Genomic DNA, 54818 nt, shown 5'->3' on the forward strand with positions numbered 1-54818 from the left:
CTGACCGTGCTCGGCCTGGCGCTGGTGGGGCTCGGCCTGGCCGGGCGCCGGGACGGCTCGGTGGGCGGGGCCGCCTTCCTGGTGCTGGTGATCGTGGCCACCGTGCTGCTGGTGCCGAGCTGGCGCACCGCCCAGGCCGCCGGCGACGTCACCTGGCGGCCTGTGAGCCAGACCGCGGCCGAGCGCGGCGGGGCGCTCGGCGTGGGTGAGGCCGTGCTCGACCTGACCCGGCTCGCGGACCTGCCCGAGGGCGCCGCCGTGCAGGTGCCCGTGCGCGTGGGGGTGGGCTCCCTGCAGGTGCGCGTCCCGGAGGACCTCGACGTCGTGGTCGAGGCCGCGACCGCGGTCCGGACCGCCCGGATGAGGCCGGACGACAGCACCGCCACCGGCGGCCGCGACGGCCTGCTGACGGCGTGGACCCTGGACGACCAGCCGGACCCGCAGGTCGTCGTCGACGCCCGCGTCCTGGTCGGCGACGTCGAGGTCGTCACGGTGGCCCGGCCGTGAGCGCCGCCGACGAGCCCGCGGCCTCCTCCGGCGCGGCGTCCCCGACCCGCCCGTCAGACCCCACCGCCAGCAGCACGCACCCACCTCTGGAGGACCCCGTGAGCTCAGACCCCACGTCCCCGACGTCCTCGACGTCCCCGACGTCCCCGACGTCCCCGACGTCCCCCGCGACGGGCGACCCGGCCCGTCCTCTCGAGCCGGTCGGCCCCGCCGTCGGCACCCTCGCCTGGGGCCTGGTCGTGCTGGCCGTCGCCGGCCTGCTGCTGGTCCGCGAGGTGACCGAGCTGACCGTGGACCTGTCGTACGGCCTGCCCGTCGGGATGGTCGCCCTGGGCCTCCTGCTGGTCCTCGGCGCGGTCCTCACGGGGTTGCGTCGACGCTGAGGAGCCAGGCCCGCCCGCCTGCCGGACGCGACTCTCTCCGGACCCGAGCCCCCACGGCCCTGCGGCGGTCGCACCGGGCTCGGGGGTCTCGCTCGCCACCCCGGTGCGACCAGAGGGGGGCCAGCGTCTCCGTACGGCGTCCGAGGTGGGTAGGCGGTGCGCCCCGGGCGCACTAGCGTTCGACGGGTGGGGGAACTCTCAGGTCTCGTGCTCCTCGTCGTGCTTCTGGCCGTCTTCTTCTACGTCCTGCACTTCGTCGTCAGGTCAGCAGTTCGGCAAGGCGTGACGCAGGCGCTTCGCGCTGACCGGCTGCGAGAGTCCCGGTCACAGAGGCCTACCGACGTCTAGACGAAGGTGGGCCCGGGAAGTCACGACACGGTTGACCCAAGGGCACCACGTGCTCGCCGGAGCTGCTCATCCCGGCAGGTTCTTGCCTGCTGACGACACGAAGTGCTCCACCCGGGGCTCGGCGGCCAGCAGGGCACCGAAGGCGTCGAGCATGGAGCGGACGTGGGGTGCCGCCTCGTGGTCCGCGAACGCCCCGGCATCGGCGTACAGCTCGTAGAAGACCCGCGCCAGGGGCTCGGACCCGACGCGGTGGACGGCGTACTGCAACGTGCCCGGCTCCCGCTCCTGGATCAGCGGGAGCGTCCGTGCGACCAGCGAGTCGAACTCCTCGGCCGCCCCTTCGTCTCGGAGGTCGAACCTGACGACGAGTCCCTGCACGTGCTCCTCCTCGGTTGCGGCGTCTGCCGCGACGGTGTCGGGCTTCCCGGTGCGGGTCGGCAGCTCCAGGGCGGCCCGGACGAGCTGCGGCAGCCGCGGGTCGGCCAGGCGGAGCCCGGCCATCTCCCGCGCATCCAGCCAGGCCAGCGCGTCGTGCTCGAGCGGGTCCTGATTGGTCGGCTCCCCGCTCCAGCGGTCCAGCGGTCCAGCGGTCCAGCACCCAGACGTCCATCCGGAAGTCGTCGCCCCGCACGTGGGCGAACCGCTCACCGGCCACGGTCGCCCGGATGCCGAGCTCCTCGGCCAGCTCGCGCTCCAGCGCACGCTCCGGGGCCTCACCGGGCTCGACGTGACCGCCGGGCAGGTCCCAGGCATCGGGGTACCAGCGCCGCGACGGCGAGCGGTGCACCAGCAGCGCGCGGCCGTCGCGACGCAGCAGACCGGTGACCACGACGTGCTCGGCGCTGCCTGGCTGGGACACGTACCCACCCTGCCAGGCCACGGGGCGCGTGCCGGTCCAGCGGAGACGCTGGCATGCTGGGCGGGGCGGGACACGGGACCGGACGGGACGGGGTGGGCGGCGTGGCCGAGGTCGACGGGACGACGGTGAGGGACGCGACCGGAGCGGACGTCGACGACGTCCTCCGGTTCGGCGAGCGGGTGGTGCAGCCCCACTACGTGCCCCTGATCGGGGCGGCGGCCGCCGCGTCGCAGCACGACACCTGGTGGAGCGCCGAGCACATCGGCTCGGCCGTCGACGACGGGACCCTCGTCGTGGCGGAGGCGGACCGGACGGTCGTCGGGGTGGCGCAACGCGGCCGGTACGAGGGCGAGCACGTCATCTACAAGCTCTACGTCGACCCGGCCCTACGAGGGCGCGGTCTGGGCCCACGCCTGGTCGACGCCCTGGAGCAGCAGCTGCCCGCGGGGGTCGAGCGGGTCTGGATCGAGCACTTCGCCGCCAACGAGCGGGCGGCCGCCTTCTACGACCGCGAGGGCTTCCTCGTGCAGCGGGTGGACGCGGGCCCCACCGGTGACCCGGCGCTGGCCGTCGTCTGGCGGGCCCGCGACCGCCGCCGGGAGGAGACGGCATGAGGGTCGGGCTCGTCGGGACGGGTCACTGGGCGGCCGAGGTGCACGCCGCCGCCGTGGTCGACACGGCGGAGGTCGAGCTGGTGGGCGTCTGGGGCCGCGACCCGGCCCGGACCAGCACGCTGGCGCAGCGGTACGGGCTGAGGGCCCACGCGGACCCGGCGTCGCTGTTCGCCGACGTCGACGCCGTCATGTTCGCCGTCCCGCCGTCGGTCCAGGCCCCGCTCGCGGTGCAGGCCGCCCGGGCCGGCTGCCACCTGCTGCTGGAGAAGCCGACCGCACTGACCGTCGAGCAGGCCGACGCGGTCACCGCGGCCGCGGCCGACGCCGGCGTCGCGACCACTGTCTTCGTCACCATGCGGCACAAGGCCCCGGTCGTGGCCTGGCTGGACGACGTGGTGGCGCAGGGCGGCTGGAGCGGGGCGGCGACCCACTTCGTCGGCCACCTGGCCGGCAGCCCGTTCGGTGACTCGCCCTGGCGCCAGGAGCACGGCGCGCTGTGGGACGTCGGCCCGCACGCGCTGTCCCTGCTGCTGCCCGTGCTGGGTCCGGTCACCGCGGTGACGGCCGCCCGCGGTCCGGCGGACACCGTGCACCTGTCGCTGCGGCACGGGGAGGACGCCTCGAGCGTGGCCACCCTGAGCCACACCGTCCCCGAGGCCGCGGCCACGCTGCGCTTCGACGTGTACGGCGAGAACGGCTGGGCCGCGGTGCCGGCCGAGCACGACCAGGTCGGACCGGTCGCCGCGCTGTCGTCGGCGCTGCGGTCGCTCGTCACGGCTGCGGGCGGCGGTCCGGCGCACCCCTGCGACGCCCGCTTCGGGGCCGAGGTGGTGCGGGTGCTGGCCGCGGCGCAGGAGCAGCTGGACGGCTGAGGCTTCGGCCGACGGAGCCGACTCAGCCGTAGGACGCGACGGCCGCCACCAGCAGGTCGAAGAACCCGTCCCGGTCCAGCCCGAGCGCGACGTCGGCGTTGGCCGCCCGCCCGGAGTAGCCGTGCAGGTCGGCCACGGTGGCCCCGGACGTCCACCGGCCCTCGGTCTCCACGACCAGGTGGGTCCGCACGACCCGGACCAGGGCCGGGTCGAGGACGCGCGCGACGGCGACCGGGTCGTGCAGCGGCGGGTCGGGCATGCCGAACTGCTCGTCGTAGGTGCCGGCGAAGAACGTCAGCCAGCCGACGCAGGTCCGCGCCAGCGGGGTGCCGAGCGCGCGCAGCCGGCCCAGCACGTCGGCGGTCACCAGGGCCTGGTGGGTGACGTCGAGACCGACCATGGTGAACGGCACGCCGGAGTCCAGGACGTGCTGCGCCGCCTCCGGGTCGTTGGCCGCGTTCGCCTCCGCGAACGGGGTGATGTTGCCCCGCCCGGTCGACCCGCCCATCCACACCACCCCGCGCACCGACCGCACCACCTCGGGGTGGGCACGCAGCAGCATCGCCACGTTGGTCAGCGCCCCGGTGGCGACCACGGTGACCGGCTGCTCCGCCGCGGTGAGCACGTCGTGCAGCAGGGTGACCGCGTCGCGGGGGTCGGCGACCACGGTCGGCACGGGCAGGTCGGGGCCGTCCAGCCCGGACTCGCCGTGGATGTCCGGCGCGACCCGCAGCGGTCGGACCAGCGGGCGGTCCGCCCCGCGCGCCACGGGCACGTCGGTGATGCCGGCCAACGTGCACACGGCGAGCGCGTTGCGCAGGCACTTGTCGACGGTCTGGTTGCCGTGCACCACCGTCACCGCGCGCAGGTCGACGCGGGGGTCGGCGTGGGCCAGCAGCAGGGCGAGCGCGTCGTCGTGGCCGGGGTCGCAGTCCAGCACCACGGGCACCGGGGCGGGTGGCGGGGGGTCGGTCTGGTGGTCGTCCGGATCGGGCATGCGTCGATGATCGGGGACGGGTCCAGGTGTCGGCCCCAGGGGGCACCATGACCGGATGCCCCGGGCCCCCGCCTCGACCACCACCACCGCCACCGCGAACCCGGCCGTGACCGCGCGCGAGGTCGGCCTGTTGCGCCTGGTCGCGCAGGGCCTGGTCGGGGTGCCGGCGGGGACGGGCCCGCTGGACGTCGTCCGGAACCTGACGGCGCTGCAGGCGCAGGACCTGCCCGGCGCGCTGACCTCGGTGGCGCTGCGGACGTCGTCCCGGTCCCTCGACGAGGTGGTCGCCGCGCTCGACGCCGGCACCGTGGTCCGGACCTGGCCGATGCGGGGCACGCTGCACCTGGTCGCGGCGGACGACGTCCGCTGGCTGCTGCGGACCACTGCGGCGCGGATGGTGGCGCGGTTCGCCACCCGGCAGCGTGAGCTCGCCATCGACGGCGCCACCCTGGATCGGGCCGTCCGGGTGGCCGACGAGGCGCTCGCGGCCGTGGCCGGTCGCCCCGACGCGCCCGGCCTGCGGCGGGCCGAGCTGATGACGGTCTGGGAGGACGCGGGCATCACCACCACCGGGCAGCGGGGCTATCACCTCCTCGTGCACCTGGCCCAGACCGGGCTGCTGTGCCTGGGCCCGATGGCGGGCACGGAGCAGCTGTTCGTGCGGGTGGTCGACCGGGTCGGGCCCGGTCTGCCGGTCGAGGGCGACGACGCGCTGGCCGAGCTGGCCGGGCGCTTCTTCCGCTCGCACGGACCGGCCACGGTGGCCGACCTGGTCCGCTGGGCCGCGGTGACGGTCCGCCAGGCGCGCACGGGGCTCGCCCTGGCCCGCGACGGGCTGACCGCGGTGGACCTGGACGGCGTCGAGCACTGGCTCGACCCCGCCGTGCCCGACCGGCTGGCGCAGCACCGCGACGAGGCGGAGCAGGTGCTGCTGCTGCCCGGGTTCGACGAGTACGTCCTGGGCTACGCCGACCGCAGCCTCGTGGTGCCCGCGCCGCACACCGCCCGGGTCGTGCCCGGCGGCAACGGGGTGTTCCGCGCCACCGTCGTCGACGCCGGCCAGGCGGTCGGCACCTGGCGCCACGTCCCCGCCCGCGCCGGGGCGGCCCGACAGGTGACGCTGGAGCCGTTCGACGGGCTGAGCCCGGCCGTGGAGGCCGCGGCCCGGCGGGCGCACGCACGGCTGCCCTGACCGGGGGACGAGCCGGGACGTAGGGTCGTCGGCAACCGACCGTCCGGGTCGCCGGGCGACGACGGGGTGGACGAACGACGGGTCGACGACGGGGACAAGGGGTCGCATGGCGCGGGGCGAGGGGTCGGCGGGGGGTCGCGGTCGGGCGACCGCGGTCGTGCTCGGTCTGGCCGCCGCGGTCGTGGTCGGCCTCACCCTGGCCTCCGGGGCGGGGTCGGTCTCCCCGCTCGACGCCGCTCCGTCCGCCGGGCCGAGCGACGGCGGGTCGGCGGCCCCGACCGGCGACGGGTCGGCCGACCCGGCCGGCGCGGTGGCCGCGGCGCCGCGGCTCGGGCCCGAGGGTCTCGCCGGGCTGGTGCTGGGTGAGCCGGTCGACCCCGCCGTCTGGCGGACGGACCTGGAGACGGGCTGCGTGCGGAGCCTGACCGGGCTCACCGAGGAGCTGGTGACCCTGGGGATCGGCACCCGCGTCCGGGTCGAGACCGACGGCGACGACGTCGTCGGCGTCACGCTGTTCGAGCTGTCGGGCCGCGTCGACGCGCCCGGCACCCTGCCCGACGTGTGGCTCGGACCGACGCTCGGGGACCCGGTCGCCGACGCCGTCGCGCTGCCCGGTGCCCGGGTGGTCACCGAGGACCCGCTGGGCGACGACGGCCCCGGCGTCACCAGCGTCGTCGTCGACACCGACGCCGGCGAGGTCGTCTTCGCCGACCCGCCGTACGACCCGGGCACGCCGTCGGGCGGCCGCATCAGCCAGATCTCGGTGCGTCTGGGCGACCGGCCCGTGTGCCGGCTGTTCGACCCCGCCCAGCAGCTGCAGCCGGGGCAGGTCGCGGACCCCGACGCGCCGGTCGTCGCGTTCGAGGTCGACGGTCTGCCCCGGCTGCGCCTGGGCCAGGTGGTCGAGCCGGACGAGCGGGCCGACCTGCTCGAGCCGCAGCCGGACGCCTTCGCGTTCGGTCCGCTGCGGGACCAGGTCCGCGGCTGCGATGCCTGGGCGACGACCGACGGGACGGGGGCCTCGGTGGCCACCGACGGCGACGGCGCCGTGGTGGCCGTGGGCTCGGGGCTGGGCGCGGCGTTCACGACGACGTTCGGCGTCGAGCCCGGGCAGCCGGCCGACGTCGCCGCCCGGCTGCTCGGCGCCGAGCCGCCCGCGCCCGGGGCCGGCCGTCAGCCGAGCGCCGACGGGGTCGCCGTGGACGGCCGGCTGCGCGCCGGCACCCGGGCCGTCGTGGTCACGTTCCCCGAGGTACTGACCCTGCGGACGGTCGACGCGCAGCTGGTCGGGCCGCTGCAGGTCGCGGGGCTGACGCTCTACCGGGGCGAGGCCGGCGACTCACCGCTCTGCTGACGCTCAGTCCGAGGCGCCGGCGGGGCGACCCACCCCGGCGAGGCCGGGGCCCGGCGCACCGCGACGACGGTGAGCAGGACCAGCAGCAGGGCAAGCCCCAGGCTGCCCAGGGACAGGGCCCGGGTCCGGTCGACCAGGGCCTGCGCGGCGGCCCGCGACGCCTGGGGGTCCGGCTCGATCCCCTCGTCCACCGTCGCGCCGGTCAGCATCGGGTCGTCGGCCCGGAGCACCCAGCTCGGGTCGGAGCGCTCGTGCACGACCTCGATGGTGTCGCCCACCTGCGGCCGGGCCGCGTCGGCCTCCTGCTCACCCAGGTCGACGGTGGCGACCTCACGCCCGCCGTCCTCGGTCTCGAACGCGACGTCCACCGACAGCCAGCCGTCCGCGGGGACGCCGTCGACGTCCAGCACCTCCGCCCGGACCGTCACGGGGTCGGGGAACAGGTCCGTGCCGGGGTCCTCGAACCCCGTCGAGGCGGTGTCGTCACGCAGCTGCGCGGAGCCGACCAGGGCGACCAGCCCGGACACGGCGGCGACGAGCACCAGGACGAGCACGGCCACCGCTCCCACGGCGGCGCGGCTGGATCGGGTCACGTCGCCCTCCGTCCCGCAGCCCGGCGGCAGGCACCGCACGGGACGAGTCGAGCCTAGGCCTCACCTACGCTCCGCGGGTGAGAGTCGGCGTCGTCATCCTCCCGCAGCAACCCTGGGCCGAGCAGGTGCACCGGTGGCGCCGCCTGGAGGAGTGGGGCTTCGACCACGCCTGGACCTACGACCACCTGTCCTGGCGGACGCTGCGCGACGAGCCGTGGTTCGCGACCGTGCCCACCCTGGTCGCCGCGGCCACCGCCACGTCGCGGATCCGGCTCGGGACCTGGGTGGCCAGCCCCAACTTCCGCCACCCGGTGCCGTTCGCCAAGGAGCTGATGACCCTGGACGACATCAGCGGCGGCCGGTTCGTGCTCGGGGTGGGCTCCGGCGGCTCGGGGGCGGACGCGACCGTGCTGGGCTCGCCGCCGCTGCCGCTGCCCGAGCGGACGGCCCGGTTCGCCGAGTTCGTCGAGCTGCTCGACCGGCTGCTGCGCGAGACGTCCACGACCTGGCGCGGCGAGCACTACGCGGCCGAGGACGCCCGGATGCTGCCGGGCGGGCCGAGCGAGCCCCGGCTGCCGTTCGTCGTGGCCGCCAACGGACCCCGCGGGATGGCCCTGGCGGCCCGGTTCGGCCAGGGCTGGGCCACCACCGGACCGGCCACCGGCACCCCGGTGGAGCGGTGGTGGGACGGCGTCGCCGAGGCCTCGGTCCGCTTCGGCGAGACCCTGGAGGCCGCGGGCCGGGCGCCCGGCAGCGTCGACCGCTACCTGAGCGTCGACGCCGGCGCCTACGCCCTGGCCTCGGTCGACGAGTTCCTGCGCACCGTGGACCGGGCGGCCGGGCTGGGGTTCACCGACGTCGTCACCCACTGGCCGCGGGCCCGCGGCGTCTACGCGGGCGAGGAGTCGGTCCTCGAGGCCGTCGCCGCCCGGCTGCCCTCGCTGCGGGACCCGGCGGCGTCGTAGGTTCACCGCATGCCCGCCGCCCCCGCCGTGGTCAACGGCCGCCCCGTCGGCGTCCTGCCGGAGGTCCTCGACGAGGTCCGACGCGGCACCCCGATGCGCGTCACCGAGGTCGGCGAGGCGATCCTGGCCCGGCCCTGCCGAGCGGTGGGCCGCCCGGACCGTGCGCGCTGGGCTCCCGTGGTGGACGACATGTTCGCCACGATGTGGGTGGCCGAGGGCGTCGGGCTGGCCGCCAACCAGGTCGACCTCGACGTCCAGCTGTTCGTCTACGACCTCCTCGGGGCCGACGGCACCCGCCACGTCGGCCACGTCTTCGACCCCGTGGTGGAGGTGATGGGCGCGTTCGGCGGCCTCGACGAGGACCTCGAGGGCTGCCTGTCCGTGCCCGGCCCCCATGTGCCGCTGGCCCGGCCCGCCTGGGTGCGGTTGCGCGGGCTGGACCTGGACGCGCGGCCGGTGGCCGTGGAGGCCCGCGACTACCTGGCCCGCTGCCTGCAGCACGAGGTGCAGCACCTGCAGGGGACGCTGTACGTCGACCTGCTCGACCCGGCCACCCGGCACCGGACGATCGAACGCTCCCGCCGGCAGCGCGAGTCGGTGCTGGCCGCCCGCGAGGCCCGCGCGGCCCGGCGGCCCCGACCGGCCGGCTGAGGCCGGACCTGCGCCAGGCCCCGAGCTGTCAGTCGAACGCGGTGAGGACCCGGGGGCCGTCCTCGGTGACCGCGATGGTGTGCTCCGAGTGCGCCCCGGGCGAGCCGTCGGCCAGCCGCAGGGTCCAGCCGTCCGGGTCGACCACGAGCTCGTCGCAGGTCGCGGACCACCACGGCTCGATCGCCAGGGTCAGGCCCGGCCGCAGCGGGAAGCCCCGGCCCGGGCGACCGTAGTTGGCCACGTGCGGGTCCTCGTGCATGGTGCGCCCCAGGCCGTGCCCGCCGAGCTCGAGGCTCACGGGGTAGCCGTGCTCGTCGGCCACCGCCCCCACGGCGGCGGACACGTCGCCCATCCGGGCTCCCGGCACGGCGGCCGCGATCCCGGCGGCCAGCGCCGTGCGGGTCGACTCGACCAGCCGCGCGTCACCGGGCCGCGGCTCGCCCACCGGGACCGTCGTGGCCGCGTCGGCCACCCAGCCGTCGATCGACACCGCGAAGTCCAGGGTGAGCAGCTCGCCGTCGGCCAGGACGTGGTCGTGCGGCATCCCGTGCAGCACCGCGTCGTCGACCGACAGGCAGATGACGTTGCGGAACGGGCCGCGCCCGAACGACGGCGAGTAGTCCCAGTAGCAGCTGACCGCGCCGCGGTCGCTGACCATGCGCCGCGCCTGCCGCTCCAGGTCCATCAGGTTGACGCCCGGCTCGGCCGCGGCCGACAGGTCGGCCAGGACCTGGGCGACGAACCGGCCGGTGACGGCCATCCGCTCGATCTCCGCCGGTGTCTTCAGCTCGACCACGTCGACCCCCCGCTCACGTCGTCCCGCACGTACGTCTGCACCGGACCAGCCTAGGACGGCCGCCCCAGGCCCCGGACGCGCACCCGGGCGGACGTCCGGTCCGTGGATCCGGGAAGGCGGACCCGGGCCTCGTCGTTGTAGATTGTGCACCGCTTCACAAGCACCCCCGAGCAGCGTCGCTCCGACCGCCACCACTGCGGCCGGGACCCACCCGGCTCGGAAGGAGACCCGCATGGGCACCAGCACCGGAACCCCGACCCGCCACCGCGTCGTCATCATCGGCTCCGGCTTCGGCGGATTGTTCGCCGCCAAGAAGCTCAAGCGGGCCGACGTCGACGTGACCCTGGTCTCGCGCACCGTGCACCACCTGTTCCAGCCGCTGCTCTACCAGGTGGCCACCGGCATCCTGTCCGAGGGCGAGATCGCCCCGGCCACCCGCGAGATCCTGCGCGACCAGGGCAACGTGCGGGTGCTGCTGGGCGACGTCCTGGACGTGGACGCCGAGGCCCGGACCCTGACCTTCGCGGGCGAGGGCACCACGACGACGCTGCCCTACGACAGCCTGGTCGTGGCCGCAGGTGCGGGGCAGTCCTACTTCGGCAACGGCCACTTCGCCGAGTTCGCCCCCGGCATGAAGACCGTCGACGACGCGCTCGAGCTGCGCGGCCGCATCTTCACCGCCTTCGAGCGGGCCGAGCTGGCCTCCACGCCCGAGGAGGTCGCCCGGGCCCTCACCTTCGTCGTGGTCGGCGCCGGCCCGACCGGGGTCGAGATGGCGGGTCAGATCGCCGAGCTCGCCAACCGCACGCTGCGCGGGGAGTTCCGCTCCATCGCCCCGTCGACCAGCCGGATCATCCTGCTCGACGCCGCCGACCGGGTGCTGCCGTCGTTCCACGAGAAGCTGTCCGAGGACACCCGCGACCGGCTGCGCGGCATGGGGGTCGACGTCCGGCTGCGGACCCGGGTCACCGACCTGGACGGCTCCGGCCTGACCGTCGTCACGCCCGACGGGTCCGAGCGGCGCATCGACGCCGAGACGATCATGTGGGCCGCCGGGGTGGAGGCCAACCCGCTCGGCCGCCTGGTCGCCGAGCGCACCGGCGCCGAGACCGACCGCGCGGGCCGCGTCGTCGTCGCGCCGGACACCAGCGTCCCCGGCCACCCCGAGATCTTCGTCGTGGGTGACCTGATGAGCCTGGACCGCCTGCCCGGTGTCGCCCAGGTCGCCATCCAGTCCGGCCAGCACGCGGCCCGCACCATCGCCGCCCGCGTCCAGGGCCGGCCCGAGCCCGGGCCGTTCCGCTACAAGGACAAGGGCTCGATGGCCACCATCAGCCGGTTCGCCGCCGTCACCGAGATCGGCCGGATCCACCTGACCGGGTTCGTGGCCTGGGTCGCCTGGCTGTTCGTGCACCTGCTGTACCTGATCGGGTTCAAGAACCGGGTGACCACGCTGCTGCACTGGGCGATCAGCTTCGTCGGCCGCGGCCGCACCCAGCGGGCCGTGACCCGGCAGCAGATCGTCGCCCGCACGGTCATCGACCGCGAGGAGAAGCGCGCCGGCCAGGACCGCGAGGGGGCCCCGGCGGGCACCACGACCCCCTGACCCCTGCCCGTCTGCGCACCCCCCTGCGCACCCGGCTGCCGGCGCACCCCGGGCACCCCGGGCACCCCGGGCACCCCGGGCACCCCGGGCACCCCGGGCACCGTCGGCACCCCTGGCACCTTCGCCGAGAGGGCCGGATCGTCTCGTCACCGCGGTGAGAGCGGGCTGATCCGGCCCTCTCGCCGAGGGGAGTGGGCGTGTGGGGGGAGTGGGCGTGTGGGGGGATTGCTGATGTCGCAAGGGGGTTTGCTGTCTGCTCGGGTGTCGGCCCATGGTGGTCCTGACGCCCCCGGCCTGGGGGCCCGGCACACGGAGGCCAGCCATGCGCACGAACACGTCAGCAGACCCGCTCGTCGACCTCACGCACGACGTGGTCGTGGTGGGGGGAGGCGCGGCCGGTCTGAGCGGGGCGCTCACGGTGTCCCGTGCGGGCCGATCGGTGGTGGTCGTCGACTCCGGTGAGCCGCGCAACGCCCCGGCCGACGCGGTCCACAACTACCTGGGCAGCGAGGGCGTGGCCCCGGCGGAGCTGCTGGCCCGCGGTCGTGCGGAGGTCTCCGGCTACGGCGGCCGTGCCGTCGAGGGCCTGGTCAGCACGGTCCGTCGGCTCGACGCCGGCGCGGACGGCGTGAGCGGCGCCGGCGACCCGGATGACGACGGCGACACGGCCCGTTTCGAGGTGCACCTGGCCGACGGCCGCACCCTGCGGGCCCGCCGCCTGCTGGTCACCACGGGTCTGCTCGACGAGCTGCCCGACGTGCCGGGCCTGGCGGAGCGGTGGGGGCACGACGTGCTGCACTGCCCGTTCTGCCACGGCCACGAGGTCCGCGGCCAGGCCGTCGGCGTCCTGGCCACCGGACCGCTGTCGGTACACCAGGCGCTGATGTGGCGGGGCTGGACCGACGACGTGACGCTGTTCCTGAACGGCGCCGTCGAGCCGGACGAGCAGCAGTGGGAGCAGCTGGCCGCCCGCGACGTGGCCGTGGTCGACGAGCGCGTCACCGAGCTCGTGCTGACCGACGACCGGGTGTCCGGCGTGCGCCTGGGCGACGGCCGCGTCGTGCCGCGGCAGGTGCTGGTGACCGGCACCGGGCTGACCGCCCGGGCGCCGTTCCTCGAGGCGCTGGGGCTGCCGCTGGAGGACATGGAGATGGCCGGTGCGGTCGTCGCCCGTCGGGTCCCCTCGGGCATGACGGGGTCCACGACGGTGCCCGGGGTGTGGGTGGCAGGCAACGTCACCGACCCCATGGCGCAGGTGATCGTGGCGGCCGCGGCGGGCCTGATGTCCGGGGCCGCGATCGTCGGCGACCTGCTGGCCGAGGAGACCGCGCTGGCTGTCAGCCGTCGGCGGGGCTGACCGCCGTCACGGCCGGGCGCACCGGCAGCCGGACCTGGAACCGGGTGTCGCCGGGCTCGCTGACCAGCCGCAGGTCGCCGCCGTGGCGGTTGACGACGATCCGGAACGAGATGTCCAGGCCCAGGCCGGTGCCCTCGCCGATCGGCTTGGTGGTGAAGAACGGCTCGAAGACCCGGCGGCGCAGCTCCTCCGGCACCCCCGGCCCGGTGTCGCCGACCTCGACCAGGACGCTGTCGCCGTCCAGGGCCGTGCGCAGGGTCAGGGTGCCGGACCCGGCCATGGCGCCGGCCGCGTTGTCGATGAGGTTGGTCCAGACCTGGTTGAGCTCGCCCGGGAAGCCCGGCACCGGGGGCAGCGTCCGGTCGAAGTCCGTCACCACCTGCAGGCCCTGCAGCTTGCGCCCGAGCATGACCAGGGTCGCGTCCAGCCCGTCGTGCACGTCGAACGTCTGCTGCGCGGAGCGGTCCATCTGCGAGTACTGCTTGGCCGCGCCGACCAGGGCCGACACCCGGCCGGTGGCGTCCTCGATCTCGGCCATCAGCTGCTCGGTCTCCAGCGAGTACACGATCCAGCGCAGCGCCGACTCCAGCAGGTGCGCCGGGACCCGGTCGGCCAGGCCGTCCAGCCAGTCCGGGCCGATCCCGGCCGCCACCAGGGGCGGGGCCACGTCGAAGGCCCGCTGGACGTCGCGCTCCTCCAGCCAGTCGACGAGCTCGTCCTCGGCGTCGCTGGCCGCGAGCGCCCCCAGCTTGGGCCCGGTGCCGCTGTGGGCCAGGGCGTCGTCCTGCAGGCCGGCCAGCGCGGTCAGCACCTTGGGCTCGATGGTGGCGTCGGCCAGCATGGCCAGCTTGTGGTGCATGGCCCGCACCCGCTCGCGCAGCGCCGACGTCGCCCGCACCGCGGCCGCCGCCGGGTTGTTCAGCTCGTGGGTCAGCCCCGCCGTCAGCGACCCCAGGGCCAGCAGCCGCTCCCGCTGCCCGATGACCTCGTTGCTGGCCCGCATCCCCAGGAACAGGCCCTCCAGCAGGTGCACCGCCATCGGGAACCACTCGCGCACGACCGCCGCGAAGGCCTCGCCCGGCAGGGAGAAGAACCGGCAGTCGGTGACGGCGGTGAACGTCGCGGCGTAGTGCTTGGCCTCGCCGGGCTGCACGTACGCCTGGACCGCGCCGCCGTAGGAGCCCACGTGGTCGGTACGGGTCACCTCGACCTCGTCGCCGCGCACCAGGCGGGTCATGGCCACCGTGCCGGACAGCAGCACGTAGAAGCACTCGGCGGGCTCGCCCTCGCGGAACACCGTCTGCCCGGCGGGGACCTGGGTGACCGATCCCATCTTGCGCAGGAAGGTCAGCTGGTCGTCGTCCAGCGCCTCGAACAGGAACAGCTCGCGCAGCTGGTCCAGGGTCAGGTCCGCGGTCATGACTGCTCCAGGTAGCGGTGGGCGAGCGTGACGGCCATGGCGCCCTCGCCGACGGCGGAGGCGACCCGCTTGACCGACGCGGCCCGGACGTCGCCCGCGACGAACACGCCCGGCACCGACGACTCCAGGTAGTACGGGTCGCGCGGCTCGTGCCAGCCCGGCGGTCGGCCGCCGTCGACGAGCAGGTCCGGCCCGGTCAGCACGAAGCCCTTGTCGTCGCGGACGACCACGCCGTCCAGCCAGTCGGTGCGCGGGGCCGCCCCGATGAACACGAAGAGGTGCCCGGCCTCGACGCGCTCGGTGGCCCCGCTCAGCCGGTGGCGCAGGGTGAGCGCCTCCAGGTGGTCCTCGCCGTGGGCCTCGACGACCTCGGTGCAGGTGCGCACGTCGAGGTTGTCGATCGACGACACCTGCTCGATCAGGTAGCTGGACATGGAGGTCTGCAGCGAGTCGCCCCGCACCAGGATGGTGACCTGCCGCGCGAACCGGGTGAAGAACACCGCGGCCTGCCCGGCGCTGTTGGCCCCGCCCACGACGAACACGTGCTGGTCCAGGCAGGCGTCGGCCTCGGTCGACGCGCTGCCGTAGTACACGCCGCGCCCGATCAGGCCCTCGACGCCCGGCGCGGGCAGGCGCCGGTACTGCACCCCGGTGGACAGCAGCACCGAGCGCGCCGACACCGCCGTGCCGTCGGCGAAGTGCACCCGCCGCGTCGGTCCGTCCACGGCCAGGCCGGCCACCTCGCGCGCGGTCAGCACCTCGGCGCCGAACCGCACCGCCTGCCGGCGGGCCCGGTCGGCCAGCTGCCCGCCGGACACCCCGTCGGGGAAGCCGAGGTAGTTCTCGATCCGGGACGACTGACCGGCCTGCCCGCCCGTCGCGCTGGCGTCGACGAGCACCGTCCGCAGGCCCTCCGAGGCGCCGTAGACCGCGGCTCCCAGCCCGGCCGGCCCGCCCCCGACGACGACCAGGTCGTAGAACTCCTCGGCGGGCGTCGTGGACAGCCCGGCCACGGCCGCCACGGTGGCCAGGTCCGGCGTGACGTGGACCTCGCCGTCGAGGCCGACCAGCATCGGCACCGCGGTGAAGTCCTGCCCGGCCGCCTCCAGCAGCCGACGGCCCTCGGGCTCGTCGGCCGGCACCCAGCGGTAGGGCGCGGAGTTGCGGGCCAGGAAGTCGCGCACCACGTGGCTGGCCTGCGACCAGCGGTGCCCGACCAGGCGCAGGCCGTCGGCGGCCGGGTCCGGCGAGGACGCCCAGGTCTCCAGCAGCTGGTCGACGACGGGGTAGAGCTTCTCCTCCGGCGGGTCCCAGGGCTTGAGCAGGTAGTGGTCGACGTCGACGACGTTGATGGCCTGGATCGCGGCGTCGGTGTCGGCGTAGGCGGTCAGCAGGGCGCGGCGGGCGCGGGGGAACAGGTCCATCGCCTGCTCGAGGAACTGGATGCCGTCCATGTCGGGCATCCGGTAGTCGGCCAGCAGCGCCGCGACGGGCGTGCCGCGCAGCTGCAGCTCCCGCAGCGCCTCCAGCGCGGCCTCGCCGCTCTCGGCCCGGACCACCCGGTAGCGCTCGGCGTAGCGACGGCGCAGGTCGCGGGCGACGGCGCGGGACACCGACGGGTCGTCGTCGACGGTCAGCAGCACCGGCAGGGCCGAGCCGGCAGCGCTCACCGGCCCACCAGGGCCTCGTGGACGTAGCACCAGCGCCAGGTCTCACCCGGCTCGAACGAGCGCACCACGGGGTGCCCGCTGCCGTGGTGGTGCGCCGTGGCGTGCCGGCGGGGCGAGGAGTCGCAGCAGCCGACGTGGCCGCACGCGGTGCACAGCCGCAGGTGGACCCAGCGGCCGCCCACGGCCAGGCACTCCTGGCAGCCGTCCGGCGTCACCGGTTCCGGCTCCGGCCGGGCGGTGTCGTCGAGGTGCGGGCACGAGCTCATGGGGGCCTCCCCGGGCCGACGTCGCGGGCCGTCCCGACCCGGTCGGCCCGCGACGATCCTCATCCCGGTGGCCCCCCGGGCGCCAGAGGTGCACGCGCCGGGTTCACCCAGGGCGGACACCCGCGGCTCACCCCCGGGCCCGCGCGGGACCGCCGGCGTGGTCACGCCGCAGGCCGGGCACCGAGAACTGCCGGCGGACGAAGGCGTCCCAGCCCCGGTCACCGCCCCAGCGCCGGATGGCCACCAGCAGCCGCGCGGTAGGGGTGACGAGGTAGCGCGACCTCGGCCGCTGCGACGTCAGCGCGTGCACGACGGCCCGGACGACCGGGTCGGTGCCCCGGGCCAGCAGCGGGTTGTCGTAGTAGCCCCGCACGGTGGTCTCCACGGATCGGGTGAGGTCGCCGTACGGGGACCCGTCGACCGACTGCGGCGCCGTCAGCGTGCCGACGGCCGTGTCACCGAACGCCGTGCGGATCGGGCCCGGCTCGACCAGGCTGACCCGCACCCCGAACGGGGCCACCTCGACCCGCAGCGCGTCGCTCAGCGACTCCAGCGCGTACTTGGACGCGTGGTACCAGCCGCCCGCGGGGAACGTGACGCGGCCGCCCACCGAGCCGATGTTCACCACGCGCCCGGCCCCCGCCGCGCGCATGTGGGGCAGGACGAGCTGGGTGAGCCCGACCAGGCCGATGACGTTGGTCTCCAGCTGGCGCCGGGCCGCGGCCAGCGGGACCTCCTCCAGCGGGCCGTACTCGGCGTAGCCCGCGTTGTTGACGAGCCCGCCGATCCGGCCGTGCCGGCCCAGCACGTGCTCGACCGCCGCCGCGGCGGAGTCGGGGTCGACGACGTCGAGGGGGCCGACGCTGCAGCCTGCGGCCTCCAGGTCGGCGATGGTGTCGGGGCGCCGGGCGGTGGCGTGGACGACGTGGCCGTCCCGGGCCAGCCGGAGCGCGACGGCGCGGCCGATCCCGGTCGAGCAGCCGGTGACGAGGACAGGACCGGGGCGCAAGCTCATGCCACATAGCCTTACACATGTTAGGTGATGGGTCCACCGTATACGGTGCGGGGCAGTCGACGACCGACGGGAGGCAGCGTGGCGGTACGGGTCCGCAACCCGCGCGGCGAGGGCCTGCGGCTGCGCGAGGAGCTCGTCCTGGCCGCCGGCCGGCTGCTGGAGTCCGACGACCCGACCGCGGTGACGCTGCGCGGGGTCGCCCGCGAGGCGGGGGTCGCCGCCCCGAGCGTGTACGGCCACTTCGCCGACCTGGACGCCCTGCTGCTGGCCGTGGTCGAGCACCACCTGGCCCGGCTGCGGCGCGAGGTCGAGGCCGTGACCGGCGCCGACCCCGAGGCCCGGCTGCGCGCGGCGTCGCTCGCCTACTGCCGCTGGGGTGTCGAGCACGCCGGGGCGTACGAGGTGGTGTTCGGCGGCCGGGCGCTGCGGCTGCTGTCGGAGCAGGAGTCGGCCGCGTTCGCCGACGGCGAGGCCATGCTCACCCACCTGGGCGACCTGCTGGCCGCGCTGCCCGGCGTGACCGCGCCGCAGGTGCCCGACCTGGTGCTCGCCGGCTGGACCGGGCTGCACGGCTGCGTGTCGCTGCGCACCGGCAAGCCGGGCTACCCCTGGCCGCCCCTGCCGGCCCACGTCGACCTGGTCGTCGACGGCCTGCTGGGGGTGCGCGGATGAGCGGCGCCGCCCCGTCGCGACGGCGCCGCAGCCGCGCCTCGGTCCGGCCCTACCGACGCTCCGACGACGCCGGCCTGGCCGAGGTGTGCCTGCGCACCGCGGCGGACGGCGAGGACGCGACCGACCGCTACACCCACGCCGGGCTGCCGGGCGCGGTCTACGCGGTGCCGTACGTGCGCTTCGAGCCGGACCTGTGCCTGGTGGTGGACGACGGCACGAGGGCCGGACGGGTCAGCGGGTACGTGCTGGGGACCAGCGACACGGTGGCCTTCGAGCAGTGGTGCGAGCGGGCCTGGTGGCCGGACGTCCGGCGCCGGTTCCCGCTGGCCGAGCAGGCGCCCGCGTCGCCCGACGAGGCGCTGGCCCGCCTGGCCGACCGGCCGCGGTCGACCCCGCGGCACGTCACCGACCGCTACCCGGCGCACCTGCACGTCGACCTGCTGCCCGCCGTGCAGGGCGAGGGCTGGGGCCGGCGCCTGCTCGAGCGGTTCTTCGTCGCCGCGGCGGCCGCCGGGGCCGGTGGCGTGCACCTGGGGGTCAGCACGGCCAACCACCAGGCCGTGGCCTTCTACGCGCGGCTGGGGTTCCACCTGGTGGAGCGGACGGACGAGGCGCTCGTCCTGGGTCGCCCGCTGCCCTGAGGGCCCGGGACGGCCGTACCGACCAGCGACGGCCGAACCCCCGACGGGCCGTGGTGGCCCGCCGGGGGTGGCTGTCGTGTCGCTGGCTGGTACGGGGTGGTGCGGGTGCCCAGGTGGGGCGGGGAGGTGCGTGGGGCTCAGGCGTCCAGGGCGTCGGCGATGCGGTCCTGGGCCGCGGCCTCGTCCCGACGGGACTGCCGGCGCAGGGTGCGCGCCAGACCCCGCCGGGCCCAGACGTCGGTCGGGTCGAGCTCGACCAGGGTGGTGAACGCGGCCTCCGCCCGGCCCAGCTGGGCGGAGTCGAAGCAGGCCCGGGCCAGGTCGGTGTGGACGGCCCGGTCCGTGGGCGCGAGGGCGGCGGCCTGCGCGAGCATGCCGGCCGCCGTCGTCGGGTCGCCGGCGGCCAGGAACATGCGGCCACGGGCGACGACGTCGTACAGGTCGGTCTGGATGGTCATGCCGCTCTCAACACGCAGGTCAGCCCCGGTGTTCCCGCCCGGTTGAGCGGCCTGGGCTCAACCGGGCTCAGGTCCGCAGCACACCCCGGCTCAGCACGATGGCGCTCTTGGTCCGCACCACCGCCGGGTCCGCGCCGATGCGCTCCAGCACCCGCTCGAAGTCGTGCACGCTCGTGGCCCGCACGTGCACCAGCGCGTCCGCCTCGCCCGAGATCGTGGCCGCGGAGACCACCTGCGGGTGCCGGGCCGCGACGGCCATGACGGCGGCCGGGGTCGTGCTCGGCGCGCACCACAGCTCGACGTAGGCCTCGGTGGTCCAGCCCAGCGCCTCGGGGTCCACCACGGCGGAGAAGCCCGTGATCACCCCGGCGTCGAGCATCCGGTCCACCCGCCGCTTCACGGCCGACGCGGACAGCCCCACGCCGGCCCCCACGGCGGCGAACGACGCCCGGCCGTCGTCGCGCAGCAGGGCCAGGATCCGCTCGTCGATGTCGTCCAGCCGCATCACGCAATGATGCACCCGTCATGTCCGATCAGACGCAACGTTCGTGCGCCACAACGCATGATCACCCCCTGACTCGCGCGGCTGCACGCCCGTACCGTCATGACGTGACCGCTGTTCTCCCCGGGGAGCGCCTCTCCCCCGAGCCGATGCCCGGTGACCGCGTGGCGGTCCGCCGCACCTTCCTGATGTGCCGACCGGTGCACTTCGCGGTCGAGTACGCCATCAACGCGTGGATGACCCCCGGCACCCAGGTCGACACCGACCTCGCCGTGCGGCAGTGGGAGGCCCTGCGCGACACCTACGTCGGGCTCGGTCACACCGTGCACGAGCTCGACCCCGTGCCGGGCCTGCCCGACATGGTCTTCGCGGCCAACGGCGCGTTCGTCGTCGACGGCGTCGCGGTCGGCGCACGGTTCGCCCACCCCGAGCGGGCCGGCGAGGCCCCGGCCCACGCGGCCTGGCTGCAGGCCAACGGCTTCGGCGAGGTGCGACCCACCCAGGACGTGCACGAGGGCGAGGGCGACCTCACCGTGGTCGGCGACCTGGTGCTGGCCGGTACCGGGTTCCGCACCCAGCGCGGCGCCCACGCCGAGATCCAGGAGCGGACGGGGCGTCCCGTCGTCGGCCTGGACCTGGTGGACCCGCGGTTCTACCACCTCGACACGGCGCTGTTCCCGCTCGACGACACCACGGTGGCCTGGTACCCCGGCGCGTTCTCGCCGGGCTCGCGCGCGGTCCTGCGGCGGCTCTTCCCCGACGCGGTCGAGGCGAGCGAGGAGGACGCCCTGGTGCTGGGCCTGAACTCCGTCAGCGACGGCCGGCACGTGGTGATGCCGGCCGCCGCGACGGGTCTGGCCGAGCAGCTCGCCCAGCGGGGCTTCGTCCCCGTGCCCGTCGAGCTGGGTGAGCTGCTCAAGGGCGGCGGCGGCCCCAAGTGCTGCACCTCGGAGCTGCGCCGCTAGGTCCACCGTCCTGCGTCCGGCGGAGACCAGCCGTCGGGTCGTCGGGCCCCAGCTCCCGACGACCCGACAGCGGGTGCCTCAGGCGATCTCGCGGCGCAGCAGCCGCAGCCAGCCCAGGGCGAACGGCAGACCGGCCCAGAGCGCCGTGGTCGTCCCCACGCGGGCCCACTCGCCGGCGGTCGCCTCGGTCGGGGACGTGATCGGGGCCGTCGCGGTGCTCAGGTCGATCCAGCCGCCCACGTCCTGCAGCGACGGCACGAGGAGCAGCACCGGCGCCAGGAGGCTGGGCAGCAGCAGGTAGGCCACGACCCCCAGCGGCGTGTTCTGGGCGAGCAGGCCGAAGCCGACCCCGACCAGGACGAAGATCAGCTGAGCCACGAGCAGCTGGCCGAGCACCGCCCACTCGACGGTCCAGGACGTGTCGGGCTCGAGCGCCGTGCCGATCCCGGTGGCCACGACCGCCAGCAGCAGCGCGACCAGCGAGCCGATCAGGGCCAGCAGGAGCCCGGCCGCGGTCTTGCTCAGCACGAACCGGGCCCGGGAGGGGACCAGGGCGAACGTGGTCAGGATGGTGCGCTGGGAGAACTCGCCGCTCACCAGGAGCACGCCGAGCACCGGCAGCAGGATGGACAGCGGGAGCGAGGAGTACACGGCGAAGGTGGTCAGCGACCACTCCTCCTCCGGGAAGAACCCGAGGGCCAGGGCCAGGGCGCCGAGGACGAGGACGCCGATGATGCTCAGCAGGACGCGCCCGGTGAGGGTGTCGACGGACTTGCGCAGCTCAACGGCGACCAGGGTCCCGAAGCCCGGGCCCTTGATCTGCAGCGGGGCGAGGTCGATCGCGGGGTCGGGGTTGAGGGCGGTGCTCATCGGTTCGCTCCTTCGGGGCGGGTGGTGCCGGTCGGGTCAGGGCTGCTGGGGTCAGGGCTGCTGGGGTCGGTGAGCCGGAAGAAGTACTCCTCCAGGTCGTCCTGGCCCTCGAGCAGCTCGGCGGTCGGGCCGGCGGCGACCACGCGGCCGCCGCCGATGACGACGAGCCGGTCGGCGACGGCGGCGATCTCGCCCAGCAGGTGCGAGGACAGCAGCACGGTGCCGCCCGCGTCGGCGAACTGCCGGACCAGGCCGCGCATCCAGCGGATGCCCTGCGGGTCCAGGCCGTTGGCGGGCTCGTCGAGGATCAGCACGTCGGGGTCGCCCAGCAGGGCGAAGGCCAGACCGAGCCGCTGCCGCATGCCCAGCGAGTACTTGCCCACCCGCCTGGTGGCGGCGGGGCCGGCCAGGCCCACCAGCTCCAGCAGCTCCTCGGCGCGGTCGGTCGGCACGCCCAGCACCTGCGCCCCCAGGCGCAGCGTCTCGCGGCCGGTGCGGCCGGCGTGCTGGGCCGAGGCGTCGAGCATGACGCCCACGACCCGACCGGGGTTGGGCAGGCGGCGGAACGGGACGCCCGCCACCGTCGCCGTGCCCGAGTCGATCGGGCTCAGCCCGGTGAGCATCCGCAGCGTCGTGGTCTTGCCGGCGCCGTTGGGCCCGAGGAACCCGGTCACCGTGCCGGGCGGGCAGGAGAAGGACACGTCGTGCACGACGGGCGTGGACCCGAAGTGCTTGGTCAGGTTGCTCGCTTCGATCATGTGAAGACCCTCGCCTCCCGCGACCCCCGCCGGCAGCGGCCGTCGGTCGGCGTCGACGGTCCGAAGGTCTACGCCCGGACGGCCGGTCGTCGACCTTCGGCGGTGCCGCCCGGCGTGGGCCCGGACCTAGCCTGGCCTGGTGAGCGCGACGAGACGGTGGACGGCCCTGGAGGTGTGGACCGACCCCGCCGGTCGCGTGCGCACCCGCCGCAGCCGACGCGACTGGGTCGTCGACTCCGTGGCCTTCGTCCTGGCGGTGCTGTTCGGCTTCGTCACCCTCGTCGTGGCCGCCACCCCGGTCGAAGGAGCGGGTGTCGTCCCGTACACGCCGCTCACCGTGGGCCTGGACGTCGCCCTGGGCCTGCTGGCCTGCGTGTCGTTGTGGTGGCGCCGCCGCTACCCGGTCGCGCTGGCCCTGGTCATGACCGTGCTCTCGGTGGTCGCCACGTCCGCCATCGGCGCCGTGCTGATCCTGATCTTCACCGTGGCCCTGCACCGACGGTGGGTGTGGAGCGTCCCGGTCGCAGGCTTCAACCTGGTGGCCTCGATCGTCTACTGGCTGGCCTGGACCGACGGCAGCCAGGGCTGGGTCCTGTTCCTGGTGTCCATGGTGGCCGGGACGGCGATGCTGGCGGCGGTGGTCGCCCTGGGCATGTTCGTCCGCGCCCGCCGCCTGCTGGTGGCCTCGCTGCGGGAGCGGGCCGAACGGGCCGAGACCGAGCAGGCGCGTTCCGCCCAGGCCGCCCGGCTGGGCGAGCGCACCCGGATCGCCCGCGAGATGCACGACGTGCTGGCCCACCGGATCTCGCTGGTGAGCATGCACGCCGGGGCGCTGGAGTACCGGCCCGACGCCGAGCCCGACGAGGTCGCCACGGCCGCCGGGGTGATCCGGCACAACGCCCACCTGGCGCTGGAGGACCTGCGCCAGGTGATCGGCGTGCTCCGCTCCGACCCCGACCTGCCCGACGCGACCGACTCCGACGACCCGGCCCGGCCGCAGCCGTCGCTGGCCTCGTTGGACACCCTGCTGGCCGAGGCGCGGGAGACCGGTGCGACGGTGCTCGCCGACGTCGACCTGCCCGACGGCACGGACGAGCTGCCCCTGACCACCAGCCGAACCGCGTACCGCGTGCTGCAGGAGGGCCTGACCAACGCGCGCAAGCACGGCCGGGGCGGCCGGGTGCGGGTCCAGGTGTCGGGCCGCCCCCAGGACGGTGTGACGGTCGAGGTCAGCAACGCCCTGCGTCCGGCCCACGGCACGCCGGGCGACGCGAACGATCCCGGCGGGTTCCCCGGTCAGGTGCCCGGCACCGGTCGTGGCCTGGTCGGCCTGGCCGAGCGGACCATGCTCGCCGGGGGCCGGATGGAGCACGGCGTGGAGGGCGACCGGTTCCGGCTGCGGGTGTGGCTGCCGTGGTCGTGAGCGAGGCGGACCCGAGCGACGACCCGGCCGGCGGCCCCGCCGGGGACGTGGTCCGGGTGCTGGTGGTGGACGACGACCCGCTGGTCCGCAGCGCCCTGTCGTTCGTGCTGCGCGGCGCGCCCGGGGTCGAGCTGGTGGGCGAGGCGACGGACGGCGACGAGGTGCCGGACGCCGTGGCCCGGCTGCGGCCGCACGTCGTGCTGATGGACATCCGGATGCCCCGCGTGGACGGCCTGGCCGCCACCGCCGCGCTGCGCGCCCGGCCGGGTGCCCCCGAGGTCGTGGTGCTGACGACCTTCGACGCCGACGAGCAGGTGGTCCGGGCCGTCCGGGCCGGCGCGGGCGGGTTCCTGCTCAAGGACACTCCCCCGGCCGACATCGTCGACGCCGTCCGCCGGGTGGCCGCGGGCGAGGCGGTCCTGTCGCCCACCGTCACCCGCGGCCTGCTGCGCCACGTCTCGGCCCTGGACACCGACGGACCGGCCGACGACCGGCAGCGCACGGCCCGGCAGGCGCTGGCAGGCCTGACCGAGCGCGAGCGCGACGTGGCCCTGGCCGTCGCGCAGGGCCTGGCGAACGCGCAGATCGCCGAGACGTTGTACATGAGCCCGGCCACCGTCAAGGCGTACGTGTCGCGGCTGCTGGCCCGCCTCGACCTGGACAACCGGGTCCAGGTGGCGCTGCTGGTGCACGACGCAGGCTGGTCGCGCTGAGCGACCGGGGGTGCGACGCGGGCATGACGCGGGCCCGGTGACCGCACTCACCGGGCCCGCGCCGTCCCCTCCAGAGGTGGGACGGGGCTCCGCCCCCCGGCCCACCTGGTCGGTGCGTCAGCTGATGTAGCCGGTGAACAGCAGCCGGTTGGGCGAGCCGTTGGCGCCGCTGACGACGTTGGTGGTGCTGTTCGCGACCAGCGAGCCGGCCACGGTCGCGGGCGAGGCCGACGGGTTGCGCTGCAGGTACAGCGCCGCCGCCCCCGCCACGTGCGGCGAGGCCATCGAGGTGCCGCTGATGGTCCGGGTCTGCGTCGTCGACTGGTACCAGGCCGAGGTGATGCTCGAGCCGGGGGCGAAGATGTCGACGCAGCTGCCGTAGTTGGAGAAGCTCGACCGGGCGTCGGTGCTCGTCGTGCTGGCCACCGTGATCGCGTTGGCCGCCCGCGCCGGGGACACGTTGCAGGCGTTCTGGTTCTCGTTGCCGGCCGCGACCACCATGGTCACGCCCGCGCTGACCGCCCGCTGCACCGCGGCGTCGGTGGCCGTCGAGGCCCCGCCGCCCAGGCTCATGTTGGCCACCGAGGGCCCGCTGGCGTTGGCCGCGACCCAGTCGATGCCGGCGATGACGCCGGAGTTGCTGCCGGAGCCGTTGCAGCCCAGCACGCGGACGGGGATGACCGTCGCGCCCTTGGCCACGCCGTACGTGGTGCCGGCGACGGTGCCCGCCACGTGCGTGCCGTGGCCGTTGCAGTCGCTGGTGCCGCGGCCGTCGTTGATGGCGGTCGCGCCGGCGCCCATCCGGCCGGTGAACTCGCGGTGGGTGGCCAGCACGCCCGTGTCGATGATGTAGGTGTCCACGCCGGCCCCGGTCGGGCCGTAGGTGTAGGTGCCGCTGAGCGGCCGGTTGCGCTGGTCGATCCGGTCCAGGCCCCAGGTGGCGTTGTTCTGCGTCGCCGACACCGACACGGTCTGGTCGGCCTCGACGTAGGCCACCGCCGGGTCCTTGCGCACCTGGGCCAGCTCGGAGTCGCTCAGCTCGGCCGCGTAGCCGGCGATCGACGCGCCGTAGGTGTGGGTGACCTCGGCCCCGGCCGCCTCGGCGCGCGACACGGCCTTGGCCAGGCTGCTGCCGGCCCGGGTGTGGGCCGGGGCCCGCAGGTCCGAGCCACTGCGGGCCACGGACGCCTTGGTGGCGGCGGTCGGGGCCTGGTCGAGCACGACCACGTAGCGGCCGTCGATCGCCTCGGCGGTGTCGGTCAGGCGGAGCGGGGCGAGGTCGTCGCCGTCGGCGGCCTGGGCGACGCTGCCCAGGGACGTGATGACGAGGCTCGCCATCCCGAGCACTGCTGCCGCACGCAGCGGGGTGCGGCCGTGGGCAGGGCGGGGGGTGTGGTCCATGAAGACTCCTCGGTGTGGTCCGGCCGTCGGGCGGTACCCGACGAACCGGACGCTACAACGGAGTCACAGCTGAATGTAAGTCCCAGACGGATGAAATGTCAGAGGTCCTGTCAGAGGGCCGCAGGCCCGGCCGCTACTGTCGCGGCACCGCCGACCGGACCGGACGGCCTCGCCAGGGGGGCAGCATGACCAGGAACCTCTTCGACCAGCCGTTCGCGCTCCTGCTGCTCCTGCTCGTGGTGATCCCGTTCATCCTGTTCGTGTCCGCGCTCGTGGACATCCTGCGTCGGGAGGGTGTCGACGGCGTGACGCGGCTCACGTGGGTGGTCGTCGTGCTGGTCCTGCCGCTGGTGGGAGCGGTCCTGTGGTTCGCGCTGCGCTCCCGCTACGGGACACCCCCCGCCGCCGCGGGATGAGCCGCCTCCCGGCGCGCGTTGTCGGACGCGGCACCCACCGGTGCCACGACCACACCGCGAGGAGATCCACCGCATGTCGACGTCCCTGCTCAGCCCGGTCAGCCTCGGCGCGCTCGACCTGCCGAACCGCTTCGTCATGGCACCGCTCACCCGGACCCGCACCGGCGACGAGCGCGTGCCGGGCGAGCTCAACGCGGAGTACTACCGGCAGCGTGCCGGCGCCGGGCTGATCGTCTCCGAGGCCACCGCCATCACCCCGGAGGCCGTCGGCTACAAGTGGACGCCGGGGCTGTGGAGCGACGAGCAGGTCGCCGGCTGGCGCACCGTCACCGCCGCCGTCCACGAGGCGGGCGGCCGCATCGTCGCCCAGCTCTGGCACGTCGGCCGGATCAGCCACACGTCCTTCCACGACGGTGAGCCGCCCGTGTCCGCCACCGACCGGGCCGCCGAGGGCGCGAAGTCGTTCACCGCCGCCGGCTACGAGGCCACGTCCACCCCGCGGCGCCTGGGCACCGACGAGCTGCCCCGGGTCGTCGAGGACTACCGCCGCGCCGCGACCAACGCCATGACCGCGGGCTTCGACGGGGTCGAGGTGCACGCGGCCAACGGCTACCTGCTCGAGCAGTTCCTCGCCGACGGGGTCAACGACCGCGACGACGAGCACGGCGGCAGCACCGAGAACCGCGCCCGGCTGACGCTGGCGGTCGTGGACGCCGTGGTCGAGGCCGTCGGTGACGCCGCCCGGGTCGGCATCCGGCTCTCGCTGGGCAACGGCACGGCCGGCGCCCACGACTCCGACGCCGGGGGCTCCCTGGCCCGCCTGGGCGGCGAGCTGGACCGTCGCGGCCTGGCCTACGTGCACTACGTCGAGCCCGTCGTCGACGGCGAGCGCCAGGTCGGCCTGACCGCCGCCCTGCGCAGCACCTGGCACGGCCCGCTGGTGCTGGCCCAGGGTTTCACCCCCGAGTCGGCCGAGGCCACGGTGAGCGAGGGCCGGGCGGACGCCGTGGCCTTCGGCCGGGCGTTCATCAGCAACCCCGACCTGCCCGAGCGGCACCGGGTGGGGGCCACGCTGGCCGACGCCGACGCCTCGACGTTCTACGGCGAGGGCCCCACGGGCTACACCGACTACCCGGCGCTCACCGAGGCCGCCTGACCCTCTCGTTTGCGTCTCCAGGTTTGTACCGATACGTTGCTACGACGTTCGGTACAAACCTGAGACGACGGAGGACGACGTGGGACCCGTGACCTACCCGGTGGTGCTGGCCATCGCGCTCACCGTGGCCGCGGCCGCGGTGCTGGCCTGGAGCTGGCTGCCGGTCGGCGGCCGCGCCCTGCTGCAGGGCGCGGCGCGCCGGGCCGACCTGGCCCCGCCGGCCGACGACCGGGCGACGGTGGTGCGCCGGCTGCAGGAGCGCCGAAGCGCCGCAGCCGGCGGCCTGGTCGCGGGGGCGTGGCTCGCCGCCCTCCTCGTACCGGCGGACCCCGACCCCGTCGACCGGTTCGTGACCCCGGCGGCCGTGCCGCTGGTCATCGGCGGGGCGTTCGTGGGCCTCGCGGTGGCCGCCGGCCTGCACGCGGTGCTGAGCGCCCGACGCACCCCCGCGCAGGACGCCCCCCGGCTGGCCCGCAGCCGCGAGGTCGGCGTAGGCGACTACGTCGACGGCATCGAGCGCTGGGGCACCGTCGTGGTGTGCCTGGCGCCGCCGGCGGTGGCGCTCGCGCTGGCCGTGCTGCCCACCGGCCTCCTCGACGCGGGGGTGGACCCGCTGCGCCTGGGGCTGCTGGCGCTGGTGCCGCCGGCCCTGCTGGTGCTGTCGACCGCGGCGAGCACCGCCGTGCTCGCCGCGCCGCAGACCGTGACGAGCCCGGTCGAGCTGGCCTGGGACGACGCGCTGCGCAGCCAGGCCCTGCGCGACATCGTCAGCACGCCGATGTACGCCGGGCTGCTGGCGCTGCTCTGGCTCGGCCTGGACGTGGCCTCGGCCATCCCCGACGAGCGCCTGGCCACCGGGGCCACGGGGCTGTGGGTGATGCTGGCGCTGGGGGCGATGGTCGTGCTGCTCGTCGTCGTGCTCGCCACCCGCCCGGCCAGCCACTTCCGACGCCGGCTGTGGCCGGTCGAGCAGGTCCCCGCGGCGAGCGGGGCGCGGCCGTGATGCTGCAGGTCGACCCGCGCTCGCCGGTCCCGCCGTACGAGCAGGTGCGCAGCCAGGTCGTGGCCCAGGTGGACGCCGGGCAGCTCCGTCCGGGCGACCGGCTGCCCCCGGTGCGCCGGTTGGCCGGCGACCTGGGCCTGGCCTCCGGCACCGTCGCCCGCGCCTACCGCGAGCTCGAGGCCGCGGGCGTGGTGGTGACGCGCGGGCGCAACGGCACGGTCGTGGCGGCCACCGGCGACGCCACCGAGCAGCGGGCGCAGGAGGCGGCCCTGGTCTACCTGGCCTCGCTCCGACGGCTGGGCCTGGGCGCCGACGACGCCGTCCGGCTGGTGCGGGCCGTCGGTGACGAGCAGCCCCGACCGGCCTGACCCCCGGCTCCGTCCGACCGGGCGCCCCGGCTCACTGCGAGGGCACGGCCTGGGCGCCGCCGCGGGTGCGCAGCAGCAGCCGGTCCACCCCGTGCGCCAGCGCGGCCAGGCCCAGGAACAGCACCGCCACCCCGGCGCAGTTGATCAGCACCTGCCCCCAGCCGAGCTCGTCCACGTCGACGAACGGGTACGGCCAGAACCCGCCGACCAGCGGGCCGCGCACCAGCGTGAGCACCAGCCACAGGACGGGGAACACCGCGCTGGCCAGCACGACCCACCAGCCGGTGCGCCCGCGCGGGCCGAACAGCAGCCAGCCCAGCACGGCCAGCAGCGGCACCACGGTGTGGACCAGCAGGTCGGCGAGCAGGCCCCAGCCGCTCAGCTCGACCAGGCCGGCGAGCACCGAGTGGTAGACCACGCCGGTCACGGTGATCGCGACCAGCGACGTCAGCCGCAGCACCCGCCGCAGCGGGCCGTCGCGCTCGGGCTGCCAGGCGGTCAGCAGGGCCGACAGCGCCACCAGCAGGTTGGACTGGATGGTGAAGAACGCGAACACGTTGAGCCCGCGGTACAGCGGGCGGGCGAAGAAGCCGGTCTCCACCGCCGCCGACACCGGCACCTGGACGGCGACGGCGACCAGCACGACGACGGCGGTCAGCAGGAACCACGCGCGGGCGAGCCCGGGGGTGCGCAGGGGGGCGATCACGGGCTGACGCTCGCACACGGGGCCCGGCCGGACAACGGCGCACCGGCCCGCGGCTCAGTGGTCGTGGGCGACGGCCCCGGGGAACAGCGGGGCGGCCTCGTCACGGCCGGCCTCGTCGAGCCCGGGTGCCGGCCGCTGGCCCGGGGCCACGACCACCAGCTGGCCCATCATCCCCTGGTCGTGGTGGGCCAGCAGGTGGCAGTGGTACAGGTAGGCCGCGTCCGGGTCCGCCGGTCCGTCGTGGCGCACGAGCAGCCGGGCGCTGCTGCCCGGCGGCAGCAGGACGGTGTCCTTCCAGCCCGCCAGGTGGGCGGGCGGGGGCGCCCCGTCGAGCTCGGCGACCACGTACGAGGTGCCGTGCAGGTGGAAGTTGTGCGGCATGCCGTCGAGGTTGCGCACCAGCCACTGCTCGGTGGTGCCGGTGGTGGCCACCTCGTCCACCCGCGTCATGTCCATCCGCAGCCCGTTGACCTGGTTGCCGTCGGCCAGGTCGAAGGTGCGGGTCACCGTGGCCGCGGCCGGGTCCAGGTCGGGGGCCGCGGCCAGCACGGCGGGCAGCGGCGGGCTGGGCGCGAGCCGGTCGGCGGCCCGCAGCTCGAGCACGTCGAAGCGGTCCCGGGCGCCGGTCATGCGCACCATCACCCCGGCCACCCCGAGGTCGGGCGGCCCGCTGCGCAGCACCACCCGCTCGCCGGGCCGGACCCGGACGACCACCTCCGCCCGCTCGCCCGGTGACAGCAGCACCGACGTCATCGGCACCGGCGCCGGCAGCAGGCCGCCGTCGGTGGCGACGAGGTCCATGCGGCGCCCGTCGTCCAGCGCGAAGTCGTAGACCCGCGCCGCCGAGGCGTTGAGCAGCCGCAGCCGGACGGCCTCCGTCGTGACGTCCAGGTGTGGCCCGGGGGTGCCGTTGACCAGCAGGGTGTCGCCCAGCGGGCCCGTCACCTCGAGGAACCCGCTACCAGCGGGCAGCGAGCCGTCCCGGGCCAGGGTGACGTCCTGGACCATGACCGGCACGTCGTCCACGCCGTAGTCGCTCGGCAGCCCGGCCGGGGCGCGCGCGGGGTCGTCCACCAGGAACATCCCGTACACGCCGCGACGGACGTGCGCGGCGGTCGTGCCGTGGGCGTGCGGGTGGTACCAGGCGGTGGTGGCCGGCTGGTCGACCCGCCACGACGCCGACCAGGACGAGCCGGGCGCGACGACCCGGTGCGGACCGCCGTCCTGCGCCGCCGGGGCGTGCAGGCCGTGCCAGTGCAGCGTGCTGGTCTCGGGCAGGTCGTTGCGGACGTCGATGCGGACCCGCTCGCCGCGGGCCACCCGCAGCGTCGGGGCCAGGTGCGCCCCGTCGACGCCCCAGGTGTCCGTGGGCCGGGTGCCGCCCAGGTCGGTGCGGCCCGTACGCATGGTCAGGTCGAACACCCGGGTGCCGTCGGCGTCGACGGTGGACCCGGCCAGCGGCGGCACCCGCAGCGGCCGGTCGAACGCCACCGCCCCGACGGTGTCGACCCGGCCGGTCCACCACAGCGCGACCGCCCCCACGACGGCGATGAGCACCGGCACGGCCACCGACGCGACGACCGCCAGCACCACCGCACCGCGGCCACGGCGCCCCCGCGCAGGGGACGGCGGGGGCGGCAGGGTCATCCGCGCCTGCGACGGGGGGACCGGGCCGGTCGTGGACGACATGACGACCAGCCTGCGCGGCACGGGGGCGGTCGGTAATGGGGTCCGCGACCGGTCGGGGCGGGGGCCTGCCCCCGGTGCGCGGGCACGGCAGACCCGACACCTGCCACGATGCACCCGTGGCACTGGGCAACCAACGCGGTGAGTGGGACGACTACGAGTGGTTCCGCCTCGCCGACCTGCCCGCGCCGCGACCGCGCCGGACGGCGGCCCCCGCCCCGACCGAGGAGGACGACGCCACCGCGGGCGCGCTCGGCGAGGCGCTCTCCGGCTGGGTGCGGTCCAACCCGGTCTGGCACGACGGGGCCGGCGACCGGGTGCTCCTGGTGGACCTGGACAACCTGCGCGCGGGCGCGGTGCGCTGGAGGGCCCGGATGGAGCTCGTGGTCGCGCTGGCCCGTTCCGCCGACCACGTGGTGATCTCCGGCCAGCACGCCGCCGTCGACCGGGGCCTGCCGCACCTGGCGGAGTTCGGCCCGGTCGCCCAGCCCGTGCCGGACGGCGCGGACCTCGCCGACTTCGTGCTGCTGGAGGGGGCCCAGGCCGTGCCCGCCCGCAGCCGCCAGGTGGTCGTGCTCAGCAACGACGGCATCTTCGCCGAGCTGGCCGACCGCGGCCCCGTCACCGTGCTGAGCCCCGGCGCCAGCGCGCTGAGCGACCGGCTGTTCGACGCCGCCCGGGTGGTCATCGACCTGATGACCCTGGAGCGGCGGCTCGCCCCGGCGTAGCCTCGCTCCATGACGGCCACCGCCGGAGCCACCCGTCCGACCCCGCCCCTGCGCGTGCTGCTCGGCCACGTCCTGCGCCGGCACCGCACGGGCCAGCGCCGCACCCTGGCGGACGTCGCCCGCGACGCGCAGGTGTCGACGCAGTACCTGTCGGAGCTGGAGCGCGGCCGCAAGGAGGCCAGCTCGGAGGTCCTGGCCGCCCTGTGCCGGTCGCTGCACCTGGACCTGGCCGACCTGCTGGGCGAGGTCCGCGACGACGTGCTGGTGCTGCGCAGCCGCACGACGGTCGACGGCGCCCGGGTGCTGTCGATCAGCTCGCACCCGCGGGCCGCAGGGCCGACCGGGGCGCACGACGCGCAGGTCGGGCTGCGCGCCGCCTGAGCAAGCGGTCCGTCCGAGCCGGTCGTCCGTCCGGGCCGGCGGTGCGGACGTTCGCAGCGCCCCTGTAACGCCTCGCCGCCTGCCGGACATGGGCAGGTCGTCAGGGGCAGGGCGACAGGGGAGACGGTGTGACGACGGACCGCGAGCGCTTCGAGGAGCTGTTCGAGCGCTGCTACGACGCCCTGATGGCGTACGCGGTCCGTCGCACGCCGTCGGCGGAGGACGCCGCCGACGTCGTCTCCGACACGTTCACCACGGCCTGGCGACGCATCCACGACCTGCCACCCGGTGACGAGGCCCGGCTGTGGCTGTACGGCACCGCCCGCCGGGTCGTCCGCAACCAGCGCCGCGGCACACGGCGACGGCTGGCCCTGGACGAGCGCCTGCTCGACCACGCCCGCGTGGTCCACCAGGGTTCCCGACCGGTGGTGCCGGACGGCCGGGACGACACCCTGGTGGTGGCGATGCGGGCCCTGTCGGAGGACGACCGCGAGCTGCTGCGGCTGGTGGCCTGGGAAGGGCTCGACGGGCCGCAGGTGGCCGCGGTGCTGGGGGTGTCGGCGAACGCCGCGCGGGTCCGGCTGCACCGGGCCCGGGTGCGGCTGCGGGCGCACCTGGACCGGGCGGAGGCGACGCAGGCGCCCCCGGCCGGGGGCGTGGCCGCCTGGGCCGGGGCGCCCCCCGATGGCAGCACGAGCGACGTGGCCCCGGTCCTGCGCCGTGACCGACACCAGGAGGAGAGATGAACGAGCCGGGGGCACCACAGGACCACGACGACGAGCTGGTCCGGCGGCTCCGGCTGCTGGACCCCGTCGACACCGACCACGTGAGCGGCGTGACGCGTCAGGGGCGCGAGGGGATCGCCGACCGCCTGGGACCGGCCTCGGTGCGACCGGTCACCGGGGGCAGGCACGGCGCCCCGGTGCTGCTCCTCGCGGCCGCGCTGGCCGGCCTGCTCACCCTGTCCACGGTGGCCCTCGGCGCCGGGGGCCAGCGCCTGTCGTCGGTGGCAGCGCAGGTCACGGGGCTGCTCGTGCCGGACCGCGTCGACCGGTGGGTCGAGGCGACCCGCCACGAGGCCTGGGTCGACGAGGTCGTGACCTGCCTGCAGGACGAGTACGGCGATGCCGTGGTCCCCGCCGAGGGCGGGTACACCGTGTCCTGGTCGCAGCTGCCGACGGCCACCGACGGGACCAGGTCCTTCGGAGACCTCCTCTGCCGGTGGGAGGCGGGTGACCCGCCGCGTCCGTCCCCGCTGAGCGACGCCGAGCTGGAGCGGCACCACGGCGCCCAGGTCGAGCTGGCGGCCTGCCTGCGGGACCTCGGCCACGACGTGGGCGAGGCACCGTCGCCGGCGGAGTTCGCGACCTCGTGGCGCGACCCGGCGCCGGAGGCCCCGCCGTGGACGCCCTACCGCGACTTGGACGTGGTCGACGGCATGGCGGCTCAGCAGGCGTGCGGCGTCCCGTCGGCCCCGGCCCCGCCGGCCTATGGGGTCGGCAGCGAGCCGGTGCTCGACCAGGGGTTCAGCGACCCCTTCGGCGCCGGGGGCGCCGTAGCGGTCGGGTTCGCGGGGTCGCCGACCGAGCAGCTGCGGCTGACGGAGGAGTGCGTCCTGGACCTGCTGGCGAGCGACGAGGGGGGCCTGGACGCCGCGCCGGCCGACGGGGACCTGGCGTACCGGGGCTACTGCCAGGGCCGCCACCCGTTGTCACCGGACGTGCCGCAGCCCAGCGCCCAGGAGCACTACGAGCGGGTGCACGCCTGGACGGTGGAGCAGTCGGTGCCCTGCCTGCGCTCGCACGGGGTGCAGGTGCCGACCCCCCCGACGTTCGGGGAGTTCCTGCGCTCGGCGGACGACGGAGGGCTGTGGTCGCCGTGGCAGTTCGTCACCGCCGAGCAGCTCGGCGACCGCGCCGAGGCCGACGCCCTGCAGCGCGTCTGCCCCCGGGACCCGCCCGACACCGAGCTGACGGATTGACGAGCTGACGGATTGACGAGCTGACGGATTGACGAGCTGACGGATTGACGACCGCACGGGCTGACGGACTGACGGGCCGGTCGCGTGACCCCGCCCGGCGCCCGGTCCGACGTCAGCGGGGCGGGGCGGGGGCGAAGCCCGGCTGCACCCGCTCGGAGGGGCCGACGCCCGCCCCGGGCATGCCGTCGGCCCCGTCGACCACGTGGTCGACGAAGCCGTAGTCCTTGGCCTGCTGGGCGGTGAACCAGCGGTCCCGGTCGGAGTCGCGCAGGATCTCCGCCACGCTGCGTCCGGTGTGGAAGGCGATCCGCTCGGCCGTGACCGCCCGGGTGTGGCGCAGGTTCTCGGCCTGGATGGCGATGTCGCTGGCGGTACCCCCGATCCCGCCCGAGGGCTGGTGCATGAGGACGCGGGCGTGCGGCAGGGCGTACCGCTTGCCCGGTGCCCCGGCGCACAGCAGCAGCTGTCCCATCGACGCGGCCAGCCCCAGGACGACGGTCGCGACGTCGTTGGGGACGAACTGCATGGTGTCGTAGACCGCCATCCCCGCGGTGATCGAGCCGCCGGGGGAGTTGACGTACAGGTGGATGTCGCGGTCGGGGTCGTCCGCGGACAGCAGCAGCAGCTGGGCGCAGACGGCGTTGGCGGTGGCGTCGTCGACCTGCGTGCCGAGCACGACGATGCGCTCGCGCAGCAGCCGCTCGACGACCGGGTCGTGGGCAGTGGTCGCGGTCATGCCCCGAGGGTGCGCCCGACGGACCGGGACCGGGCGGCGGCTCTGCTGGCAGCGGTTCTGCCCAGGGCAGCCGCCCGACTCGGTGGACCCGGGCGGCTCTCGAGGGAGTGACCACCGTCGAGCAGACGGACGTCGGCGTGGGGGGCTCGGCGGAACGCCTCAGCGCCTGTCGACGTCAGTCCTCGTCCTCGTCGTCGTCCTCGTCGTCGTCGTCGTCGTCCTCGTCGTCGTCCTCGTCGTCGTCGTCGTCCTCGTCGTCCTCGTCGTCCTCGTCGTCCTCGTCGTCCTCGTCGTCCTCGTCGTCCTCGTCGTCGTCCTCCTCGTCGTCGTCGTCGTCGGACGGGGTCGGGGTAGCAACCGGAGCGGGGGCCGGGGTCGGGGCAGCAGGCGGCGCGGGGGCCGGGGTCGCGGTCGGGACGTCCGTGGGGGCCGGCTGGACCGTCGGGGACGGGACCGGCGGTGTCGGCGTGGACGGGTTCGGCTCCGGGTCGCTGGAGGTCGTGGGGACGGCCTCCGGCGTGCGCGACGACCTGGGCTCCGCTGGAGCTCCCGGTGCGGCCGTCGGGATCGGGGCCGCGAGGGCGACCGCGGCCTCGACGCGTGGCGCTGCGACGGTTCCGGGTGCCACCGACGTGGCGGAGCCCGGCCCGGCCGTGACGACGTCCTCGGCGGAGGGCTCGGGCGACGGGCCGGACGTCGCCGTGGCGGACGCGACGGGGTCCGGTGGGCCCTCGGCCGCCACGCGTCCGACCTCTACGACCGACGCGGCCGACCCCGCCACGACGGGGTCCGTGAAAGCCGCGGGTGCGGTGAGGCCGATGCTGACCCCCAGCCCGGCGGACACGACGGCCGAGAGCACCTGCCCTCCCACGGTCTGGGCGGCGGCGGCGCCCGTCGAGAAGGCCTGGGCGGGAGCGACACCCACACCGGGCAGGGCGGCGAACAGCGCCGCCGGACCGGCGACCAGCCGCAGCCGGCCGATCCCCACCCCGAGGAACGCCCGGACGACCTGCGGGTCGAACTGGGTGTCCGCGCAGCGGGCGATCTCGACCCGGGCCTGCTCGGCCGACAGCGGCTTCTTGTAGGCCCGGGCGGACGTGATCACGTCGTAGGTGTCGGCCACCGCGATGATGCGGGCCGACAGCGAGATCTCCTCACCGGACAGGGCGTGCGGGTACCCCTCGCCGTCCCACCGCTCGTGGTGCTGCTCGACCCCGTCCAGCCACGGTCCCAACCACCCCCGGAGCGGCTCGACGAGCTCACCACCGGCGTGGGGGTGCTGCTGCAGCAGCGCCCACTCCTCCGCGGTGGGCCGACCGTCCTTGTTGATGACCTCGGCCGGCACGTGGACCTTGCCCACGTCGTGCAGCAGGGCCGCCCAGCTGAGACGCTCCACGTCCTCCTCCGACAGCCCCAGCTCGCGACCGATGAGGGCGGCGTAGGCCTGGACCCGCTCGCCGTGGGCCCGGGTACGCGCATCATGGTCGGCGAGGGTGCCCACCAGGGTCAGCAGCCAGTCGGCGGAGCCCCTCTCGGCTATTGCGGTCCCGGTCCCGGCGCGGGGCCCGACGCCGGGACCGCCCACGGACCGGGCCACCACGGCGCCGGCCGGCACGGGGGACGAGCGCTGCCCCGGCACGGGCAGGGACCCGGACCGGCGGGCGACCTCGAAGCGGCTGGGCACCTGGTCGGGCAGCACGAGGCTCAGCCGCAGCAGGGCCGACAGAGGCAGCAGCCGCCGCAACCACCGTGAGCAGACGACCACGACGCCGGACGTGAGCACCACCACCAGGAGCAGCCACACCAGCGGAGGCAGTCCCACCCGCGTGGCGGGCAGCCAGTACGACGCACCCCCACCGACGCCGACGGCCAGCACCACCGGCCCCAGCGCGACGGTGGTCCTCACCAGGAGGGCCAGGAGCGGGCGGGGTCGCCAGGAGAGCTGGCTCAGCTGGTCGTAGTTCTGCGTGGGGCCGTCGGGCATCCGCCAACCGTCCAGCACCCACGACGGGCGAAGTGGCACGAACGAGGCGGTTCACCCGGCCGGTGGAGACGCCACCACGACGGTTGCGCGGCCCGCGGTTCAGCGGGCCGGCAGCTCGTCGGCGGCCACGGCGTCGCGCGAGCCCATCGGCTGCTCGGGGCCCCGGGTGGTGTCGCGTGCGGTCTGCTTCTCGGTCTCGGCGTTGACCTCGGCGCCCAGCAGGATGATGTACGCGGTCAGGTACAGCCACAGCATGAGCACCGCGACCCCGGCGATGGCGCCGTAGGTCTCGCCGTAGCTGCCGAAGTTGGAGACGTACAGGCTGAACGCGATGCTGCCGACGATCCACAGCACCGTGGCGACGACCGCGCCGAGGCTGGCCCAGCGCAGCTTGGGGTCGTCGCGGTCGGGGGCGAACCGGTAGACCACGGCGAGCGCGGCCGCGACCAGGACCACCAGGAGCACCCAGCGGGCGACCTGGGCCAGCACGGTCCCGACCACGCCCAGGCCCAGGCCGTCCAGGACGGGCGGCACGACCGCCACGAGGCCGACGGACAGGATCAGGAACACGATGGCGCCCAGCGTCAGCGCGAGGGCCAGGGCCCGGACCTTGACGAAGCCGCGCGACTCGTCCTCGTCGTAGGCCACGTTGACCGCCTTGACCAGGTTGGCCGTGCCGCCGGAGGCCGACCACAGGGCCAGCAGGACGGAGACGACCAGGGCGAGGCCCAGGCCGGAGTCCTGGCTGGCGACGTTCTCCATCTGGACCGTGATGATCTCGGCGGCCTCGGACGGCAGGCCCTCGGTCAGGCTCTCGGCCTGAGCCGTCGCGTCCTGCGACCCGACGACGAGCCCCCAGACGCTGATCAGGGCGATCATGGCCGGGAACAGGGCCAGGAACGCGAAGAACGCCACACCGCCGGCGAGCATGGGCACGTTGTCGGCCTTGGCCTCGGCCCAGGCCCGGCGGACGACCTGCTTCCAGCCCGCCGCGGGGATCTCGGACGGCCGGTCGGCGTCACCGCCCGGCAGGCCGGCCGCGCGTCGGTCGTCGGTCGTCGTGCGGGTCGCGTCGCGGCTCATGACCGGTCGGTACCCGCGGCGCCCACCGTCATGCGGCGCGTGGGCACCGGCCCTGCCGGCGCCGCCGCGGCCCGGGTGGGCCGTTGTGTGCCGGCCGGCACAGAACGACCCGCCCGGGCGCAGCAGGCTCCCCGTGAGGGGAGGTGGGGCGGATGTTCTTCTGACTCAGTGCGAGTGCTCGAACGGCCAGCCCGAGCCGTTGCGGAGGACCCGGTCGGCGCGGCTGCGGCCGGGCCCGGGCCGCACGTCCGGTCCCGCGCCGAAGCGCCACGGCGAGGTGTAGGCGAGCGCCAGGTTGTTGCAGGGGTGCCCGGCCGGCCCCGGCTGCGCGTTGGGCCGCGCCGGGTCGGCCACGCGCAGCACGACCCAGTCGCCGTCGGCCGCGTCCAGGCGCACGGCGAAGCGGACCAGACGCGAGTCCCGGCCGCCCGGCATCACGACGTCCTCGACGTGGACGACCTCGGGCACGTCGGTGCCCGGGCGCAGCACCTGGATCTGCACGGGGGTGCCGGCGAAGGCCTCGCCGCGGTCCAGGTCGACCACGAAGCGGACCGGGGCCCCCGGGCGGGTCCGCTCCAGCCGCCCGCCCATCTGCACGCCGTTGGCGGTGGCGTCCAGGCGCAGCCCGCGCAGGTTGGTGGCGAAGAACCGCCGCGCCAGCATGGCCTCGCGCACCCCGGCCCGGGTCAGCTCGCACGTACAGGCCCGCTCGGCCCTTGCCGTCGGGCTCGCCCCAGCTCGTGCCGTGCTCGTCGGTCACGCCGAGCAGGCCGACGTCCCAACCCGCGTTGAGGCAGGCGGTCAGCGGGGACGGGAAGCCGGCCGAGTACTCCTTGAACAGGTAGTCCTCCTCGCGGTTCATGATCTCCATGCTGACGATCCGCTCGCGGACCCGGTCGTCGTAGGCGAAGTCGTCGAACACCAGCGGCTCGCGGTTGGGGTGGTTGAACCCTGCGATCCCGTCCGAGCCGCCGCCGACGCCCTGCGCCGCGGGGTCGGCGAGCAGCCAGTCGTACAGGCTCTCCATCCCCCGGTCCCGGCTGGCCCGGACCCCGGCGACGACGGCCGCGACCTGCACGGGGCTGAGGCCGAGCTGGGCCAGGGCGCCGGCCAGCAGCGGGACCGACAGCCCGATGCCGACCAGCTGGGCCTCGGTGATGCCGTCGGTGAGCAGGGCGTCGATCCAGCGGCTGGTGAACCACACGTTCATGTGGCCCAGCGCCGGGCTCGACCACTCGAACCCGGACACCGCCGTGAACGACCCGTCGACGTCGTGGGCGTCGGCCAGCGCGCGGGTGTTGGCGAAGCCGGCCTCGTCCAGCCCCAGCAGGGACCGGCACTCGTTGCGCCCGCCCGGCGCGGGCGGCGGGAACAGCGCGCAGGCGTCCCCGGGCACCGAGTAGGCGGCCACGCTGTGGTCGGTCAGCGCGGCCACGTCGAGGCCGGCGTCGCGCATCGACCCGTAGGCCTCCTCCGGCAGGCCGGCGGCGTCGGACTGCAGGGAGTGGTTGTGCAGGTCGGCGTGGACCAGCCGGGTGCCGCGGGTGACCCGCGACTGCCGTGACGTCGCGAACTCCGCCCGCGGCCCGAGCGGGGCGGCGAGCGCGTGCGCCGGGGCGGCGGCCACCAGGGCGGAGGCGGCAACCCCGCCGTGCAGGACGGCACGGCGGGACGGGTGGTGGTCGTGGGTCATGGGGTCCTCCGGGGTCGGGCCGGACGCGACGACGCGTGCGGTCCCCGGCATGCTCGTGGGCCCAGGTGTACGCCGGGCGAGCGTCGGGTGACCGCCAGGTGTCGGCCGTTGCGTGCCGCCCGGCACAGACGGCCCGGGTCCGCGCGCTCAGGCTGGTCCGGCAAACGTGGAACCGGCCGGGACGTCCCCGGCCCGGACCGAGGAGGTCACCATGGACCCGCTCGCGCACGTCCCGGGCGCCGGTGCGCCCCCGCTGGTCGGGCACTCGCTGCAGTTCCTGCGCGACTGCCACCGGCTGATGGACACCCGGCGGGCCCGCTACGGCGACGTCTTCCGGACCGAGCTGCTCGGCCGCACGGTCGTGGTGTTCCTGACCCCGCAGGCCACGCGCGAGATCTACCTCGACCCCGACCAGGTGCTGTCCAGCGAGGGCGGCTGGTCGACCAGCATCGGCCCGCTGTTCCGGCGCGGGCTGATGCTGCGCGACTTCGAGGACCACCACGTGCACCGCCAGGTGATGCGGCAGGCGTTCGGCCGCGCGGCCATCGCCGGGTACGTCGAGGCGATCCACACCGTGACCGACCGGCACCTGGACGCGCTGCCGGCCGGCCCGTTCGACGTGTACCGGCTGATGAAGCGGCTCACCCTGGACGTGGCGGCCGAGGTGTTCGCCGGCGCCTCGCTGGGCGGGCAGGCCGAGACCGTGAGCCGGGCCTTCGGCGACGCCATGGCGGCCGCGCTCACGCCGTTCCGGCTGCGGCTGCCCGGCACGGCGTTCCACCGGGGGATGCAGGGCCGCCGCACGCTGGAGCGGGTGTTCGGCGACCTCGTGGTGCAGCGGCGGCAGCAGGCGCCCCGGGCCGACCTCCTGTCCCGGCTGGCCCACGCCACCACCGAGACCGGTGACGTGCTGGCCGTCGACGAGGTCGTCGACCACATGGTGTTCCTGATGCTGGCCGCCCACGACACGACCACCTCGACGCTGGCGGTGCTGCTGTGGCAGCTGGCCCTGCACCCGGACTGGCAGGAGCGCGTCGTGACGGAGGTGCGGGCGCTGGACGGGGAGCCGGTGACCCTGGCGAACCACACGCGCCTGGTCGACACCACGCTGGCCATGCAGGAGGCGCTGCGGCTGAGCCCGCCGGTGCCGTTCTCGCCGCGGGTCGCCACCCGGGACGTCGTGCTGGACGGGGTGCCGGTGCCGGCGGGGGTGGCCGTCACCCCGGCGAGCATGACCCTGCACCGGCACCCGGACTGGTGGAGCGACCCGACCCGCTTCGACCCCGCACGGTTCGCCCCCGGCCGGGCGGAGCACACCCAGCACTCCCACCTGTTCGTGCCCTTCGGCGGCGGGGCGCACCTGTGCATCGGCCACCACGTCGCCGAGCTCGTCGTGAAGACCGTGGTCGCGCGGCTGCTGGCCCGGCGCCGGCTGGTCGCGGACCCGGACGCCGGGGTCGTCCTGCAGCCCGTGCCCATCCCCCGGCCCCGCGGCCCCATGCTGCTGACCGTCACCTGACCGGGCGCCGGCTCGTCAGGGCGCGTCGGCCGCCGCCACCGCCGCGCGGACCAGACCGGCCGCGTAGCGGCGTTGCAGCAAAGGCACCGCGGGCCCGGCCAGCCCCGCCCACCACCGGGCGGGCCGGCTGAAGGCCACCACGACGAACCGGACGGCGCCGTCGGCGCCGCGCCGGACGGCGAACGCCTCCTCGCCCCGGAACGGGTGCCCGGGCAGGGTGCCGTAGCCGAACCCGACCAGGTCGGGCCGTCGGGCCAGCCACACCACCCGGCACGGCGCGCTAAGCGCGAGCGGCCCGGGCGGCCCCAGCCGGCTGGTGACCTCGGCCCCGGCCGCCACCGGCCCGTCCACCCGCAGCCGGGTTCCGGCGTCGCGGTGCAGCTGCCACCGCAGCAGCCGATCGCCCAGCCGGGCCAGGTCGGTGCCCTCGGGCAGCCGGCCGGTGACGAGCAGGTGCCGGTAGCCGGGCGGCAGCACCCCGCGCGGGTCAGGATCCCGGTCGGCGCCGGCGTCCACGGTGGGCCGGGTCGCGCCGACCTCGGGGTAGGTCAGCCCCCCGTCCCCGACACCCCGGACCCCGCTCACAGCCGGGCCTCGCCCCGCCGGACGGCCGTCCACGCCAGCACCCCGCACAGCCCGAACCCGACCGCGTTGCCGACGCCGTGGGTCAGCACCATCCAGTCGATCGGCAGGTGCGGCAGGCCCGTGGCCCGGCCGACGGCCCAGCTGAGGGCCAGCAGCATGGTCACCGGCAGCAGCACGACCGACCCCACCAGACCGCGTCGCGGCCAGAGGCCGTTGACCTGCGGGCCGACCCGGGTGAGCACCAGCGCGGCCACGGCCCACATCCCGGCGCTCAGCACCACGGTGCCCAGCAGCTCGACCCACGCCCCGAGGAAGTGGCCGACCGCCACCAGGGCCGTACCGGCCGGGACCGTCCACGCCCCCAGCCGGGCCCAGCCGGAACCGGCCACGTGCCGGTGGACCAGGGCCGCGACCAGCGCGGCGACGAAACCGGCGTAGTGCAGGTGGGGGCTGGTCAGGGCCAGGATCTCCAGGTCGAAACCGAACAGCTCCACCCCGGCTCGCTCGGCGACCAGCGCCACCGCCGCCACGGCCGGTGACACCAGGGCCGCACCGACCGCGACCTCGCCGGCCAGGCGGTCCGCACCCAGCCCGCCTCCGGCCCGGACCCGGCTCACCACCGCGAGCACCCGGGCCACCGCGCAGCCCACCAGCACCAGCGTGGCCAGCAGGTAGACCGTGGCCAGCCCGGCGGCGAGCGGTCCCCGGGGCAGCCACAACGGGACCGCGCAGGCCAGGCCCAGCACCGGCCAGGCCCGGGCCAGCGGTCGCAGCCCGGGCGCGTCGACCAGGCGCAGGCCCAGCGGCAGCAGCAGCACCGCCCCGACGCCCACCACCAGGGCGACGACCGCCTCGGCCGCGGTCACGGACGGGACCCGCGGCCGGACCGCTCGGCGGTGGCCTCGTCGGTCTCCCGGGTGGCCGGTCGGGACGGGCTCGTCGTGCGGGACGGTCTCGGTGTGCGCCCCGGGCGGTGGGTGTCGTCGGGTCTGGTCATGCGTCCTCCTTGTTGAACACGTTCAGATTCGAACGTGTTCAACTTACCCCCTGGGCCGCTGGGGCGCTGTGACAGGGTTGTCGGGTGCCCGATCAGACGTCCTCCGGACCGGTCCGCACCCGCGAGCGCGTTCTCGCCCCCGACCTGGCCCGCGGCCTCGCCCTGCTGGGGATCGCCCTAGCCAACTGCGTCGTCTACGTCTCCGGGCGCGAGGTCGGCCCGCTCCTGCGGCCGGTCGACGGGACCACCGCCGACCGCGCCGTCGACACCGTGGTCGGGCTGTTCGTCGACAACCGGGCGTTCCCGATGTTCACCATGCTGTTCGCCTACGGCTTCGTCATGATCCTGCGCCGGCAGGCGGCCGCCGGGGTGCCCTGGCCGCAGGCGCGCAGCGTGCTGCTGCGCCGCTCGGCCTGGCTGGCGGCGTTCGGAGCCGCGCACATGCTGCTGCTGTTCTTCGGCGACATCCTGCTGACCTACGGGCTGCTGGGGGCGGCCCTGGTCTTCGCCCTGCGCTGGAGCGACCGCGTACTGGTCCTGGTCGGGGCGGCGTCGTTGGTGGTGTTCGTCGGCCTCGGCGCGCTCGACGGCCTGGGTGGGGAGCTCGCCTCGCTCGGTGGCCAGCCCACGTCGCAGACCTTCCTGGGTGACCTGGGGCTGCGGCTGCTGACTTTCGTGGGCACGGTGCTGGGCGCCCCGATGTACGTCATCGGCTTCGCCCCGGCGGCGGTCGTCGGCGTCCTGCTCGCCCGCCGGGGCGTGCTGGAGGACCCGACGCAGCACCTGCCGCTGCTGCGGCGGCTGTCGGCCGGTCTCGTCGTCAGCGTGCTCGGCGCCCTGCCGCTCGTGCTCATGGCGACGCAGGTCATCGACTACGGCCCGGTCACCTCCGCCCTGGCCGGGATGCTGCACGGCGGTACCGGGCTGGTGGGGGCGGCCGCGTTCATCGGCCTCGTCGGCTGGTTCGTCGGGGCCCGGCAGCAGCGCGCGGCCCGGGCCGGCCGTGACCTGCCCGCCCGCCCTCGCGGTCCGGTCGGGGCGCTGGCGGCGGTGGGTGAGCGGTCGCTGACCTGCTACCTGCTGCAGTCGGTGATGTTCGTGCCGCTGCTGTCGCCGTGGGCCCTGGGCCTGGCGGACGGGGCGGGCACCGCGCCGGTCTCCGCCGTGGCGGTAGGGGTCTACCTGGTGACGCTGGTGGTCGCGGTGGCGCTGGACCGGGCCGGCCGACCGGGTCCGGCGGAGCAGCTGCTGCGCCGCCTGGTCTACGGCTCGCGGACGTCCGCCGCGCCGGCCGCGGGGGTGCCGGCGCCCTGACCTCGGGGCATGCGGCGCGGGTGCCTCAACGCAGCAGCAACCGGAAAGGTTTCACTTCCGGGGGCTCGGGTACTCCGAGTGCGGCCTACGGGCCACCCCGCCGTCCCGCTGCGGCTGGGGACATCTCAGCAAGGAGCAGCACATGGGAATCATCGGTTGGATCATCCTCGGCCTCATCGCCGGCCTCATCGCCAAGGCGATCATGCCCGGCAAGGACCCGGGCGGCATCATCGTCACGATCATCATCGGCATCGTCGGCGCGCTGCTCGGCGGCTTCCTGGCCTCCGCCATCTTCAGCGTCTCCGTCAACGACGGGTTCTTCCAGCTCAGCACCTGGATCTCCGCCATCGTCGGCGCCCTGATCCTGCTGTTCATCTACCGTCTGGTCACCGGCCGCAAGGCCCGCGCCTGACCGACGCACCTCGAAGCCCCGGCGACCTCACGGTCGCCGGGGCTTCTTCGTACCCGGGAGTCCTCCGGCCGGCTCAGCCGTGGGCCATGTCCCCGAACCGCGAGTAGTGGCCCTGGAAGACCACCGTGATGGTGTCGGTGGGGCCGTTGCGGTGCTTGGCCACGATGAAGTCGGCCTCACCGGGGCGGTTGTCCTTGTCGTAGGCGTCCTCGCGGTGCAGCAGCATGATCATGTCGGCGTCCTGCTCGATGGCGCCGGACTCACGCAGGTCCGCCATCTGGGGCTTCTTGTCGGTGCGCTGCTCCGGACCACGGTTGAGCTGCGAGATCGCGATGACCGGGACCTCGAGCTCCTTGGCCAGCAGCTTGAGCGCCCGCGAGAACTCGCTGACCTCCTGCTGGCGGGACTCCACGCGCTTGCCCGAGCTCATCAGCTGCAGGTAGTCCAGCACGACCAGCTTGAGGTCGTTCTGCTGCTTGAGCCGCCGGCACTTGGCCCGGATCTCCGGCATGGTCATGTTGGGCGAGTCGTCGATGAACAGCGGGGCGTCGTTGGTCTGGCCCAGGACGCGCGCGATCTTCTGCCAGTCGTTGTCCTGCAGCTTGCCCGTGCGCAGCGCCTGGAGCTTGATGCCCGCCTCGGCGGAGATGAGCCGGGTCGAGATCTCCGAGCGGCTCATCTCCAGCGAGAAGATGACCGTGGCCATGTTGTTGTGGATCGCCGCGGAACGTGCGATGTCCAGCCCGACCGTCGAGTTGTGCGTCGGGACCATCGAGCGGGTGGCCAGGTACAGGTGCTCGTCGTTGTCGACCTGGACGCAGCGGACGGGCACCGCAGGGACCGGTCGCACGTCGACCACGTATCGGCGCCGCAGGCGCGGCGAGCCGGGGCCGCGGCGCTGCTTGTGGACGAGCTGCTTGCGGCTCAGCCGGAACACCTCGTCGGGAGTGGTGAAGTTGACGATCCAGCAGGTCGACGTCGCCTCCGAGCGGCCGTTCACCCGCCGTGACGTGACGCCGCAGCGGTAGCCCAGGCTGACCACGAGCTCGCGGAACGACTCCGCCAGCCGCGCGTCCGCGACGGCGAACTGGACGCTGCCGGTGTTGGTGACCGTCCCGTCGGAGTCGAGCAGGCCGGCGAGCAACGCCCGGCGCTGGCGTTCGCTGGCCCGCAGGTACGCGTCCGGCACGTGCTTGTCACCCAGCACGCCGATGCGGCGCAGCAGGGCGGTGAAGGTGCCGTGGTCGGCATGGCACGCGGCGCACCGACGCAGGCCGCTCGACGGCTCACCGCAGTCGGGGCAACGGGGGGTCGACAGCGACGGGTCGGCGGGCACGCGCCCGCCGCAGGACCGCCCGCACGTGCGCACCTGCGACGTCCCCGGCACGAATGCGCGCCCGCACACCGCGCACGAACGCTGGGCGACCGCAGGCTCCGCCGCCAAGCGCACGGTGTAGCCCATGTGGCCCGAGGGTCGGAGCCGGAGGCCGGTCCCTTCCAGGTGCATGACGATCTCGGGGTCCGCGGTCGTGACCCGGGCTCCGGCGGTGTGCCCGTCACCGAGCCACACCCCGAGGACGTACGGGTCGACGGCCAGGTCCGCGTCGGGCAGCTCGAGCGGACGGGCAGTGTCGACCGAGTGGTTCGCCCGACGCGCCACCCCTGGGTGGAGCAGGGTCCGGGCCATCTCCTCCGTGGTGCGGACGGCCGCGGTCGCCGTGCCGCGACGCGACGCCCGGGTGTCGGTGCGCCACTGGTGCAGGGCGTCCGCCACGACGCTGGTGCCGTCGTCGAAGAGGACCTGGAAGCACGGGCGATCTGTCATCACGTCGGTGGCGGCGACGACACGGGTCGGTCGCCCGGCCGCATCGAGCAGGTGGTCGCCGACCTGCACCCGCCCCATGGTGGTCCAGCCGCCGGGCGTGGGCAGGGGCGTGTCGAGGGCCAGCGCCTTGCCCATGGCCGGCCTGGCGGCGATGACGATCATCTGGCCGGGATGCAGCCCGTTCGTCAGCTGGTCGAGCTCGCGGAAGCCGGTGGGCACCCCGTTCATGCCCTCGGGGCGGGCCTCCATCTCCTCCAGCTCGGTGACGGTGTCCTGCATGACCTCCGACAGCGGCCGGTAGTCGTCGCGGGCCTGGCGGTCGGTGACGGCGTAGACCTCGGACTGGGCGAGGTTGACGATCTCGTCGACGTCGCCGCCCTCGCCGGCGTAACCGAGCGTGGCGATCTTGGTGCCGGCCTCGACCAGCCGCCGCAGGATGGCCTTGTCGCGCACGATGCGCGCGTAGTACGCGGCGCTGGCCGCGGTCGGCACCGTGGCGACCAGGGTGTGCAGGTACGGCGCGCCGCCGACCCGGTTGAGCTCGCCCCGGCGACCCAGCACGTCGGCCACGGTCACCGGGTCCGCAGGCTCGCCGCGGCCGAACAGGTCGAGCACGGCCTCGTAGATCATCTCGTGCGCGGGACGGTAGAAGTCCGCGCCCTTGAGGTTCTCGCTGACGTCGGCCACGGCGTCCTTGGACAGCAGCATGGCGCCCAGGGCGCACTGCTCGGCCAGCACGTCCTGCGGCGGCATCCGCTCGAACCCGCTGGGACCGCCCTGCTGGGCCAGACCCCGGCCCGACAGCTCGAGGTCGGTCGACGACTCCGCGATGCTCAACGCTCCACCCCACTCCCTGGACTGCACCCGGAGCGGTTCCCGGGTGAGTACCGAGGTGTAGCGCGGACCCCGGACAGAGCCGGACGCTAGGCCCCCCGGGGCCGACACGCCAAGCCCGCCGCGGTGAGTTGTCCACAGGTCCTGTGGACGGGGTGGGGACAGTCGGCCGACGATCATGAGCAACCGCAGGACACGCTGTCCACGCCTGTGGACGCAACTGTGGACGACGCGCCCGGGATGCACGGCCTTCCAGCTGGTGAACCGCCTCTGACCTGCATGGACGGCGTCTGACAGGGTGTGGAGGAAAAGTTGTGGAGGGTGACGGGTGGATGAACGCACCGGATCGGCCGCATGTCGGGCGACCACCGGCCCTCAGGGGCTCGCAGGTGGTAAGGGCGGCCCGGCCCGCCCGCTGGCTCGGTTGTCCACAGCCTTGTCCACATTGTTGACGATGAAAGTTGATGGCGGCCCCGCGGACCGCCGGAGGGCCAGGTGAGGCGCCCGGACGCGCAGGCGCGGGAGATCCTGGCGCTGGCCGTCCCCGCGCTCGGCGCGCTGGTGGTCGAGCCGCTGTTCCTGCTCACCGACACCGCGATCGTCGGCGCGCTGGGCACCGACAGCCTGGCCGGCCTGGGGCTCGCCTCGGCCGTCCTGTCGACGCTGGTCGGTCTGTTCGTCGTGCTCGCCTACGGGACGACGGCGTCGGTGGCGCGCCGCCTGGGCGCGGGCGACCGCGCCGGGGCGATCGGGGTCGGGCTGGACGGCACCTGGCTCGCCCTGGTGGCGGGCCTCGTGGTGGCCGCGGTGGGGGCGGCGTCGGCGCCGACGGTGGCCACGGTGTTCGGGGCGGCGCCGGGGGCCACGGACGAGGCCGCCGTGTACCTGGGGATCTCGTTCCTGGGCATCCCGGCCATGCTCGTCGTCCTGGCCGCCACCGGCGTGCTGCGGGGGCTGCAGGACACCCGGACCCCGCTCGTGGTGGCGACGGTCGGTTTCACGTGCAACGCGCTGCTGTCGTACCTGCTCACCCACGGACCGGGGCCGCTGCCGGGGCTGGGGATCGCGGGGTCGGCGTGGGGGACGGTCGTCGCCCAGCTGCTGATGGCCACCTGGCTGGTCGCCCTGGTCGTGCGGGGGGCGCAGCGGTACGCCGTGCCGCTGCGCCCCCACGCGCGCGGCATCAGGCTGGCCGCCGTCGCCGGGGTGCCGCTGCTGCTGCGGACCGTCACCCTCCGGGTCGCGCTCCTGGTGACAACCTGGGTCGCGGCCGGCACCGGTGGCGAGTCCCTGGCCGCCCACCAGGTGGTGTTCACGGTCTGGACCTTCGGCGCCTTCGCCCTCGACGCGCTGGCCATCGCCGCGCAGGCGCTGACGGGGCGCAACCTGGGCGCCGGGGACGCCGCGGGCGCCCGCCGCACCACCCGCCGGATGGTGCGCTGGGGGATCGGCGGCGGGGTGGTGTTCGGGGTGCTGCTCGCCGCGGGGTCGCCCTGGCTGCCGGCGCTGTTCTCCGACGACGGCACCGTCCGGGCCGCGGTCACCGCCGGGCTGCTCGTGGTCGGCCTGACCGCCCCGCTGGCCGGTTACGTGTTCGTCCTGGACGGGGTGCTGATCGGGGCCGGGGACGGCCGGTACCTGGCCGTCGCGGGGCTGTGGGCCCTGCTCGGCTACCTGCCGCTGGTGGCCGTCGTCCCGCTGGCCGGGCTGACGGGCACCACCGGCCTGGTGGCCCTCTGGGTCGCCTTCGCCGGCGGCTTCATGGCCGCACGCGCCCTGACCCTGGGGCTGCGGGAGCGGTCGGGGCGCTGGCTCGTCCTCGGCTCGGACTGAGCGGGACGACGGAGCGGGACGACGGAGCGACGAGACGACGGAACGGGCGGCCCCGGTGGTCCGGGACCGCCCGTCCGGGCGTTCAGGTGGTTCGGGTCGTGCCGGGGCCGGGTCAGGCCGCGACGACGTCCACGTCGATCGACGCGGTCACGTCGGCGTGGAGCTTGACCGTGACCGTGTAGGTCCCCAGCGACTTGATGGGCTGGGGAATGATCACCTTGCGGCGGTCGATGGACGGACCGCCGGAGGCGACGAGCGCCTCGGCGATGTCGCCCGGGGTGATGGCGCCGAACAGACGACCCGAGTCACCGGCGCGGGCCGTGAGCGTGACGGGGTGCTGCTGCAGGGTGGCGCGGACCTGCTGCGCCTCCTCGATCGTCGCGATCTCACGGGCCTTGCGGGCCGTGCGGATCGACGTGACCTGCGCCTCGACGCCCTTGGTCCACGGCGTGGCCAGGCGGCGGGGGAGCAGGAAGTTGCGGCCGTAGCCGTCCTTGACGTCGACCACGTCGCCGGGCTCGCCGAGCCCGGTGACCTCCTGGGTGAGGATCAGCTTCATGTGAGTTCCTCTCCTCAGCGGCCGGCGCTGGAGTAGGGCAGCAGGGCCATCTCGCGGGCGTTCTTGATCGCCTGGGCGATCTGGCGCTGCTGCTGGACGGTCACCCCGGTGACCCGGCGGGCGCGGATCTTGCCCCGATCGGAGATGAACTTCCGCAGCAGGGCGGTGTCCTTGTAGTCGATGTACTCGACCCCGGCGGTCTTGAGGGGGTTGAGCTTCTTCTTGGGCTTGCGCAGCACCGGCTTCTTGGCGGCAGCCACGGTGTCTCCTCTACGTCAGGTGCCGTTCGGCCAGCTGGCCGGACGGACGGGTGTCACGAACATGAAGGACGAGGTGCTCGACCTCAGAAGGGCGGCTCGTCGTCGCCGCCGGAGTAGCCACCAGCGGCAGGACCGGTCGCCCACGGGTCGGCGTAGCCGCCGCCCTGGTTGCCACCGGCAGGGGCGGCCGCGGGGGCGTTGGACCAGCCACCGCCACCACCCTGACCACCCTGCTGCTGGGCCGGCTGACCGCCGCCGAAGCCACCGCCGCCACCGCCGGAGCGCTGGGTGCGGTTGACCTTGGCGGTCGCGTACCGCAGCGACGGGCCGATCTCGTCGGCCTCCAGCTCGATGACGGTGCGGTTCTCGCCCTCCTTGGTCTGGAACGAGCGCGACTTCATGCGCCCGGTCACGACGACCCTGGTGCCCTTGGTGAGGGACTCCGCCACGTTCTCGGCCGCCTCGCGCCAGATCGAGCAGCGCATGAACAGCGTCTCGCCGTCCTTCCACTCGTTGGACTGGCGGTCGAACGTGCGGGGCGTGCTGGCGACGGTGAAGTTGGCGACCGCCGAGCCGGACGGCGTGAACCGCAGCTCCGGGTCACCGGTCAGGTTGCCTACCAGCGTGATGATGGTCTCTCCGGCCATGACGGCCTCCTCAGCGGGAGTCGGGGCGGATGAGCTTGGTCCGCACGACCGACTCGTTGAGGTTGAGCTGGCGGTCCAGCTCCAGAGCCGGCGCGGGCTCGGTGGACATGGTGACCACCGCGTAGATGCCCTCGTTCTTCTTGTTGATCGGGTACGCCATGCGGCGGCGGCCCCAGATGTCGATGTTGTCCACCGTGCCGCCGTTGTCCTTGATGACGGTCAGGTAGCGCTCGAGGCTCGGGGCGACGGTGCGCTCCTCGAGGTCCGAGTCCAGGATGATCATGAGTTCGTACTGACGCATCGTGCTTACCCACCTCCTGTGGTCTGTCGGCCACGGTCGGTCCGTGGCAGGAGGGTGTTGCGTCGGTGCCGGCTGGCGACCCATCGGGGGCCGGGCAGGCACAAACGCCGATGGTACCGCCAGCCGCGAGGTCAGGTGAACCGCACGACGACCCGGTCCTCCAGGCCCCACAGGGCACCCGCCGCCGGGTCGTGGCCGTCGGCGTCGCGACGGACCTCGTCCGTGCCCGGCTGCCGGCCCAGCTGCCACGCCTGCCAGCCCAGCCAGGCCACGGCCAGCAGCCGCAGCACCATGAACGCGGCGTAGAACCCGGCGGGCAGGGCCCGGTCGGCCTCGCTCAGCCCCACCAGGTACTGCCAGACCGCCACCACGTACAGCGCCTCGGCCGCCCACCACCACAGGTGGTCGCGCCAGCGGGGGACGGCCAGCGCGGCCCACGGCAGCAGCCACAGCGTCGCCTGCACCGGGACGGTCTTGGCCACCAGCAGGGTGCCGACCAGGAGCACGAGGACCACGACCGGCAGCCGGGGGGCCAGGGGGGTGGCCAGCACCCACACCGCCACCGCGACCACGACGGCGACCGTCAGCACGGCGGTGATGACCGACGACTGCGGCCCGGTCAGCCCGCTGATGCCGGGGACCTGCTCGTCGGCGAGCAGCCGGGGCACCAGCAGCAGCGACCCGTAGCCCGGCTCGGCCGCCCACCAGGTCCGGGCCGGGGCGGTCCAGGCCTGCGGCGACAGCAGGGCCATCGGCAGGTTGAGCGCCGCCCAGGTGAACGCCGCCGCCGAGCAGGTCACCGCGACCTCGCGGACCCGGCCGGCGCGCACGGCCAGCAGCAGCAGCGCCAGCGCCACCAGCACGACGTGGAACCGGGCCGCCACGGCCAGGCCCAGGACCACCCCGGCCAGCAGCGGCCGCCCCCGGGCCCACACGGCCACGGCCACGACGCCCAGCGCGACGCCGAGGAGGTCGAAGGAGACCAGGCCGGACAGCACCACGACCGGGCTCACCGCCAGCAGGGTCGCGTCCCACGGCCGCCGGCCCGACAGCGACACCACGGCCAGCACGGCCAGCACCAGCGCGCCCGCGGTCACGACGGCGTACAGGTCGAGGAACACCCGGGGCCCGACGTCGGCCACCGTGGCGGTCGGACCGGCCCCCAGCAGCTCCGACAGGCCCTGCAGCGGGGCGACCAGCAGGGCGAGCAGGGCGGCCAGGTAGACCGTCAGCGCCGGCTGCGCGAGCCCGTCCGAGCCCGCCGGCTCCAGCCCCAGCAGGCCGGCCGGGGTGCCGCCGAGCGTGCCGTACAGCACGGCCACGTCGGAGTAGCAGGTGTGCACGAACTGACCGGGCGTGGTCCAGCCCTGCGAGCGGCAGTGCTGGGTGCGCAGCACCGCGAGCAGCACCGTCAGCAGCGAGACGAGCGTCAGGACGCGGCCGGCCCCCCACCAGGGGTGGCCGGGCTCGGCCACCCGGCGCCCGGCCGGCCCGCCGAGCACCGGGCTGGCCCACCGCGCGAAGCGGTCCTCGCGGGTGGGCGCGGCCACGCCCGGTCGGCTCACGGCACCGGGAGGCTGGGTCGGGGCGTGACCCGGCCACCCTGCACCGGCGCGTCCGCCGCGTCGCTGGGCTCGGGCTCGGGCGCGACCGTCGGCGGCTCCGGCTCGGGCTCCGGCTCCTCGGACGGCGGCTCGGGCTCCGGCTCCGGCTCCGGCTCGGGCGCCTCGGTCGTGGGCTCCGGCTCGGGCTCCTCGGTGGTCTCGGTCGGGGTCGGCGTCGGCTCGGGGGTCGGCTCGGGCTCCGCGGTCACGGTGACCACGGGCGGCTCGGGCTCCGGCTCCGGCTCCTCGGGTGCGGGGGCCACGGGCGCGCTGGTGCGCGGCGCCACGTCGACGGGCTCGGGGAACTCGAGCACGTCCTCGCCCTCGAGCGCCCCGGCCATGATCGCGGTCCAGATCCGGGCCGGGTACGACCCGCCCGTGACCGTCCGCGTGCCCGGGATGTCGATGGTCTCGGCCTCGCCGTCCTCACCGGTCTGGTAGAGCGCGACGGCCGACACCAGCTGCGGGGTGTAGCCGATGAACCAGGCCGAGCGGGCGTCGCTGCTCGTGCCGGTCTTGCCGGCCACCGGCCGGTCCAGCGCCTGCGCCTCGCGACCGGAGCCGCGCTCGACCACCTGGGTCATCGCGTAGGTCGCGTTGGCCATCACGTCGGGGTCGAACACCTCCGAGCCCGTGGTGTCCGGCTCGAAGAGCACCTCGTCGTTGGGGGCGGTGACCGAGGCGACGACGTGCCACTCCCGGCGCACGCCCTGGGCGGCGAACGTGGTGAACGCCTGCGCCTGGTCGATCACCCGCGGGGACGACGCACCGAGCACGTTGGACACGAAGTCCTCCAGCCCGACGGTGTTGTCGGGCAGGCCGGCCCGGACGGCCACGTCGCGCGTGGCCTCGGGACCGACCTCCTCGTTGAGCTCGACGTAGGCGGTGTTGACCGAGTTCGCCGTCGCGTCGACCAGGTCGACCGTGCCGTAGTTCGTGCCGCCGAAGTTGCGGACCGGGGTGTCGCCGTAGCTGTCGAAGTACCGGCCGCTGTTGCCGTCGAAGCGCTCGGTGAGCGGGATGCCCGCCTCCAGGGCGGCGACCAGCGTGAACGGCTTGAAGGTCGAGCCCGCCTCGGCGATCCCGGCGGTCACCGAGTTCTGCTGCTCGGTCAGGTCCTCGCCGCCGTACATCCCCCGGACGGCGCCCGTCTCCGGGTCCAGGGTCACCGCACCGACGCGCAGGCCCGGGGACAGCGGCTCCCCGCCGGTGTCCTCGTCGTCCGGCATCTCCTCGGCGACCCCCGCCTCGACCGCGTCCTGGACCTCGGGGTCGAAGGTGGTGACGACCTGCAGGCCGCCGGTGTCGATGGCGGTCTCGTCGTAGCCGAGCTCGACCAGCTCCTCGCGGGCGGCCTGCAGCAGGTAGCCGCGCGGCCCGTCGTACAGGCCCTCGCTGCTGCTCTCGACCGTCTCGGGCAGCTCGAGCGCGTCGGCCTCCGCCTGGGTCAGCGCCTCGGTGACGACCAGCCCGTCGACCACGTAGTCGAAGCGCTCCTGGGCGGCCTCGGCGTCGACCCGCGGGTCGTAGCGGTTGGGCGCCGGCAGCACCCCCGCCAGCAGGGCCGACTGCTCGACCGTCAGGTCCGCGGCGTCCACCCCGAAGTAGGCCTGCGCGGCGGCCTGCACCCCGTAGGAGCCGCGACCGAAGTACACGGTGTTGAGGTAGTCGGTGAGGATCTGGTCCTTGTCCAGCCGGCGCTCGACCTTGAGCGAGATCAGGATCTCGGTCACCTTGCGCTCGACGGTCTGGTCCGAGGTCAGGAAGTAGTTCTTGACGTACTGCTGCGTGATGGTCGAACCACCGCCCGCAGGCTGGTTGATGACGATGCCCCAGGCCGCCCGGGCGATGCCCGTCGGGCTGATGCCCGGGTTCTCGTAGAAGGTCCGGTCCTCGGCGGCCACGACGGCCTCTCGGATGGTGTCGGAGACGGCGTCGGCCTCGACGATGGTCCGGTCCTGCGCGGCGAAGCGGCCGAGCTCGGTCTCGCCGTCGGCGTAGTAGATGGTCGTGGTCTGCGCGAACACGGCGTCGTTGGGGTCGGGGATGGACGTCCGGACGTAGGCCAGGGCCACGGCGGCGATGCCACCCAGCACGACGACCAGGGCGGTGACGCCCAGCACCTGGAACGTGCGCCGCAGCCAGCGGCGCCGTTGCTTCGGGGCCGGCGACGACGGACCGCCGGACCCGCCCGTCGGGCGCGCGCCGGAGCGCGCCGGGCGTCCCCGACCAGGGGTCGAGGGCTCGGGGAAGAGAGGGCGATCGGGTCCAGACATCGCCGACCAGTATGACCGGGCGGAGTTGGCGGTCGTGACGGCGAGCGCCTACTGTGCAGCGCG

The 54818-nt window shown here is 75.1% G+C and carries 56 protein-coding genes and 1 pseudogene (1 of these 57 running past the window's edge); 28 read left to right on the forward strand and 29 right to left on the reverse strand.

All coding sequences use genetic code 11. The features are described from left to right. Together SJY06_RS01950 and SJY06_RS01955 are read left to right on the forward strand one after the other, a co-directional pair. On the forward strand, positions 1-507 hold the 3' end of the coding sequence (locus tag SJY06_RS01950; RefSeq protein WP_380164090.1) for a PspC domain-containing protein. The gene continues 807 nt to the left of window position 1, outside the view; only the last 507 of its 1314 coding nucleotides appear in the window; its start codon lies beyond the left edge, outside the window; its stop codon occupies positions 505-507. A gap of 98 nt (positions 508-605) precedes the next feature. After that, on the forward strand, positions 606-890 hold the full coding sequence (locus SJY06_RS01955) for a hypothetical protein (protein WP_380164092.1): 285 nt from the start codon (positions 606-608) through the stop codon (positions 888-890). A gap of 414 nt (positions 891-1304) precedes the next feature. Here the strand turns inward: SJY06_RS01955 and SJY06_RS01960 are convergent, their stop codons facing one another. Both SJY06_RS01960 and SJY06_RS01965 read right to left on the reverse strand, forming a co-directional pair. After that, the gene (locus SJY06_RS01960) at positions 1305-1739 is read right to left on the reverse strand and encodes a putative quinol monooxygenase (protein WP_380164094.1); all 435 of its coding nucleotides are present in this window, start codon (positions 1737-1739) and stop codon (positions 1305-1307) included. A 115-nt stretch (positions 1740-1854) separates the two neighbouring features. Beyond that, positions 1855-2118, reverse strand: a pseudogene (locus SJY06_RS01965) (NUDIX domain-containing protein); the annotation flags it as partial. A gap of 80 nt (positions 2119-2198) precedes the next feature. Between SJY06_RS01965 and SJY06_RS01970 the strand changes: the two are divergent. Both SJY06_RS01970 and SJY06_RS01975 read left to right on the forward strand, forming a co-directional pair. After that, positions 2199-2711, forward strand: a complete 513-nt coding sequence (locus tag SJY06_RS01970; RefSeq protein WP_380164096.1) for a GNAT family N-acetyltransferase — start codon at positions 2199-2201, stop codon at positions 2709-2711. Next, the gene (locus SJY06_RS01975; protein ID WP_380164098.1) at positions 2708-3583 is read left to right on the forward strand and encodes a Gfo/Idh/MocA family protein; all 876 of its coding nucleotides are present in this window, start codon (positions 2708-2710) and stop codon (positions 3581-3583) included. Before SJY06_RS01970 ends, SJY06_RS01975 begins: the two co-directional genes overlap by 4 nt. A 22-nt stretch (positions 3584-3605) precedes the next feature. On the opposite strand, the gene SJY06_RS01980 is transcribed toward SJY06_RS01975, so the two are convergent. After that, positions 3606-4580 (reverse strand): nucleoside hydrolase, encoded by a 975-nt coding sequence (locus SJY06_RS01980; protein WP_380164100.1) that lies wholly within the window; start codon positions 4578-4580, stop codon positions 3606-3608. A gap of 55 nt (positions 4581-4635) precedes the next feature. On the opposite strand from SJY06_RS01980, the gene SJY06_RS01985 reads away from it, so the two are divergent. After that, a complete protein-coding gene (locus SJY06_RS01985; protein WP_380164102.1) occupies positions 4636-5772 on the forward strand; it encodes a winged helix DNA-binding domain-containing protein in 1137 nt (378 codons plus the stop codon). 106 nt (positions 5773-5878) lie between these two features. Continuing rightward, positions 5879-7126 carry a hypothetical protein gene (locus tag SJY06_RS01990; RefSeq protein ID WP_380164104.1) on the forward strand — a complete coding sequence of 416 codons (1248 nt, stop codon included), beginning with the start codon at positions 5879-5881 and terminating at the stop codon, positions 7124-7126. Here SJY06_RS01990 and SJY06_RS01995 read toward each other — a convergent pair. After that, positions 7090-7719 (reverse strand): hypothetical protein, encoded by a 630-nt coding sequence (locus SJY06_RS01995; protein ID WP_380164106.1) that lies wholly within the window; start codon positions 7717-7719, stop codon positions 7090-7092. The genes SJY06_RS01990 and SJY06_RS01995 overlap by 37 nt on opposite strands. Before the next feature lie 77 nt (positions 7720-7796). On the opposite strand from SJY06_RS01995, the gene SJY06_RS02000 reads away from it, so the two are divergent. Together SJY06_RS02000 and def are read left to right on the forward strand one after the other, a co-directional pair. Next, positions 7797-8684, forward strand: a complete 888-nt coding sequence (locus SJY06_RS02000; protein WP_380164108.1) for an LLM class flavin-dependent oxidoreductase — start codon at positions 7797-7799, stop codon at positions 8682-8684. A 9-nt stretch (positions 8685-8693) separates the two neighbouring features. Continuing rightward, complete coding sequence (gene def / locus SJY06_RS02005; protein WP_380164110.1) at positions 8694-9335, forward strand: peptide deformylase; 642 nt, start codon at positions 8694-8696, stop codon at positions 9333-9335. Between the two features lie 28 nt (positions 9336-9363). Here def and map read toward each other — a convergent pair whose 3' ends face one another. After that, positions 9364-10131: a type I methionyl aminopeptidase gene (gene map / locus SJY06_RS02010; RefSeq protein WP_380164112.1), complete on the reverse strand. Its 768-nt coding sequence runs from the start codon at positions 10129-10131 to the stop codon at positions 9364-9366. A 232-nt stretch (positions 10132-10363) separates the two neighbouring features. On the opposite strand from map, the gene SJY06_RS02015 reads away from it, so the two are divergent. Together SJY06_RS02015 and SJY06_RS02020 are read left to right on the forward strand one after the other, a co-directional pair. Then, on the forward strand, positions 10364-11737 hold the full coding sequence (locus SJY06_RS02015; RefSeq protein ID WP_380164114.1) for an NAD(P)/FAD-dependent oxidoreductase: 1374 nt from the start codon (positions 10364-10366) through the stop codon (positions 11735-11737). A gap of 322 nt (positions 11738-12059) precedes the next feature. Further along, positions 12060-13094 (forward strand): NAD(P)/FAD-dependent oxidoreductase, encoded by a 1035-nt coding sequence (locus tag SJY06_RS02020; protein ID WP_380164116.1) that lies wholly within the window; start codon positions 12060-12062, stop codon positions 13092-13094. On the opposite strand, the gene SJY06_RS02025 is transcribed toward SJY06_RS02020, so the two are convergent. From SJY06_RS02025 to SJY06_RS02040, 4 genes are all read right to left on the reverse strand, one after another. Beyond that, the gene (locus SJY06_RS02025) at positions 13075-14514 is read right to left on the reverse strand and encodes an ATP-binding protein (RefSeq protein ID WP_380164118.1); all 1440 of its coding nucleotides are present in this window, start codon (positions 14512-14514) and stop codon (positions 13075-13077) included. The genes SJY06_RS02020 and SJY06_RS02025 overlap by 20 nt on opposite strands. Continuing rightward, positions 14511-16184 (reverse strand): FAD-dependent oxidoreductase, encoded by a 1674-nt coding sequence (locus SJY06_RS02030; RefSeq protein WP_380164120.1) that lies wholly within the window; start codon positions 16182-16184, stop codon positions 14511-14513. Before SJY06_RS02030 ends, SJY06_RS02025 begins: the two co-directional genes overlap by 4 nt. After that, on the reverse strand, positions 16181-16450 hold the full coding sequence (locus tag SJY06_RS02035; protein ID WP_380164122.1) for a UBP-type zinc finger domain-containing protein: 270 nt from the start codon (positions 16448-16450) through the stop codon (positions 16181-16183). The genes SJY06_RS02030 and SJY06_RS02035 overlap by 4 nt, the downstream gene beginning before the upstream one ends. Before the next feature lie 127 nt (positions 16451-16577). Beyond that, positions 16578-17465: an SDR family NAD(P)-dependent oxidoreductase gene (locus SJY06_RS02040; RefSeq protein WP_380164124.1), complete on the reverse strand. Its 888-nt coding sequence runs from the start codon at positions 17463-17465 to the stop codon at positions 16578-16580. Between the two features lie 78 nt (positions 17466-17543). Between SJY06_RS02040 and SJY06_RS02045 the strand changes: the two genes are divergently transcribed. Both SJY06_RS02045 and SJY06_RS02050 read left to right on the forward strand, forming a co-directional pair. Continuing rightward, complete coding sequence (locus SJY06_RS02045) at positions 17544-18137, forward strand: TetR/AcrR family transcriptional regulator (protein ID WP_380164126.1); 594 nt, start codon at positions 17544-17546, stop codon at positions 18135-18137. Then, entirely contained in the window at positions 18134-18778 is a 645-nt protein-coding gene (locus tag SJY06_RS02050) for a GNAT family N-acetyltransferase (RefSeq protein WP_380164128.1), read from the forward strand. The genes SJY06_RS02045 and SJY06_RS02050 overlap by 4 nt, the downstream gene beginning before the upstream one ends. Before the next feature lie 137 nt (positions 18779-18915). On the opposite strand, the gene SJY06_RS02055 is transcribed toward SJY06_RS02050, so the two are convergent. After that, on the reverse strand, positions 18916-19236 hold the full coding sequence (locus SJY06_RS02055) for a tetratricopeptide repeat protein (protein ID WP_380164130.1): 321 nt from the start codon (positions 19234-19236) through the stop codon (positions 18916-18918). Between the two features lie 67 nt (positions 19237-19303). After that, positions 19304-19741 carry an Lrp/AsnC family transcriptional regulator gene (locus SJY06_RS02060; RefSeq protein ID WP_380164132.1) on the reverse strand — a complete coding sequence of 146 codons (438 nt, stop codon included), beginning with the start codon at positions 19739-19741 and terminating at the stop codon, positions 19304-19306. Positions 19742-19845: 104 nt separating this feature from the next. Here SJY06_RS02060 and ddaH point away from each other — a divergent pair, with 104 nt between their 5' ends. Then, positions 19846-20703, forward strand: coding sequence for a dimethylargininase (gene ddaH / locus SJY06_RS02065; protein WP_380164134.1), 858 nt, complete (start codon positions 19846-19848; stop codon positions 20701-20703). Between the two features lie 78 nt (positions 20704-20781). Here ddaH and SJY06_RS02070 read toward each other — a convergent pair whose 3' ends face one another. Together SJY06_RS02070 and SJY06_RS02075 are read right to left on the reverse strand one after the other, a co-directional pair. Further along, positions 20782-21573, reverse strand: coding sequence for a hypothetical protein (locus SJY06_RS02070; RefSeq protein WP_380164136.1), 792 nt, complete (start codon positions 21571-21573; stop codon positions 20782-20784). After that, a complete protein-coding gene (locus tag SJY06_RS02075) occupies positions 21570-22331 on the reverse strand; it encodes an ABC transporter ATP-binding protein (RefSeq protein ID WP_380164138.1) in 762 nt (253 codons plus the stop codon). Before SJY06_RS02075 ends, SJY06_RS02070 begins: the two co-directional genes overlap by 4 nt. Positions 22332-22470: 139 nt before the next feature. Between SJY06_RS02075 and SJY06_RS02080 the strand changes: the two genes are divergently transcribed. Next, positions 22471-23754, forward strand: a complete 1284-nt coding sequence (locus tag SJY06_RS02080) for a histidine kinase (RefSeq protein ID WP_380164140.1) — start codon at positions 22471-22473, stop codon at positions 23752-23754. Continuing rightward, positions 23751-24467, forward strand: a complete 717-nt coding sequence (locus SJY06_RS02085; RefSeq protein ID WP_380164142.1) for a response regulator — start codon at positions 23751-23753, stop codon at positions 24465-24467. The genes SJY06_RS02080 and SJY06_RS02085 overlap by 4 nt, the downstream gene beginning before the upstream one ends. A 117-nt stretch (positions 24468-24584) precedes the next feature. On the opposite strand, the gene SJY06_RS02090 is transcribed toward SJY06_RS02085, so the two are convergent. Beyond that, positions 24585-25868, reverse strand: coding sequence for a S8 family peptidase (locus SJY06_RS02090; protein WP_380164144.1), 1284 nt, complete (start codon positions 25866-25868; stop codon positions 24585-24587). Between the two features lie 185 nt (positions 25869-26053). On the opposite strand from SJY06_RS02090, the gene SJY06_RS02095 reads away from it, so the two are divergent. The 4 genes from SJY06_RS02095 to SJY06_RS02110 all read left to right on the forward strand — a co-directional run bounded on the left by SJY06_RS02095 (position 26054) and on the right by SJY06_RS02110 (position 28811). After that, on the forward strand, positions 26054-26284 hold the full coding sequence (locus SJY06_RS02095) for a PLDc N-terminal domain-containing protein (RefSeq protein ID WP_380164146.1): 231 nt from the start codon (positions 26054-26056) through the stop codon (positions 26282-26284). A gap of 73 nt (positions 26285-26357) precedes the next feature. Then, the gene (locus tag SJY06_RS02100; RefSeq protein WP_380164148.1) at positions 26358-27440 is read left to right on the forward strand and encodes an alkene reductase; all 1083 of its coding nucleotides are present in this window, start codon (positions 26358-26360) and stop codon (positions 27438-27440) included. A gap of 88 nt (positions 27441-27528) precedes the next feature. Then, positions 27529-28443, forward strand: a complete 915-nt coding sequence (locus SJY06_RS02105) for a hypothetical protein (RefSeq protein ID WP_380164150.1) — start codon at positions 27529-27531, stop codon at positions 28441-28443. Continuing rightward, entirely contained in the window at positions 28443-28811 is a 369-nt protein-coding gene (locus tag SJY06_RS02110) for a GntR family transcriptional regulator (protein WP_380169660.1), read from the forward strand. Before SJY06_RS02105 ends, SJY06_RS02110 begins: the two co-directional genes overlap by 1 nt. Positions 28812-28842: 31 nt before the next feature. On the opposite strand, the gene SJY06_RS02115 is transcribed toward SJY06_RS02110, so the two are convergent. Beyond that, entirely contained in the window at positions 28843-29517 is a 675-nt protein-coding gene (locus SJY06_RS02115; RefSeq protein WP_380164152.1) for a Pr6Pr family membrane protein, read from the reverse strand. A gap of 54 nt (positions 29518-29571) precedes the next feature. Next, entirely contained in the window at positions 29572-31206 is a 1635-nt protein-coding gene (locus SJY06_RS02120) for a multicopper oxidase family protein (protein ID WP_380164154.1), read from the reverse strand. A 116-nt stretch (positions 31207-31322) separates the two neighbouring features. On the opposite strand from SJY06_RS02120, the gene SJY06_RS02125 reads away from it, so the two are divergent. The 4 genes from SJY06_RS02125 (at position 31323) to SJY06_RS02140 (ending at position 34293) form a co-directional block, all read left to right on the forward strand. After that, positions 31323-31931, forward strand: coding sequence for a hypothetical protein (locus SJY06_RS02125; RefSeq protein ID WP_380164156.1), 609 nt, complete (start codon positions 31323-31325; stop codon positions 31929-31931). Positions 31932-31940: 9 nt separating this feature from the next. Then, entirely contained in the window at positions 31941-32312 is a 372-nt protein-coding gene (locus tag SJY06_RS02130; RefSeq protein WP_380164158.1) for a helix-turn-helix domain-containing protein, read from the forward strand. A gap of 128 nt (positions 32313-32440) precedes the next feature. After that, positions 32441-33058: an RNA polymerase sigma factor gene (locus SJY06_RS02135; protein WP_380164160.1), complete on the forward strand. Its 618-nt coding sequence runs from the start codon at positions 32441-32443 to the stop codon at positions 33056-33058. Beyond that, positions 33055-34293 carry a hypothetical protein gene (locus SJY06_RS02140; RefSeq protein ID WP_380164162.1) on the forward strand — a complete coding sequence of 413 codons (1239 nt, stop codon included), beginning with the start codon at positions 33055-33057 and terminating at the stop codon, positions 34291-34293. Before SJY06_RS02135 ends, SJY06_RS02140 begins: the two co-directional genes overlap by 4 nt. 112 nt (positions 34294-34405) lie before the next feature. Here the strand turns inward: SJY06_RS02140 and SJY06_RS02145 are convergent, their stop codons facing one another. The 4 genes from SJY06_RS02145 to SJY06_RS02160 form a co-directional block, all read right to left on the reverse strand. Beyond that, positions 34406-35029, reverse strand: coding sequence for a ClpP family protease (locus SJY06_RS02145; RefSeq protein WP_380164164.1), 624 nt, complete (start codon positions 35027-35029; stop codon positions 34406-34408). A 175-nt stretch (positions 35030-35204) separates the two neighbouring features. After that, positions 35205-37013, reverse strand: a complete 1809-nt coding sequence (locus SJY06_RS02150; RefSeq protein WP_380164166.1) for an HD domain-containing phosphohydrolase — start codon at positions 37011-37013, stop codon at positions 35205-35207. A gap of 99 nt (positions 37014-37112) precedes the next feature. Then, a complete protein-coding gene (locus SJY06_RS02155) occupies positions 37113-38096 on the reverse strand; it encodes a YihY/virulence factor BrkB family protein (protein ID WP_380164168.1) in 984 nt (327 codons plus the stop codon). A 165-nt stretch (positions 38097-38261) separates the two neighbouring features. Further along, positions 38262-38771 carry a hypothetical protein gene (locus SJY06_RS02160; protein WP_380164170.1) on the reverse strand — a complete coding sequence of 170 codons (510 nt, stop codon included), beginning with the start codon at positions 38769-38771 and terminating at the stop codon, positions 38262-38264. A 70-nt stretch (positions 38772-38841) separates the two neighbouring features. Here SJY06_RS02160 and SJY06_RS02165 point away from each other — a divergent pair, with 70 nt between their 5' ends. After that, entirely contained in the window at positions 38842-39660 is an 819-nt protein-coding gene (locus SJY06_RS02165; protein WP_380164172.1) for a hypothetical protein, read from the forward strand. Between the two features lie 340 nt (positions 39661-40000). Then, on the forward strand, positions 40001-41308 hold the full coding sequence (locus tag SJY06_RS02170) for a cytochrome P450 (RefSeq protein WP_380164174.1): 1308 nt from the start codon (positions 40001-40003) through the stop codon (positions 41306-41308). 15 nt (positions 41309-41323) lie between these two features. Here SJY06_RS02170 and SJY06_RS02175 read toward each other — a convergent pair whose 3' ends face one another. Both SJY06_RS02175 and SJY06_RS02180 read right to left on the reverse strand, forming a co-directional pair. Further along, positions 41324-41893 (reverse strand): DUF1990 family protein, encoded by a 570-nt coding sequence (locus SJY06_RS02175; protein WP_380164176.1) that lies wholly within the window; start codon positions 41891-41893, stop codon positions 41324-41326. Further along, positions 41890-42759, reverse strand: a complete 870-nt coding sequence (locus tag SJY06_RS02180; protein ID WP_380164178.1) for a YndJ family protein — start codon at positions 42757-42759, stop codon at positions 41890-41892. The genes SJY06_RS02175 and SJY06_RS02180 overlap by 4 nt, the downstream gene beginning before the upstream one ends. A 215-nt stretch (positions 42760-42974) precedes the next feature. Here SJY06_RS02180 and SJY06_RS02185 point away from each other — a divergent pair, with 215 nt between their 5' ends. Together SJY06_RS02185 and SJY06_RS02190 are read left to right on the forward strand one after the other, a co-directional pair. After that, on the forward strand, positions 42975-44204 hold the full coding sequence (locus SJY06_RS02185) for a DUF418 domain-containing protein (RefSeq protein ID WP_380164180.1): 1230 nt from the start codon (positions 42975-42977) through the stop codon (positions 44202-44204). Positions 44205-44346: 142 nt separating this feature from the next. Further along, positions 44347-44616: a GlsB/YeaQ/YmgE family stress response membrane protein gene (locus SJY06_RS02190; RefSeq protein WP_380164182.1), complete on the forward strand. Its 270-nt coding sequence runs from the start codon at positions 44347-44349 to the stop codon at positions 44614-44616. Between the two features lie 73 nt (positions 44617-44689). Here the strand turns inward: SJY06_RS02190 and dnaB are convergent, their stop codons facing one another. After that, positions 44690-47278 (reverse strand): replicative DNA helicase, encoded by a 2589-nt coding sequence (gene dnaB / locus SJY06_RS02195; RefSeq protein ID WP_380164184.1) that lies wholly within the window; start codon positions 47276-47278, stop codon positions 44690-44692. 492 nt (positions 47279-47770) lie between these two features. Here dnaB and SJY06_RS02200 point away from each other — a divergent pair, with 492 nt between their 5' ends. Beyond that, positions 47771-49108: an MATE family efflux transporter gene (locus SJY06_RS02200; protein ID WP_380164186.1), complete on the forward strand. Its 1338-nt coding sequence runs from the start codon at positions 47771-47773 to the stop codon at positions 49106-49108. 112 nt (positions 49109-49220) lie between these two features. Here the strand turns inward: SJY06_RS02200 and rplI are convergent, their stop codons facing one another. The 6 genes from rplI to SJY06_RS02230 all read right to left on the reverse strand — a co-directional run bounded on the left by rplI (position 49221) and on the right by SJY06_RS02230 (position 54755). Next, the gene (gene rplI / locus SJY06_RS02205; RefSeq protein ID WP_380164188.1) at positions 49221-49667 is read right to left on the reverse strand and encodes a 50S ribosomal protein L9; all 447 of its coding nucleotides are present in this window, start codon (positions 49665-49667) and stop codon (positions 49221-49223) included. 14 nt (positions 49668-49681) lie between these two features. Continuing rightward, entirely contained in the window at positions 49682-49927 is a 246-nt protein-coding gene (gene rpsR, locus SJY06_RS02210; RefSeq protein ID WP_340293148.1) for a 30S ribosomal protein S18, read from the reverse strand. Positions 49928-50010: 83 nt separating this feature from the next. Then, positions 50011-50574: a single-stranded DNA-binding protein gene (locus tag SJY06_RS02215; RefSeq protein WP_380164191.1), complete on the reverse strand. Its 564-nt coding sequence runs from the start codon at positions 50572-50574 to the stop codon at positions 50011-50013. Between the two features lie 10 nt (positions 50575-50584). After that, positions 50585-50875: a 30S ribosomal protein S6 gene (gene rpsF, locus SJY06_RS02220; protein ID WP_380164193.1), complete on the reverse strand. Its 291-nt coding sequence runs from the start codon at positions 50873-50875 to the stop codon at positions 50585-50587. A gap of 131 nt (positions 50876-51006) precedes the next feature. Beyond that, positions 51007-52440, reverse strand: a complete 1434-nt coding sequence (locus SJY06_RS02225) for a hypothetical protein (protein WP_380164195.1) — start codon at positions 52438-52440, stop codon at positions 51007-51009. Further along, positions 52437-54755 (reverse strand): transglycosylase domain-containing protein, encoded by a 2319-nt coding sequence (locus SJY06_RS02230; RefSeq protein WP_380164197.1) that lies wholly within the window; start codon positions 54753-54755, stop codon positions 52437-52439. Before SJY06_RS02230 ends, SJY06_RS02225 begins: the two co-directional genes overlap by 4 nt. Between the last annotated feature and the right edge of the window lie 63 nt (positions 54756-54818).

This window comes from Jannaschia sp. R86511, assembly GCF_042466345.1.
Classification (GTDB): domain Bacteria; phylum Actinomycetota; class Actinomycetes; order Actinomycetales; family JBBAYJ01; genus Aquipuribacter.

Bases quoted from the DNA above. Each gene is read 5' to 3' on its own strand.
- SJY06_RS01960 (WP_380164094.1), bottom strand. From the start codon at position 1,739: ATGGCCGGGCTCCGCCTGGCCGACCCGCGGCTGCCGCAGCTCGTCCGG.
- SJY06_RS01975 (WP_380164098.1), top strand. From the start codon at position 2,708: ATGAGGGTCGGGCTCGTCGGGACGGGTCACTGGGCGGCCGAGGTGCAC.
- SJY06_RS01980 (WP_380164100.1), bottom strand. From the start codon at position 4,580: ATGCCCGATCCGGACGACCACCAGACCGACCCCCCGCCACCCGCCCCG.
- SJY06_RS01985 (WP_380164102.1), top strand. From the start codon at position 4,636: ATGCCCCGGGCCCCCGCCTCGACCACCACCACCGCCACCGCGAACCCG.
- SJY06_RS01990 (WP_380164104.1), top strand. From the start codon at position 5,879: ATGGCGCGGGGCGAGGGGTCGGCGGGGGGTCGCGGTCGGGCGACCGCG.
- def (WP_380164110.1), top strand. From the start codon at position 8,694: ATGCCCGCCGCCCCCGCCGTGGTCAACGGCCGCCCCGTCGGCGTCCTG.
- SJY06_RS02015 (WP_380164114.1), top strand. From the start codon at position 10,364: ATGGGCACCAGCACCGGAACCCCGACCCGCCACCGCGTCGTCATCATC.
- SJY06_RS02020 (WP_380164116.1), top strand. From the start codon at position 12,060: ATGCGCACGAACACGTCAGCAGACCCGCTCGTCGACCTCACGCACGAC.
- SJY06_RS02025 (WP_380164118.1), bottom strand. From the start codon at position 14,514: ATGACCGCGGACCTGACCCTGGACCAGCTGCGCGAGCTGTTCCTGTTC.
- SJY06_RS02035 (WP_380164122.1), bottom strand. From the start codon at position 16,450: ATGAGCTCGTGCCCGCACCTCGACGACACCGCCCGGCCGGAGCCGGAA.
- SJY06_RS02040 (WP_380164124.1), bottom strand. From the start codon at position 17,465: ATGAGCTTGCGCCCCGGTCCTGTCCTCGTCACCGGCTGCTCGACCGGG.
- SJY06_RS02050 (WP_380164128.1), top strand. From the start codon at position 18,134: ATGAGCGGCGCCGCCCCGTCGCGACGGCGCCGCAGCCGCGCCTCGGTC.
- SJY06_RS02055 (WP_380164130.1), bottom strand. From the start codon at position 19,236: ATGACCATCCAGACCGACCTGTACGACGTCGTCGCCCGTGGCCGCATG.
- SJY06_RS02060 (WP_380164132.1), bottom strand. From the start codon at position 19,741: ATGCGGCTGGACGACATCGACGAGCGGATCCTGGCCCTGCTGCGCGAC.
- SJY06_RS02070 (WP_380164136.1), bottom strand. From the start codon at position 21,573: ATGAGCACCGCCCTCAACCCCGACCCCGCGATCGACCTCGCCCCGCTG.
- SJY06_RS02075 (WP_380164138.1), bottom strand. From the start codon at position 22,331: ATGATCGAAGCGAGCAACCTGACCAAGCACTTCGGGTCCACGCCCGTC.
- SJY06_RS02090 (WP_380164144.1), bottom strand. From the start codon at position 25,868: ATGGACCACACCCCCCGCCCTGCCCACGGCCGCACCCCGCTGCGTGCG.
- SJY06_RS02095 (WP_380164146.1), top strand. From the start codon at position 26,054: ATGACCAGGAACCTCTTCGACCAGCCGTTCGCGCTCCTGCTGCTCCTG.
- SJY06_RS02100 (WP_380164148.1), top strand. From the start codon at position 26,358: ATGTCGACGTCCCTGCTCAGCCCGGTCAGCCTCGGCGCGCTCGACCTG.
- SJY06_RS02110 (WP_380169660.1), top strand. From the start codon at position 28,443: ATGCTGCAGGTCGACCCGCGCTCGCCGGTCCCGCCGTACGAGCAGGTG.
- SJY06_RS02120 (WP_380164154.1), bottom strand. From the start codon at position 31,206: ATGTCGTCCACGACCGGCCCGGTCCCCCCGTCGCAGGCGCGGATGACC.
- SJY06_RS02130 (WP_380164158.1), top strand. From the start codon at position 31,941: ATGACGGCCACCGCCGGAGCCACCCGTCCGACCCCGCCCCTGCGCGTG.
- SJY06_RS02140 (WP_380164162.1), top strand. From the start codon at position 33,055: ATGAACGAGCCGGGGGCACCACAGGACCACGACGACGAGCTGGTCCGG.
- SJY06_RS02145 (WP_380164164.1), bottom strand. From the start codon at position 35,029: ATGACCGCGACCACTGCCCACGACCCGGTCGTCGAGCGGCTGCTGCGC.
- SJY06_RS02150 (WP_380164166.1), bottom strand. From the start codon at position 37,013: ATGCCCGACGGCCCCACGCAGAACTACGACCAGCTGAGCCAGCTCTCC.
- SJY06_RS02155 (WP_380164168.1), bottom strand. From the start codon at position 38,096: ATGAGCCGCGACGCGACCCGCACGACGACCGACGACCGACGCGCGGCC.
- SJY06_RS02170 (WP_380164174.1), top strand. From the start codon at position 40,001: ATGGACCCGCTCGCGCACGTCCCGGGCGCCGGTGCGCCCCCGCTGGTC.
- SJY06_RS02190 (WP_380164182.1), top strand. From the start codon at position 44,347: ATGGGAATCATCGGTTGGATCATCCTCGGCCTCATCGCCGGCCTCATC.
- rplI (WP_380164188.1), bottom strand. From the start codon at position 49,667: ATGAAGCTGATCCTCACCCAGGAGGTCACCGGGCTCGGCGAGCCCGGC.
- SJY06_RS02215 (WP_380164191.1), bottom strand. From the start codon at position 50,574: ATGGCCGGAGAGACCATCATCACGCTGGTAGGCAACCTGACCGGTGAC.
- rpsF (WP_380164193.1), bottom strand. From the start codon at position 50,875: ATGCGTCAGTACGAACTCATGATCATCCTGGACTCGGACCTCGAGGAG.
- SJY06_RS02230 (WP_380164197.1), bottom strand. From the start codon at position 54,755: ATGTCTGGACCCGATCGCCCTCTCTTCCCCGAGCCCTCGACCCCTGGT.